Origin of the sequence: Micromonospora orduensis, assembly GCF_006228125.1 — a bacterium.
GTDB classification, from domain to species: Bacteria; Actinomycetota; Actinomycetes; order Mycobacteriales; family Micromonosporaceae; genus Micromonospora; species Micromonospora orduensis.
Window position 1 is genome coordinate 1 of record NZ_VDFY01000155.1, and the last position, 50,762, is coordinate 50,762.

General features: G+C 70.3%; 46 protein-coding genes, 3 pseudogenes and 1 riboswitch. Of the genes and pseudogenes, 27 read left to right on the forward strand and 22 right to left on the reverse strand.

Annotated features, from left to right (window positions below):
* Positions 1 to 32: 32 nt before the first annotated feature.
* Positions 33 to 479, forward strand: a pseudogene (locus tag FHG89_RS14855) (conjugal transfer protein TraC); the annotation flags it as partial.
* 127 nt (positions 480 to 606) lie between these two features.
* On the opposite strand, the gene hemG reads toward FHG89_RS14855, so the two are convergent.
* From hemG to FHG89_RS14880, 6 genes are all read right to left on the reverse strand, one after another.
* Positions 607 to 1,971 (reverse strand): protoporphyrinogen oxidase, encoded by a 1,365-nt coding sequence (gene hemG / locus FHG89_RS14860; RefSeq protein ID WP_139584980.1) that lies wholly within the window; start codon positions 1,969 to 1,971, stop codon positions 607 to 609.
* 167 nt (positions 1,972 to 2,138) lie between these two features.
* Positions 2,139 to 2,903 carry a YwiC-like family protein gene (locus tag FHG89_RS14865; RefSeq protein WP_139584981.1) on the reverse strand — a complete coding sequence of 255 codons (765 nt, stop codon included), beginning with the start codon at positions 2,901 to 2,903 and terminating at the stop codon, positions 2,139 to 2,141.
* Positions 2,904 to 2,911: 8 nt separating this feature from the next.
* Positions 2,912 to 4,135 carry a multicopper oxidase domain-containing protein gene (locus FHG89_RS33325; protein ID WP_244295457.1) on the reverse strand — a complete coding sequence of 408 codons (1,224 nt, stop codon included), beginning with the start codon at positions 4,133 to 4,135 and terminating at the stop codon, positions 2,912 to 2,914.
* 43 nt (positions 4,136 to 4,178) lie between these two features.
* Positions 4,179 to 5,420: a hypothetical protein gene (locus FHG89_RS33330; protein ID WP_208760976.1), complete on the reverse strand. Its 1,242-nt coding sequence runs from the start codon at positions 5,418 to 5,420 to the stop codon at positions 4,179 to 4,181.
* Positions 5,417 to 6,559 carry a hypothetical protein gene (locus FHG89_RS14875; RefSeq protein ID WP_244295459.1) on the reverse strand — a complete coding sequence of 381 codons (1,143 nt, stop codon included), beginning with the start codon at positions 6,557 to 6,559 and terminating at the stop codon, positions 5,417 to 5,419. The genes FHG89_RS33330 and FHG89_RS14875 overlap by 4 nt, the downstream gene beginning before the upstream one ends.
* Complete coding sequence (locus tag FHG89_RS14880; protein ID WP_139584982.1) at positions 6,556 to 7,263, reverse strand: helix-turn-helix transcriptional regulator; 708 nt, start codon at positions 7,261 to 7,263, stop codon at positions 6,556 to 6,558. The genes FHG89_RS14875 and FHG89_RS14880 overlap by 4 nt, the downstream gene beginning before the upstream one ends.
* Positions 7,264 to 7,313: 50 nt before the next feature.
* Between FHG89_RS14880 and FHG89_RS14885 the strand changes: the two genes are divergently transcribed.
* Complete coding sequence (locus FHG89_RS14885) at positions 7,314 to 8,126, forward strand: DUF2249 domain-containing protein (protein WP_139584983.1); 813 nt, start codon at positions 7,314 to 7,316, stop codon at positions 8,124 to 8,126.
* Between the two features lie 241 nt (positions 8,127 to 8,367).
* Positions 8,368 to 8,571 (forward strand): hypothetical protein, encoded by a 204-nt coding sequence (locus FHG89_RS14890; RefSeq protein WP_208760977.1) that lies wholly within the window; start codon positions 8,368 to 8,370, stop codon positions 8,569 to 8,571.
* Positions 8,572 to 8,750: 179 nt separating this feature from the next.
* Here FHG89_RS14890 and FHG89_RS14895 read toward each other — a convergent pair whose 3' ends face one another.
* From FHG89_RS14895 to FHG89_RS14905, 3 genes are all read right to left on the reverse strand, one after another.
* Entirely contained in the window at positions 8,751 to 9,758 is a 1,008-nt protein-coding gene (locus tag FHG89_RS14895) for an Acg family FMN-binding oxidoreductase (RefSeq protein WP_139584984.1), read from the reverse strand.
* 397 nt (positions 9,759 to 10,155) lie between these two features.
* Entirely contained in the window at positions 10,156 to 11,415 is a 1,260-nt protein-coding gene (locus FHG89_RS14900) for an aminotransferase class V-fold PLP-dependent enzyme (RefSeq protein ID WP_139584985.1), read from the reverse strand.
* Between the two features lie 36 nt (positions 11,416 to 11,451).
* A riboswitch (SAM riboswitch) is annotated at positions 11,452 to 11,565 on the reverse strand.
* Between the two features lie 130 nt (positions 11,566 to 11,695).
* Entirely contained in the window at positions 11,696 to 13,102 is a 1,407-nt protein-coding gene (locus FHG89_RS14905; RefSeq protein WP_139584986.1) for a nitronate monooxygenase, read from the reverse strand.
* A 677-nt stretch (positions 13,103 to 13,779) separates the two neighbouring features.
* On the opposite strand from FHG89_RS14905, the gene epsC reads away from it, so the two are divergent.
* The 5 genes and pseudogenes from epsC to FHG89_RS14930 all read left to right on the forward strand — a co-directional run bounded on the left by epsC (position 13,780) and on the right by FHG89_RS14930 (position 18,205).
* Complete coding sequence (gene epsC / locus FHG89_RS34440) at positions 13,780 to 14,340, forward strand: serine O-acetyltransferase EpsC (protein WP_425280177.1); 561 nt, start codon at positions 13,780 to 13,782, stop codon at positions 14,338 to 14,340.
* A complete protein-coding gene (cysK, locus tag FHG89_RS14915; RefSeq protein ID WP_139584987.1) occupies positions 14,337 to 15,260 on the forward strand; it encodes a cysteine synthase A in 924 nt (307 codons plus the stop codon). The genes epsC and cysK overlap by 4 nt, the downstream gene beginning before the upstream one ends.
* Positions 15,261 to 15,429: 169 nt before the next feature.
* The gene (locus FHG89_RS14920; RefSeq protein WP_244295463.1) at positions 15,430 to 15,666 is read left to right on the forward strand and encodes a FeoA family protein; all 237 of its coding nucleotides are present in this window, start codon (positions 15,430 to 15,432) and stop codon (positions 15,664 to 15,666) included.
* A pseudogene (gene feoB, locus FHG89_RS14925) lies at positions 15,663 to 17,608 on the forward strand (ferrous iron transporter B). Before FHG89_RS14920 ends, feoB begins: the two are co-directional and overlap by 4 nt.
* Positions 17,609 to 17,614: 6 nt before the next feature.
* Complete coding sequence (locus FHG89_RS14930; protein WP_139584989.1) at positions 17,615 to 18,205, forward strand: NifU family protein; 591 nt, start codon at positions 17,615 to 17,617, stop codon at positions 18,203 to 18,205.
* A 264-nt stretch (positions 18,206 to 18,469) separates the two neighbouring features.
* On the opposite strand, the gene FHG89_RS14935 is transcribed toward FHG89_RS14930, so the two are convergent.
* Together FHG89_RS14935 and FHG89_RS33765 are read right to left on the reverse strand one after the other, a co-directional pair.
* Positions 18,470 to 19,441: a YVTN family beta-propeller repeat protein gene (locus FHG89_RS14935; RefSeq protein WP_167517432.1), complete on the reverse strand. Its 972-nt coding sequence runs from the start codon at positions 19,439 to 19,441 to the stop codon at positions 18,470 to 18,472.
* 314 nt (positions 19,442 to 19,755) lie between these two features.
* Positions 19,756 to 20,223: a hypothetical protein gene (locus FHG89_RS33765; RefSeq protein WP_167517430.1), complete on the reverse strand. Its 468-nt coding sequence runs from the start codon at positions 20,221 to 20,223 to the stop codon at positions 19,756 to 19,758.
* Between FHG89_RS33765 and FHG89_RS34140 the strand changes: the two genes are divergently transcribed.
* Positions 20,222 to 20,518, forward strand: coding sequence for a hypothetical protein (locus tag FHG89_RS34140; RefSeq protein ID WP_167517431.1), 297 nt, complete (start codon positions 20,222 to 20,224; stop codon positions 20,516 to 20,518). The genes FHG89_RS33765 and FHG89_RS34140 overlap by 2 nt on opposite strands.
* On the opposite strand, the pseudogene FHG89_RS34445 reads toward FHG89_RS34140, so the two are convergent.
* Together FHG89_RS34445 and FHG89_RS14950 are read right to left on the reverse strand one after the other, a co-directional pair.
* Positions 20,474 to 20,680: pseudogene (locus FHG89_RS34445) on the reverse strand (putative zinc-binding protein); the annotation flags it as partial. The gene FHG89_RS34140 and the pseudogene FHG89_RS34445 overlap by 45 nt on opposite strands.
* Before the next feature lie 128 nt (positions 20,681 to 20,808).
* Positions 20,809 to 22,113 carry a TIGR04053 family radical SAM/SPASM domain-containing protein gene (locus FHG89_RS14950; RefSeq protein ID WP_280116071.1) on the reverse strand — a complete coding sequence of 435 codons (1,305 nt, stop codon included), beginning with the start codon at positions 22,111 to 22,113 and terminating at the stop codon, positions 20,809 to 20,811.
* A gap of 416 nt (positions 22,114 to 22,529) precedes the next feature.
* On the opposite strand from FHG89_RS14950, the gene FHG89_RS14955 reads away from it, so the two are divergent.
* The 13 genes from FHG89_RS14955 to FHG89_RS34450 all read left to right on the forward strand — a co-directional run bounded on the left by FHG89_RS14955 (position 22,530) and on the right by FHG89_RS34450 (position 35,725).
* Entirely contained in the window at positions 22,530 to 22,946 is a 417-nt protein-coding gene (locus tag FHG89_RS14955) for a pyridoxamine 5'-phosphate oxidase family protein (RefSeq protein ID WP_139584992.1), read from the forward strand.
* A 194-nt stretch (positions 22,947 to 23,140) separates the two neighbouring features.
* Positions 23,141 to 23,737, forward strand: coding sequence for a CueP family metal-binding protein (locus FHG89_RS14960; RefSeq protein ID WP_139584993.1), 597 nt, complete (start codon positions 23,141 to 23,143; stop codon positions 23,735 to 23,737).
* Between the two features lie 149 nt (positions 23,738 to 23,886).
* Entirely contained in the window at positions 23,887 to 24,642 is a 756-nt protein-coding gene (locus tag FHG89_RS14965) for a DsbA family protein (RefSeq protein ID WP_139584994.1), read from the forward strand.
* Positions 24,642 to 25,262, forward strand: coding sequence for a vitamin K epoxide reductase family protein (locus tag FHG89_RS14970; RefSeq protein ID WP_208760980.1), 621 nt, complete (start codon positions 24,642 to 24,644; stop codon positions 25,260 to 25,262). Before FHG89_RS14965 ends, FHG89_RS14970 begins: the two co-directional genes overlap by 1 nt.
* A 340-nt stretch (positions 25,263 to 25,602) precedes the next feature.
* Complete coding sequence (locus FHG89_RS14975; protein WP_139584995.1) at positions 25,603 to 25,935, forward strand: cupin domain-containing protein; 333 nt, start codon at positions 25,603 to 25,605, stop codon at positions 25,933 to 25,935.
* 480 nt (positions 25,936 to 26,415) lie between these two features.
* Positions 26,416 to 27,702, forward strand: a complete 1,287-nt coding sequence (locus FHG89_RS14985) for an MFS transporter (protein WP_167517434.1) — start codon at positions 26,416 to 26,418, stop codon at positions 27,700 to 27,702.
* Between the two features lie 19 nt (positions 27,703 to 27,721).
* Positions 27,722 to 28,168 (forward strand): hemerythrin domain-containing protein, encoded by a 447-nt coding sequence (locus tag FHG89_RS14990; protein ID WP_244295467.1) that lies wholly within the window; start codon positions 27,722 to 27,724, stop codon positions 28,166 to 28,168.
* A gap of 54 nt (positions 28,169 to 28,222) precedes the next feature.
* On the forward strand, positions 28,223 to 28,381 hold the full coding sequence (locus FHG89_RS14995; protein ID WP_208760981.1) for a hypothetical protein: 159 nt from the start codon (positions 28,223 to 28,225) through the stop codon (positions 28,379 to 28,381).
* Complete coding sequence (locus tag FHG89_RS15000; RefSeq protein ID WP_208760982.1) at positions 28,378 to 32,142, forward strand: nitrate reductase subunit alpha; 3,765 nt, start codon at positions 28,378 to 28,380, stop codon at positions 32,140 to 32,142. Before FHG89_RS14995 ends, FHG89_RS15000 begins: the two co-directional genes overlap by 4 nt.
* 1 nt (position 32,143) lies before the next feature.
* Positions 32,144 to 33,793, forward strand: a complete 1,650-nt coding sequence (narH, locus tag FHG89_RS15005) for a nitrate reductase subunit beta (protein WP_139584997.1) — start codon at positions 32,144 to 32,146, stop codon at positions 33,791 to 33,793.
* Positions 33,794 to 33,849: 56 nt separating this feature from the next.
* Positions 33,850 to 34,485, forward strand: coding sequence for a nitrate reductase molybdenum cofactor assembly chaperone (gene narJ, locus FHG89_RS15010; protein ID WP_208760983.1), 636 nt, complete (start codon positions 33,850 to 33,852; stop codon positions 34,483 to 34,485).
* A complete protein-coding gene (gene narI, locus FHG89_RS15015) occupies positions 34,482 to 35,210 on the forward strand; it encodes a respiratory nitrate reductase subunit gamma (protein WP_139584999.1) in 729 nt (242 codons plus the stop codon). The genes narJ and narI overlap by 4 nt, the downstream gene beginning before the upstream one ends.
* 89 nt (positions 35,211 to 35,299) lie before the next feature.
* The gene (locus FHG89_RS34450) at positions 35,300 to 35,725 is read left to right on the forward strand and encodes a CBS domain-containing protein (protein WP_425280178.1); all 426 of its coding nucleotides are present in this window, start codon (positions 35,300 to 35,302) and stop codon (positions 35,723 to 35,725) included.
* Between the two features lie 107 nt (positions 35,726 to 35,832).
* Here the strand turns inward: FHG89_RS34450 and FHG89_RS15025 are convergent, their stop codons facing one another.
* Complete coding sequence (locus tag FHG89_RS15025) at positions 35,833 to 36,420, reverse strand: HD domain-containing protein (RefSeq protein WP_139585001.1); 588 nt, start codon at positions 36,418 to 36,420, stop codon at positions 35,833 to 35,835.
* A 250-nt stretch (positions 36,421 to 36,670) separates the two neighbouring features.
* Here FHG89_RS15025 and FHG89_RS15030 point away from each other — a divergent pair, with 250 nt between their 5' ends.
* Together FHG89_RS15030 and FHG89_RS15035 are read left to right on the forward strand one after the other, a co-directional pair.
* Complete coding sequence (locus FHG89_RS15030) at positions 36,671 to 37,003, forward strand: STAS domain-containing protein (RefSeq protein ID WP_139585002.1); 333 nt, start codon at positions 36,671 to 36,673, stop codon at positions 37,001 to 37,003.
* A gap of 316 nt (positions 37,004 to 37,319) precedes the next feature.
* The gene (locus FHG89_RS15035; protein ID WP_139585003.1) at positions 37,320 to 38,600 is read left to right on the forward strand and encodes an APC family permease; all 1,281 of its coding nucleotides are present in this window, start codon (positions 37,320 to 37,322) and stop codon (positions 38,598 to 38,600) included.
* 402 nt (positions 38,601 to 39,002) lie between these two features.
* Here FHG89_RS15035 and FHG89_RS15040 read toward each other — a convergent pair whose 3' ends face one another.
* Together FHG89_RS15040 and FHG89_RS15045 are read right to left on the reverse strand one after the other, a co-directional pair.
* Entirely contained in the window at positions 39,003 to 39,428 is a 426-nt protein-coding gene (locus FHG89_RS15040) for a nucleoside deaminase (protein ID WP_139585004.1), read from the reverse strand.
* Positions 39,425 to 40,276, reverse strand: a complete 852-nt coding sequence (locus FHG89_RS15045; RefSeq protein WP_139585005.1) for an LLM class flavin-dependent oxidoreductase — start codon at positions 40,274 to 40,276, stop codon at positions 39,425 to 39,427. Before FHG89_RS15045 ends, FHG89_RS15040 begins: the two co-directional genes overlap by 4 nt.
* Before the next feature lie 163 nt (positions 40,277 to 40,439).
* Here FHG89_RS15045 and FHG89_RS33775 point away from each other — a divergent pair, with 163 nt between their 5' ends.
* Positions 40,440 to 42,626, forward strand: coding sequence for a Gfo/Idh/MocA family oxidoreductase (locus FHG89_RS33775; protein WP_244295468.1), 2,187 nt, complete (start codon positions 40,440 to 40,442; stop codon positions 42,624 to 42,626).
* 51 nt (positions 42,627 to 42,677) lie between these two features.
* Here FHG89_RS33775 and FHG89_RS15060 read toward each other — a convergent pair whose 3' ends face one another.
* Positions 42,678 to 43,538: a DUF4352 domain-containing protein gene (locus FHG89_RS15060; protein ID WP_139585007.1), complete on the reverse strand. Its 861-nt coding sequence runs from the start codon at positions 43,536 to 43,538 to the stop codon at positions 42,678 to 42,680.
* Between the two features lie 132 nt (positions 43,539 to 43,670).
* Entirely contained in the window at positions 43,671 to 44,327 is a 657-nt protein-coding gene (locus FHG89_RS15065) for a 4'-phosphopantetheinyl transferase family protein (RefSeq protein ID WP_139585008.1), read from the reverse strand.
* Positions 44,328 to 44,527: 200 nt separating this feature from the next.
* Here FHG89_RS15065 and FHG89_RS15070 point away from each other — a divergent pair, with 200 nt between their 5' ends.
* Positions 44,528 to 44,797, forward strand: coding sequence for a hypothetical protein (locus FHG89_RS15070; RefSeq protein ID WP_139585009.1), 270 nt, complete (start codon positions 44,528 to 44,530; stop codon positions 44,795 to 44,797).
* A gap of 51 nt (positions 44,798 to 44,848) precedes the next feature.
* Here the strand turns inward: FHG89_RS15070 and FHG89_RS15075 are convergent, their stop codons facing one another.
* From FHG89_RS15075 to FHG89_RS15085, 3 genes are all read right to left on the reverse strand, one after another.
* Positions 44,849 to 45,631, reverse strand: coding sequence for a peptidase (locus tag FHG89_RS15075; RefSeq protein ID WP_139585010.1), 783 nt, complete (start codon positions 45,629 to 45,631; stop codon positions 44,849 to 44,851).
* Complete coding sequence (locus FHG89_RS15080) at positions 45,631 to 46,917, reverse strand: VWA domain-containing protein (protein ID WP_139585011.1); 1,287 nt, start codon at positions 46,915 to 46,917, stop codon at positions 45,631 to 45,633. The genes FHG89_RS15075 and FHG89_RS15080 overlap by 1 nt, the downstream gene beginning before the upstream one ends.
* A gap of 352 nt (positions 46,918 to 47,269) precedes the next feature.
* Complete coding sequence (locus FHG89_RS15085; protein WP_244295472.1) at positions 47,270 to 48,931, reverse strand: dolichyl-phosphate-mannose--protein mannosyltransferase; 1,662 nt, start codon at positions 48,929 to 48,931, stop codon at positions 47,270 to 47,272.
* Between the two features lie 141 nt (positions 48,932 to 49,072).
* Here FHG89_RS15085 and rsmI point away from each other — a divergent pair, with 141 nt between their 5' ends.
* A complete protein-coding gene (gene rsmI, locus FHG89_RS15090; protein ID WP_425280179.1) occupies positions 49,073 to 49,912 on the forward strand; it encodes a 16S rRNA (cytidine(1402)-2'-O)-methyltransferase in 840 nt (279 codons plus the stop codon).
* Positions 49,913 to 49,936: 24 nt separating this feature from the next.
* Here rsmI and FHG89_RS15095 read toward each other — a convergent pair.
* The coding region (locus tag FHG89_RS15095; protein ID WP_341874261.1) for a hypothetical protein at positions 49,937 to 50,762 on the reverse strand (826 nt) is incomplete at its 5' end.

A 50,762-nucleotide genomic window follows, 5' to 3' on the forward strand; every position in this document is an offset into this window, starting at 1 on the left:
CCCCACGCCCCATCTGACGGAGGTGAACAGCGGTGAGCCTGCTGTCCGCACTGCTGCCGAAACGGCGGCCCGCCCTGCCCGAGTCGGCCACGATCCTGCCCGGTTCCCCGAACGCCGTCGAGGTCGACGGCCGACACGTGCGGGTCGGGGACGGCTACAGCGCCACTCTGGCCGTCGTCGGTTACCCGGCCGAGGTCGGCCCGGGGTGGGCCGAGCCGATTCTGTCCTACCCGGGCCTGGTCGACGCCGCCTTCCACGTCGAGCCGGTCCCGCCGGCGGTGGCCTCCGAGCGGCTGCGCAAGCAGCGCGGCCGGTTCGAGTCCTCCCGACGCCAGGACGCGGCCAAGGGTCGCCTCGACGATCCCGACCTCGACGCCGCCGCGGCCGACGCCGCCGAGCTGGCCACGCGGGTGGCCCGAGGTGAGGCCCGACTGTTTCGCCTCGGCCTGTACCTGACCGTCCACGGCGCCAGCGGCGCGTGCTGGGCGAGAGTCGGCTTCGGCATCTGCGCTGCCGACCAGGTACGGCTACAACGGGTCACCGGATCGTCTACCTCATCCAGCTCCCGACTGTGCGGTTGTCACGGACGGAGCCGGCGCTGAGTCGCTACGGGCATGCGAGGTACTTGGATACATCGTCGGCGGCTGCCTCCCCGCTGGTGATGCAGGCCGGGATGCCGATCCCGTCGTACGCTGCGCCGGCGAGGGCAAGACCGGGTGGCAGGCCGGCCCGGGCGGACGCGATCCGTTGGAGATGCCCGGTGCGGTACTGGGGGAGCGCATGCTCCCAACGCTGCACCCAGAACGCGATCGGTGGTGGGAGGTCGGCGTCGAGCAGCGTTCCCAGCTCGGTGTGAGCGTGCTCGGCGAGGGTGGTGTCGTCGTGTTGCAGTCGTTGCTGGTCGCCGGCATGGCCGAGCGAGGCTCTGATGATCACCGATGCGTCGGGCGGACCTGGTGCAGGCCACTTGCGGGTGACGAATGTTGCCGCCTTGACCAGCGTGCCCTCCGTCGGCGGCACGAGGAACCCGGACAGTTCCGGCAGTGGGGTGTCGGAGGGCAGCGCCATCGCGACGAGCGCGACGCTCGCATAGCTCAACGCGCCGACCACGGCGGAGCCGGAGGTGTCTCCGGCGCTGCGCAGCAGTCGCGAGGCCGCCGTGGCGGGTACGGCCAGCACCACCGCGTCGACGTCCTCGACGTGCCCGGCCGGCGCCGCAGCGAGCTGCAGCCGCCAGCCGTTCTCCGTTCGAGCCAGTCCGTGGACCGGCAGGCCGAGGTTGATGCGGGCGCCGCTCGCTGCGGCGGCTGCCTCGACGAGTCGGCTCAGCCCGCCGTTGATGGTGGCGAACATCGGTCGTCCGGGCACTCGCACGGTGCCGGCCTGTGCGGCTCGGACGGCCGCGGTGAGGGTGTGCTCGGTGCGTGCTGCCGCGGCGAGTGCTGGCATGGTCGCCGCGAGCGAGAGTTGGTCGGCTTGGCCTGCGTAGACGCCGCCCAGCAGCGGGTCGACCAGCCGGTTGACGACGTCGTCGCCGTAGCGTGCGCGGACCAGTGCGCCCACCGTGACGTCGTCGTGTGGGCCGAGCAGTGGTGTGCCGGTGTCGCGGTCGTCGCCGTCGTACGCGCGTGGGATGCCCATCAGCGTGCCGGCCGGGATCGGTTCGAGGCGTCCGCCGACGGCGAGGGCGGCCTGGACCGCTGAAGGGTGCACGAGCGCGTCGCCCAGACTGAGCCGTCGGGCGAGGTGTACGGCTGCGGACTCCGTTCCGTCCGGCGCGCCGGCCAGGAACGCCTCGGCGCCGCGTTCCACGGTCGCACCGGTCAGCTCACCGGTGCGCAACTTGCCGCCGAGCGCGCCGCTCTGCTCGTACACGATGATGTCGGTGTCCGGTGGCGCCTGGTCGCGGATCCGCACCGCCGCGGCCAGCCCGGTGATCCCACCGCCGATGATTGCTACGCGTTTGCGCATGGTTCTCGATACCTTCCAGACAGCACGGCGTTCTCGATACCTTCCAGACAGCACGGCTCTTTCGGCCGGGAGCCCTCAACGGGAACTGACGTCCTACGAGCCCCTTCGACCGGCTGTCGGTCGACACCCCGCGCCGAGGCTCGTCACCGGCTGGATCGGCGGAGTAGTCATCGGGTGGCCACGGCGGTGATGAGCACGAGCGTAGAAGCCACGATCTCGATGATGCCGACGTGTTTCGGTGTCAGCCGGTAGCGGGGAAGTGCGGCCGAGCGGACCAGCAAGAGAGCGACAACCGCGGCGATCGGGATGCTGAGGAAGGCCGCCACGCCCACCGCGAAGACGTGATAGATCACCGATGCCCAGTAGTACGACGCGTTTCCGCGTTCGCGGATCATGGTCTTGACGTAGAGGACCGTGCCGGTGAAGTACAGCAGGACAGCGGTGAAGGCCGGTACGACGTGGCTGATGCCGATGCCCGCGACGGTGGCTGCGACGAAGACCATGAGGCAGCTCTGGATGACGGAGGTGAGGTCGTTGAGCAGCGCCCGTTCACGGCGGCGCCGAGCGTAGAAGACGTTGAGGGCCAGCAGCAACGCGTAGGCGGGGGCATAGATCAGCAGTTGTGGTCGGACGGTGACAAGGAGCAGGCCGAGTGCGGCGGTGATCGGCCCGTACAGCAGCAGTTGCGGCTTGACGCGGGACAGCCGACGGGTCTTGATGGCCTGCAAGGCGTAGTAGGACAGCAGGTAGCCGGCGATCCAGGCGACGAGCAGTGGCAGGTGCGCCCAGTGGAACCCCGCGATCAGGACCCCGGTGAGCCAGGGGACGAGAAGCATGGCCCAGGCTCCGTGCTGCGGTGGAATGAACTGCCGTGCCGTCTTGCGGCGAGCTGGCGGCCTGCGGGTGGCAGTGCTGGTGCGTGCGGTTGTCATCTGGCGGTTCACCTGACCTGGATGGTGCCGCGGGCACCGCGTTCGGCGTCGACCATGACGTGGCTGACGAACGGGTAGTGGCCTGGTGCGGGCAAGACCGTTTCGATGAACCCGCCGGCTGCGGGGCTGAGGTCGAGTACCTGCGCGGCCCCGGGGTCGCTGCGGCGTAGCTGCCATTGGCCTTCCCGGTAGAGGGTATCGAAGTGGGCGCCGACGATGTGGAAGGCGCTGGTGCGGTTGGGTCCGGCGTTGAGCACCCAGATGCGCACGCGCTGGCCGGCGCGGGCGGTCAGCGGCCTGTGGGCGTACTGGGCGACGTAGCCGTTGAATACCACGCCGTCGGGTTGCTCGGCCTGCATCTTGGCCAGGTCTCCGAATTCGCCCTCCGCGCCCAGGTACAGCTCGGACTGGATCAGCACGTATTCGCGGTCCACGGCGGCCAGGTCGGGTGGGTCGATGATGACGGCGCCGTACATGCCGTTGCCGATGTGGTGCAGCATCGGCATGGTCGAGCAGTGGTACATCCAGATGCCGGCCTTGGTGGCGGTGAACCGGTAGGTGAGCCGTTGCCCGGGGTCGATCGGTCGCATGGGTTCGTCGGGGGCGAGCGCGCCGGCGTGGAAGTCGACGCCGTGGTCGATGCTGCCGTCGTTGATCAGGGTGATCTCGAAGGTGTCTCCGACGCGCCCGCGCAGTACCGGGCCGGGGGTGGTGCCGTTGAACGTCCACAACTTTTGCCGTACGCCTGGGGCGACGTCGCGCTGCACCTCTTGCACCCGCAGGTCCAGGCGGTGCAGCCGGCCGGTGGGCAGCACCGGCGCGTACGCGTCGCGGGCGACGAAGCCCTCGGCCGGTTCGGCCATCGCGTCGATGGCCGGCGTGCTGGAGCCCGGAGCGGCGGCGTGGTCGTGCCCGGCGGCTGCGGCCTGCTCGGCGGTGCCGGTACCGGTGGTGGTCACGGTCAGCCGCATGCCGGCCTGGCGGTGGCCGGGCAACGAGCACCAGCCCTCGACGGCGCTGCCGATGACGCCGGCGTCCAGGCGGGCGGTGTCGCCGCTTGCCAGGGTGGGGGATGTCGGGCCGGTGGCCAGGACGAGGTCGTGGCGGCGCCGGTCGTTGTTGGTCAGTTCGATGATCAGCCGGTCGCTGGCCGGGACGGTGATGGTGTCGGGGTGGAAGCGCATGCCGTCGGCGGTGACCGTCACGGTGGTGGTGTGCCCGTTCCAGGTCACGTCGGACGTAGCGGAGGCGAGTGTGGCCTGGGGGGTGGTGGTGTCACGGTCGTCTCCGGGCGAGCAGAATGCGGACGGCGGGGATGAGGAACTGCAGCAGGGCGGCGAGGATCAGCAGAGAGGTGGTGATCCGCACGTACGGCGGTGTAGGCAGGACGAAGACGGCCAGCGCGGCGTTGGCCATGGCCACCCGCTGGGCCCAGCGCCGGTCCAGCCGCTCGGTGCGTTCCCGCACGACGGCCGGGCCGCCACCCAACGCCACGGGCAGCAGGTATGCCATCGCCCCGAGCAGGGTCTGCGCGACGAAGCCGACCAGCAGCGGGACCAGCACGAAGCCGAAGCGGTCGGCCGCCACCGCCGCGCCGGGAGCGGACAGCAGCGTCCATGCGTCGACGCCGAGGGCGATGAGGAGCCAACCGCTGGCGGCGGCGATGGACCAGCCGGGGAAGGAGGCCGGTGTCTTGCGGCGGGCGGTCTGCACGGCGGGACGGCCGACGAGGACGACGGCGACGGCGATCAGTGCCAGCCCGCCGGCGGCCAGCGGCGGCCACCAGGCCAGCACTGCGAGGCCGAGCAGCGCGAGCCCGGCGACCGCGACCGGCAGCGCGCGGCGAGCGGCGGCGGTGGCGCCGTCGGCCATCCGGGCGCGCAGCACGGTCGGCCACAGCGTGAGCAGGGTGCCGAGCACGGTCAGCGTCACCCAGCCGAGCAGGTTGACGTGGGCGTGGAACAGCAGCAGCCGCGGCCGGCTGTGGTTGTCGGCGACGAGCATCCACGCGCCGACCGGCACACCAACCAACAATGTCGCCGCCGCGGCGACGTAGTAGTGCACGGTGACCGTGAAACGGGCCGGTAGGGCAGCCCGCAGCCGGGCGGCCAGCCACGCCAGGTGCGCGACGACCGCGGCGAACACCAGCCCGGCTCCGGCGACGCCCGGCCACGGCCGGTCGGTCGCGCCGCCGGCCAGAACACCGATCACGCCCGTGTTGAGCAGGGCGAGCCGCAGCGCCTCGCAGCGCCGGCCGGCCGTCGCGGGTGCGCGCAGCACCGCGGTGGTGAAGTGGGCGCTCCAGATCACGATGGCGTTGGTGACGGCGCCGAGCAGCAGCAGGTGGATGGCCAGCCACCGCCAGGACGGCAGGACCGGGTGGATCAGCGCGACGGCGACCAGCGCCGCCAGGTACGCCAGCGGCAGCATGCCGGCGCGGCGATGCCAGCGAGCCCGCCCGGTGCCGCCGGCACCACTGTCGGCTGCCGGCACATCCTGACCGAGGGTGAGTTTCATGACCCGGCCATCACGGCGGCCGGTCGACTCGGCGCAGCGGCTCGTGTCGCTGATGCAGGGTTCCGCCGCCGCGACACGGTGACGGCGCACGCGGCGAAAGCGAGCACCGCGACCACGTTGACGGTGCCGGCCCAGCGCCACACCTGTTCCATGCCTGCCGCGTCACCGAGACCGACGCGTACCAGCAGCGACGCGTGCAGCAGGCCCAGCGGGACATACAGCAGCCGGTGGTAGGGCAGGGGCCGGCGCAGCACGGCGGGCAGGATCACCGGGGCGTGCACGAAGATCATGGAAATGGTGAAGCCGAGGAAGACCGCGTGCAGCGTGGCGTCGTAGCGGGGACCGTCCAGGGCGGGGCCGGCGCCGGCCCACAGCAGCCCGGCCAACGCCAGCCATCCGTAGCCGGCCAGCAGGCCTGCGGCGATGTAGCGAGGCAGGTCTTTCGCTCGTACGGTGTGGCGGGCGACGTCGAAGACAACCAGCCAGGCTGTAATCGCGAGCAACCCGGCACCGAACAGGTGCGCTCCGGTCGCGGGCCACAGGGGGGTCGCGGTGGCACCGGTCAGGAGGGCGGCCAGGGCGGCCAGGAACCAGCGTTCGGCGCTGCGGTCGCGTATCGCGACGTGGGCAAGTTCGAGGCGTTCGCCGGCGATGGTCGCCACCACGAACACCACCATCCACGGCACGATCTCGGCGATCGGATATCCGGCCAGCCACAGCAGTGTCGCCGCGTACCAGCCGAACGCGCCGCAGGCCTGGGCGAGCAACGAGATGCCGGCCTGGCGCCGCCACAAGGCCCGGTAGATGCCGAGCAGCGCCACCGACGCCACCATGAGCAGCATCTTGCCGGCCAAGCTCGGTCCGGTCGTCACCAGCACCAGCGCGCCCGCGCCGGAACACGCCGGAGCCAGCATTCCCCAACGGGCGCCGAGCGCCACGGCGCGTTCCAGGGCGATCAGGGTGCCGACGAAGCCGAACACCATCAGCGGCCCGTGCACCCGCTCCACCGCCACCGCGGGAGCGGGCACCGCCGCGCCGAGCAGCAGCAGACCGGTGTACAGACCAGCCAGCAACGCCAGAGCCGCGGCGGCGAGCGCGGGCAGCCGCCACCGGACCGCCACCCCCGCCGAGCGGCTCATGACCTTTGCCCGGCCGGCCGTACCGGTGCCGGCAGGCGCACGACGCACGCGGCCGGCGCGCCGAAGGGTTCCAGCACCACGGACTCCCCGGGTACGCCGTCGCGGTCGAGGATGCCGCGGACCACCCCGAGGTGCAGTCCGCACATGGCGTCGGGACTCTGACCCACCAGCTCCAGGAAGGGGCAGGTGTACAGGTTCACCTGCGCGCCGTCACCGCTGTCGGGCGGCTCCCGGCGAGGGCTGAAGCCGAGCCCGTCCAGCACCGTGATCACCGAGTCGACCGGATCATCGTGGTCGGGACTCGCCTCGGCCAGGTGCCGGCCCCATCCCTGACCCACCTCGGCCGCAGCCTCGCGGACATCGCCACCGCTGCCGGACAGATGCTCCAGCAAGGCGGCGGCCAACGCCCGGTACGGCGCCGGCGCCGGGTCCGCCGCCGCCGCCCGGTACCGCCACGCGGGGCGGCCCGGCTGACCACCGCTGGCCCGTGCCTTCACCAGCAACCCGGCCTCGGTGAGCCGGTCCAGGTGCGCGCGGGTCGTGGACAGATGCTGCCCGGTCCGAGCCGCCACCTCAGCGGCCGTGACACCGCCCTCGGCCGCCCGCACCAACCGCAGGATCGTCACCCGGCTGCTCGAACCCAGCGCCCGGTGGCGCGGCGTGTCGATTGTCTCGCCACTGGGGCCTGTCCGCTGTGTTTCCATGATGGTTAACGTTATAACGCCGAACGGCATCAAAACCCTGGGAGGGTTCCATGTCACAGTCCGACCCCGTCGACGACCAGCAAGCCGCGCAGGCCGTCGTACGCCACCACAGCGAACTCGCCGCCACCCTGAACGGTCATGTCACCCGGTTGATCACCGCCGCCGACGCCGGCATCCTGCGGCAGGTATGGGCCCACCGCGACGAGCTGACGACGTGGCTGCATGACGAGCTGCTGCCGCACGCCTACGCCGAAGAGGCGTCGCTGTACCCGGCCGCCGCCGACCTGCCGGCCGGGAAACTGCTCGTCGACGGCATGCTCGGTGAACACCGCGTCATCGCCGCCCTGGTAACCGACCTGGAAACCGCAGCGTCTCCGGTCGTGGCGGCAGCCACCGCCCGCGCCCTGCAGGCGGTTTTCGCCAGCCACCTCGCCAAGGAGAACGACCTGGTCGTGCCGTTGCTGGTCGCCGCCGACGAGGTGTCGCTGGCCGGGCTACTCGACGGCATGCACGACATCATCGGCGCGGAAACCGAAGCCGGGGCCGCCGGCGGCTGCGGCTGCGGTGGTTGCGGCTGCGGCGGCGACGCCCCCGGCGCGGCGGACGGCGAGGCGCCGCCGCTTGCTATCGATCCTCGGCTCGACGTCCGCGACCTGCCGCACGACCAGCGACACGCCCGCGTCCTCGCCGCCCTCGACGCCCTGCCCGCCGACGCCGCGCTCGTCCTGATCGCCCCGCACGCTCCGCTGCCGCTTCTCGCCGAGATCGACAGCCGCTACGCGGGACAGGTGGCCGGGCAATGGCTGCAGAACGGTCCGGATGTCTGGCAGATCCGCCTGCACCGCCAGCCCGTCCCAGCCTGAACCGCCTCCACGGCCGTGCCTGGGCGGTGAGCGGACCGCCCAGGCGCCTCGGTGCGGTTGTTGCCCGGCACCGACCGGAGGCGGTGCAGCACCGGTGTTCATCGACCAGTCACCGGTGTGGCTGAGTGTTCGGCCCGGCGGCTTCCGTGGTGCCTACCACGCGATGCCGGGGCATGTGCGGGGCTGCCTTCGGCGTTGGTCATGGTGACGCTTCATCGGCCCGTTCCTGGAAAGGCTGCTCATGTGTGAGTACTGCGGCTGTCAGTCCGTCACCGCGATCGACGAACTGACGCGCGAACACGACATGGTCGTCAACATGATCGGGGACGTGCGTGCCGCCCACACCGCCGGTGATGTCGCCACGATGGCTGAGTCCGCGCGCCGGATCGCCGCCGTTCTGGGTCCGCAAACCGAGAGCAAGACGGTGTCTTCCCGGCAGCGCTGACCACCCTGAGCGGCGCCGACTGGGACAGCGTCGACGCTGTCCGTACCCGAGCGGGCAGCCTTCTTCCGGCCGGCCCAACGGTCGGTGACCGGCGATAGCACGACGCCCCGACGGCTATTTGCTTCGAGAACGCCGCCCGGCCCATCGAGCGACTGAGGGCGGATGCGTCTCCGTGGACCTCACTCGTTCGAGGGCAACAGGACCTCGGACAGTGGGCGCCGGGGCGTGGCGGCGGCGGGACGGCCGTACCCGATCCGCAGAACCATCTGCGCCCAGCGGCCCTTGGCCGTGTCGCTCAGCTGCGTACGGATCGCGGGGATCTCGACGGGCTGGCTGATCGGTGTGGTGGCGAGGTTGAGCCAGGTCGCGGTCAGAAGGACCCGCTGCAGTGCCTGCCCGGCACGGACCCAGTCCGTGCGGACATCGCCGACAGTGGTCAGCACCATGATGGTCGGATGGGTCTCGAACGTTTCGGGCGCCCTGGTGAGATGGGGTTGCAGCAACCCGAAGTCGCGGATGGGCATGATCTCCATGGCGTCCCAGGGGCCGATCGCCGATGGGGGTACGCCGTCGTGATGCTGGGTGCGGTGGGTGGTCCAGCGGGCCAGCTCCGCGCGGTATCCGCCCGTGGCTCGTTGCCGGCGGTCGGCGGCCTGAGACAGGCCGATGATCGCGTTACGGCTGACCGGATTGGCCACCGTCAGTACGGCGGCCTCGTGCCGGGCGGCGTCGATCAGCTGCTCGAGCGTGTCGGCGGGGAGTGAGGAGGAGGTGAACGGGTACCGGTTGGTGTGCCGGTGCGGAATCGCTGCGACGAGAGACTCCTCGGCAGAGCTGAGCGGTGCGGGATGTCCGACGGTCACCCGCGCCACCAGGTCCGGCTGCCCATCATCGGGAAAGATGCCGATGTCCGCCCGGTGGCCGGCCCCGCGCAGTGCCAGGGCCAGGGTGAGGACAGCCGCGCCGACGCTGATCAGCAGTTCCCGACCGGTCGGGTCGAGGACCTCCAACTGCCGGCGCGGGTCGGCGTACACGTCGACCACGCCTTCGCGGATTCGGAACAGCCATGGCTGGCTGTTGTGCAGCGACGGTGCCGTGGTAGCCGACCGGACGCAGCCCTCTATCGTCTCCCGCGTGGGCCGTGGAGGTGGGATGTCACCCGGCGGTGCGGTGCGTCTGTCGGTCATAATCTCTCCTATGGCCGGACGCCGGCGTCCCGCCGTGACTAGGGCTGCCGTCTCGCGTTGCGTCGGTCGTGGCCGACTGCCCAGGTGTCGATCACTCTGCCGTTCCGACGGTCGGTCACCTGAGCATCGGCGTGAGTTCCCAGCTACAGGAAGGGCCTTTCGACCCTATGCCGGGGCACACCGCGACATTCGTGTAGCGATCGCGTCGGGTGCTACCCCGCCCGGACGAAGCTGCCACGCCCTATCTCGGTGAGGTGTCCGATAAGAAGCGTGCCGGGCACGATGTAAGTAACCCACCTGTGGTCGACGTTTCCCGGGCTGAGGCTGCGATCGTGGCCGGTGTGACCGTGGTATCACGACGGGTTTGCACCCTTCAGAGCTGTTGCGTGGACCCGATCTATGGCGTTGCGATCGCGCGTACCGCGGTGACCAGCCGGTGGACGTGTTCGCCGCTGGTGCCCGCGCCCAAGCTCGCGCGTATCGCAGTGCTCGGCGCTGCGGTATGAGCGTCGAGGAGGTGGCGGGTCAGCGGGTGGGCGCAGAACAGCCCGGCGCGTACCCCGATGCCGTGCTCATCGGCCAGCCGCCGGGCGACCTGCGCGGAGTCGAGCCCGTCGATGGTGAAGCTGACGATCCCGACGCGCGGATGCTCAGGGGCGAACAGCCGCAGTTCCCGCACACCGGGGACGGCGGCGAGTCCGGCGCGCAACTCGCCGAGCAGGTGCTGTTCCTGCACCAGCAGGGCCTTCCAGTGCAGCGGGGTCAGGGCGGCACACACGGCGGCGAGCGCCACCGCACCGAGTAGATTCGGGGTGCCGGCCTCGTGCCGGGCAGGACCCACGGCCCAGGACGCCGTGCCGACAGAATTCACCTGGGTGGAGGCGCCGCCGCCACGCAGGTACGGCTGCGCCGCGTCGAGCCAGTCGGCGCGCCCGGCGAGGACTCCGGCGCCGAACGGTGCGTACAGCTTGTGCCCGGACACGGCGATGTAGTCGACGTCGAGGTCGGCGAGGCTGACCGGTTGGTGCGCGGCGAGCTGCGCGGCGTCGACGGCCACCCGGGCGCCGTGCCGGCGGGCGACCCGGGCGATGTCCGCGACCGGCCAGACCTCCCCGGTGACGTTGCTGGCCGCGGTGATCGCGACCAACGCCGGGCCGTGCCGGTGCAGGGCCTGGTCGATCGCCGCGACGGCCTCGTCCGGACTGCTCGGCAGTGGCAGGCGCACCACTGTTCGCCAGGGCAGCAGGTTGGCGTGGTGTTCCGCGACGAACGTCACCACCACGGTGTCGGCCGGCACGGCGCCGGCGAGCAGGTTCAGCGCGTCGGTGGTGTTACGGGTGAAGACGACCTCGTCGCCGGGGCGGCAGCCGAGGAACCGGCACACGGTTTCCCGGGCCTGCTCGTACGCCTGCGTGCACCGTGCGGACAGCACACCCGCCCCCCGGTGGACGCTGGCGTACGACGGCAACAGCCGGTTGACCGCATCGGCAGCGGAGACGGCGCACGGCGCGGTCGCCGCGATATCGAGGTTCGCGTACGGCACCGTCCGGTTACCGGTCACCGGCACGGTGATATCGGCTCCCAGCACCGGCAGCGGCACGGGCGACGGGGCAGGGCTCACCGGAGCAAGGCTCACCGGGGTAGGAAGCGGTGGCATGGCGACTCCACAAGGTGTCCGGGACCGGCACATCCCGGTCCGCGCTTGTCCCGCCTGTGTTGGCGGGACCAGGTCGTCCCCGGAGGCACCCCGCCGCGGTAGGAGGGTTGCCGGCCAGCAAGCCGGGGCTTGTCGCTGGCACTCGTGACCGTCATCCACACTACGGTGACCCGTTGCGGCGGCGGCAGGGCCGACAGTCCCCAGGAGATCGGGGTACAACGGCCCGGTCTGCGTGGGTTGTGCGGGCCGGGCGGGTGCCGCTGACGCCGGTCTGGCGACCTCATGGTCCGGTGGGTGTCCGCGGTGCGGTGAGCAGGTACCGAATGACGTCGGCGGCGGTGTAGTGGTCGCTCTGCCGGGTCAGGTGGGGCAGAAAGGCGACGTCCTGGCCGAGGGTCACCAGCGGTGGCTCGAGGTAGCCGTCGGCGCGGCGCTGGCCGAGGCCCACCGTGGCGACCAGGCCGTTGCACAGGCATCGGCTGTCGACGGTGTCCTCGACCGTTCCGCCTTTGCGCACGTACTCGTCGACCGGCTCTGCCGGGCAGCGGTGGCCGACCGTGCCGTCGTCGCGGCGAAACGGGGTGCGCAGGTAGCCGAGGTCGCACAGTCGGGGCCGGTCGGCGTAGACCTGGTCGTCGGCGACGGTGCCGGGCAGGGACACCATCTTGAACGGGAACCCCGTCGGGGACGCCCGGACGTCGTTGCGCACCACCAGCGTTCGCTCGGCCGCTTCTCGCAGCAGCTGTCGTTTCAGGTTGTCGTCGAGGCCGGATTCGCGGCACAGCGCGAACGCGGTGCCGACCTGGACGCCCGCCGCGCCCGCGGCGCGGGCCGCGAGCAGCTGTTCCGGGCTGCTCTGGCCGCCGGCGAGCCAGAACGGCAGGTTCAGCGCGGCGACCTTCGACAGATCGATGTGGTCACGCGGGCCGTACACGGGCTCGCCGTCGTCGTCGAGGGCGAGCCGGCCGCGCGGCCGGGCGCTGTGCCCACCGGCGACCGGTGCCTCCAGGACGAAGCCGTCCGGGCTGGTCACCGGGTCGCGGGCGAGGTAGAGGGCCAGGGTGGCGGAGGAGACGATGGCCAACAGCCGGGGCCGACGCAGAGGGCTCGGCGTCTCACCCAACACCTCTTGCGGGTCGAGGGTGACGTGGTGGTCGTCGCCCGGTAGAGCGCCATGCACGGTCACGGACAGCCGGACCGGCTGGTGCACGGCGAGCGCGTCCAGCAGGCGGGGGATCTCGGTGGGCAGGCCCGCACCCATCAGGACGAAGTCGACGCCGGCGAGCATGGCTCCGTACACCGCGGCCGGGGTGGCCGTTTGGATCTTCTCCAGGTAGTTGACCCCGACGGGACCGTCATGGCCTTGCTTGGCGAGGAACACCTCGACGAAGTTGGCGATGACGCTCAGTTGCTGCGCCTGGCGGCGGGACCGCAGGCTGAGTTTGGGCACCGGACGCATCGGACGGTCGGGGGGCGACCCTCCGGCAACGAAATAGCGGTCCAGTACCGCCTGCGCCAGCGCGGGCACCGGGAACCGGGCCAGGGCGCGCCGGACATGGCCGCCGTCGTCGCCGGTCTGCAGGCGACGCGCGAGCAGGGCGTCGAGAGCGACGCCGGAGACCACTCCCAGCTGCCCGGTGCGGGCCACGGCCTGGGCCAGCTGCCAGCTGGAGACGCCGACGCCCATCCCGCCTTGAATGATCGCCGGGGGACGGCTCGGGTGAGGAACCGCATTCGAGGCGCTCACCGGCACCGGTCCGCGGTTGACACGGCGGTCGGCACGGGCGGGCTGCCGGTCGTCTCGAGTGTTGGGGCTGGACCCGTACGCACCGCCATGGTGTTTGCCATCCTTGCTCTCCCGTCCTCGCCCTGGCGGCATCGGCTGTCTCCTGACGCCGGTCCGATGGGGCCGTTCGCAGCCTGCGGACACTCGCGGTGGCGCTGGCAGAGGCATAGGTCCTGTCAAGTGGGTGATCTTCGTGTCCCGGGCCTGGAGAGCCGGGACCACGGGCCGGTAGACGGCCGGCCCGGCGTCGCTGACCGCCCGGCGTTGTTGCCGTGACGGGACCTTGGACCCTGATCGGGACTGTTGTGCCGCTCTAGGGTCGGCTGCATGGAGGAACCGAGCGTCGATCGCCCGTTGGCGGGTCGCCGGTTCGCTGTGCCGATGAGCGGCCGGCATGTGCGCCGTGTCTTCGACGAGTGGTGTCGGCTTCCCTGACAGGTCACCTGATGCTGCCCGCGTGTGGTCTACGCCGGCCGCACCCGTCGTCACGGCCGATGAACCCTTGACGCGGCTCGTAACTGCCATCAGCACTCACCTGCCACCGTGGTGTGGCTATCACCTCCTCCAGAGGAACGCCCGTGTTCGAAGACATCCGCGCGGCATGCCGCCGCGATCCTGCCCTGTCCGGCATCGCTGTACTTGAAGTTCTGCTCTACCCGGGTGTGTGGGCGGTGTGGGCCCACCGGGTCGCGCATCGCCTGCATCGGTGCGGGATACCGCTGTTTCCGCGGATGGTGTCGCAGGTGATGCGGCTGTTCACCGGCATCGAGATTCATCCCGGTGCCCGGATCGGCCGCCGATTGTTCATCGACCACGGCGCCGGTGTGGTGATCGGGCAGACCGCGTGTATCGGTGACGACGTCACGATGTACCACCAGGTCACCCTCGGCGCCCGGGGCTGCCCAGCCGACAGCACGGCCGTCCAGCGTCATCCCATCGTCGGAGACCGGGTCGTGCTCGGCGTCGGCGCGACCCTGCTGGGCCCGATCCGGGTCGGCGCCGACGTCCACGTGGGGGCGCACTGCCTCGTCACCTCCGACGTTCCGGCCGGTCGCCGACTGCGTGCACCCACCGCCACCACCCAGCCCCACCACGGCGGTTCCCACCCCGTGCCCAGCCCAGTCAGGGAGCCAGCATGATCTACCACAACGTGACCGAGCTGATCGGAAACACCCCCATGGTGCGGCTGACCCGCTTCGCCGCCGACCTGCCCGCCCGCCTGCTGGCCAAAGTGGAGTCACAGAACCCGGGCGGCAGCGTCAAGGATCGCATCGCGCTGGCCATGATCGAGGCCGCCGAAGCCAGCGGCGAACTCACCGCCGGCGCGTCGATCGTGGAGGCCACCAGCGGTAACACCGGCATCGGCCTGGCCGTGGTCGCCGCCGCCCGTGGCTACCGCCTGACCCTCACCATGCCGGAGAGCATGAGCGCCGAGCGGCGGGCCGTGCTCTCCGCCTACGGCGCCCACCTGGTCCTGACGCCTGCGGCTGAGGGGATGACCGGCGCGGTCCGCCGGGCCTGGGAGATCGCCGACGAACAGCGGGCCTTCCTACCGCGCCAGTTCGACAACCCGGCCAACCCCGAAGCGCATCGCCGCAGCACGGCGCAGGAGATCTGGGCGGACACCGACGGCGACATCGACGTGCTCGTCGCCGGCATCGGCACCGGCGGCACCATCACCGGCGTCGGGCAGATCCTCAAGGAGAAGAACCCGGCCCTGCGGGTCGTCGCCGTCGAACCGGCCGAGTCGCCGGTGCTGTCCGGCGGCGCCGCCGGCCCGCACGGCATCCAGGGCATCGGGGCCGGGTTCGTGCCTGAGGTGCTCGATCCCACGGTCTATGACGAGGTCGTCCGCGTCGACGTGGATCAGGCCCGCGCCGCCGCGCGCCGGCTGGCGCGTACCGAAGGGCTGCTGGCCGGGGTGTCCAGCGGGGCGGCCTTGCACGCCGCCGTGGCGGTCGCCCGGCGGCCGGTGCATACCGGCGCCACTGTGGTGGTGCTGCTGCCCGACACCGGTGAGCGCTACCTGAGCACGCCGTTGTTCACCGTCGAAGGCTGAGCCGCGGAATCCCGGCGACACGGGCACAACGGCCCATGCCCGGCCCGAAGTGTGTGCTTAGCCTACCTAACAATGTCGGTCCGGTGCGATCGATCGCTCAAGTCGGGGGTTGTGGATGACCAGCACACGGTATGCCGGGCGGCGGCGTGGCACGAAGGTTCCGTCCGTCGTGCGAACTCTGGCCGACCTGACACCCGGTTCCCGGGCGACCGTCATCGGCGTCGTCGCAGCGGCCGCGGCTACCGTGGAGCGGCTGGTTGACCTCGGGTTCACCGTGGGCACTCTGGTGCAGGTGGTGCGCCGGGCGCCGCTGCGGGATCCGGTGATCTACCGGGTGAAGGACTACGAGGTATGTCTGCGTCGGGCGCAGGCGGCGTGCGTGCAGGTGTCCGAGGCGGACCGGTGACTGCCGCCTGCCACGACGGCGGCGCCGGCACGGTCGGTGCCGGGGTGTCGCGGATCGCGTTGATCGGTGCCCCGAACGCGGGCAAGACAAGCGTCTTCAACGCGCTGACGGGACTGCGCGGCAGGACCGGCAACTATCCCGGCGTCACCGTGTCGCGGTGCGTGGGCGTCTGCCGGGTGGGCCGGGACCGGTTCGTCATCGAGGACCTGCCGGGCTCGTACGGCTTGGAGCCGGTCAGCCCGGACGAGCAGATCATGGTCGACGTCCTTGATGGCCGCCTCGACGGGGTCGAGCGTCCGGACGCGTTGCTGGTCGTGGTCGACGCCACCACGTTGCGCCGGTCGCTGGGGTTCGTCGGGCAGGTCCTGGCCCGCGGTCTGCCGGCCGGTGTGGTCGTGACCTTCGTCGACGACCTGGCCCGCCGCCAGGGAGCACTGGACGTCGAGGCTCTCGGCCAGGCACTGGGGGTGCCGGTGTTCCCGGTGGTCGGGCACCGCGGTCACGGGATCACGCAGCTGCGTGCGGCGCTGGCCGGCTGGCCGGCGTGGCCGGTGCCGGTGCTCGCCCCGCCGGCCGACCCGGTCGAGCGCGACGCGTGGGTGGAGTCGGTCCTGGCCTTCGCCGGCTACCGTGCCGCCGAGCAGCATCGGGTGACGCAGCGGGTCGATGCCGTGTTGCTGCATCCGGTGTGGGGCACGCTGGTGTTCTTCGCGGTGATGGTGCTGTTCTTCCAAACGCTGTTCACCCTGGCGGCGCCGCTGCAGGACGCGGTGGAGGCCGGCTTCGGCCGGTTGTCGGCCCTGGTGGCAGAGCACGTCGACAACCGCTGGCTGGCGTCGCTGCTCGGGGACGCACTGATCGGCGGGGTGGGCGGCGTCCTGGTCTTCGTCCCGCAGATCATGCTGCTGTTCCTGCTCGTGTCGCTGCTCGAAGGCGTGGGCTACATGTCCCGCGCGGCGTTCCTGATGGACCGGGTGATGGCCCGCGCCGGGCTGGAGGGCCGGGCGTTCGTCGCGCTGCTGTCGTCGTTCGCCTGCGCGATCCCGGGCATCATGGCCACCCGCACCTTGCCGTCGGCCCGGGACCGGATCGCCACGATGATGGCGGCCCCGCTGATCACCTGCTCCGCACGATTGCCGGTCTACGTCCTGCTGATCGGCCTGCTGGTGGACGAATCGGCGCGGGTCGGCCCGTTCGGCACCCAGGGGCTGGTCATGTTCGGCATGTACCTGCTCGGCGCCGTCTCGGCGATGCTGGCAGCCTGGGCGTTCACCAAGCTCGGCGACCGCGGTGGCGCGCTCCTGCCGTTCTATCTGGAGATGCCGCCCTACCGGCTGCCCGCCCCGCGGTCGGTGCTGATCGCGGTGTGGAGTTCGGCCGGGTCGTTCCTCCGCAAGTGTTCCACCATCATCGTCGCCACCACGATCGCACTGTGGCTGCTGCTGAACCTGCCGCTGCACTCCGCTGCGCAGACCCACGCCGCCGGCGTGGACACGGCGACCCGGTCGCCGTGTCCGCCTACACCGTCGACCACAGCTACGCGGCCGATCTCGGCCGTCTGGTGGCACCGGTCTTCGACCCGCTCGGGTTCGACTGGCGCGTCAACGTCGGCGTGCTGTCGGCCCAGTCGGCCCGGGAGACCTTCGTCGCCACCCTCGGTCTGGTGGCCGCCGCCGAGGACCCGGAGGACCCGGCCGCCGCGCTGCGTGACATGACCTATCCCGACGGCCCGCGCGCCGGGCAGCGCGTCTTCACGCCGCCCACGGTCGCCGCGCTGCTCGTCTACTTCGCGTACGCGATGCAGTGCATGGCCACCGTCGGCGTGATCCGGCGGGAGACCGGCACCTGGAGGTGGCCCGCGGTCGCCTTCGGCTACCTCACCGTGACGGCCTGGCTGATGGCCTACCTCGCCAGGACGGTCACCGGCCTGGTCACCGGGTAGTGCGCCGTGATTCCCGTCCATCCCCAGCCGTACCCCGGCCACCCAGACCGGCTGCGCTGGATCGTCCCGGCCGGCGTGCTGACCGTCGTCGGCCCGCTCGCGGCGGTCCCGGCACCGCTGGCGGCACTGCTCACCGATGGCACTCTCGCCGAGATCGTGGTGGAGCCGACCGCGGTGGTGACAGGTCTCGGGCCCGGCCACCATTGGCCGATCGACGGGTCCCGGGTGCGTACCGCGATCCACGCGGCCCTCGACGAACCGGCCGGCTGGATCCCGGCGCACGACACCGGTGACAACGGACTCGACGCGGTGCTGTTCACACTGGCGCGGGACCTGCTCGACGGAACGGTCGGCCAGTTCGCCCGCTCCCACGGCGGCCGCATAGAGCTGGTCGGCGTGCACGACGGCGTCGTGACCGTCCGCCTTACCGGCGCCTGTCACGGCTGCCCCGCCGCCCGCATCACGCTGCACCAACGCCTCGAACGCGAACTACGCCGACGATACCCCGCCCTGCGGGCCGTCGTCGACGCCTCATCGAGTACCACAGCGTCGACCCCGAAGCCGAGTCCACGGCTCTGGTGGGAGAACCGCGACTGAGGTGGTCGCGGAAGGACAGGACACGACGACGCCGGGCTGCCGGAGTTGACCGAGTCCTCCGTCCTCGTCCAAGATTCAACGTCGCTGTGGGCAAGTCCAGTGCGCCGTCAAAGAGCCGTACTCCATACGGGTGGCGGGTATCGGTCGAGCGGCGTTGACGGTAGCCCACCGAGGGGGCTGGTTATGAGGCGCCAACACATGCCGTTGGTGCGGTACTCATGAGGTCATCCTGCCGGGCGGTGCGTGGAAACCGGCGGACGCCGCTTACCCGTGCCCTCCGTGGTCGCCGTGCCCGGATGAGGCAGCCGACGGGGTGGGAAGGACCACCGACACGCGGGCCGCCGCCGACGTCGGAGGTCGAGGGGCGTAGCTGATTCCGTTCGGCTGCTTGCCCACCTTGACGGTCGCGACCGTGGCGCGGGTCGGCAGGTCGATGACGGAGACCGTGGAGTCGTAGACGTTGGTGACCCACGCCCGTCGGCCGGTGGGATCGACGACCACGCCATGCGGGCCTGATCCGGTGGCGATACCGCCGGTGGCTGTCATGGTCGCCGTGTCGATCACCGACAGGGCGGTGCCCGGCTTATCTGCGCTGCCCTGGTCGGCCGAGAGCAGACTGCTGCCGTCCGGGGTCAGGTAGACCTGCGCCGGTGCGGCCGGCACCTCGACCCGCCCGGCAATCGTGCGCGCGTGCAGGTCGACTTTGACGACGTTCGGTGGCTGGGCGACGCTGGCGTACGCGTACCGGCTGTCCGGGGAGACGGCCACCTGGACGACAGGACCGCCGACCGGCACGGCGGCGATTTTCGTATCGGTGCGGGCGTCGATCACATCGACCGTACGGGCCTTGAGGTTGGCCACCACCAAGGTGGTGCCGTCCGGGCTGGAGCGCAGCCCGTGCGGACCGCCGCCGACGGCGATGGTGCCAGCCGGGGTCAGGTCGGCGCGGTAGACGGACACCGTACCGGCATCGTAGTTCGTGACGTAGGTCTTCTGACCGTCCGGCGTCAGCACCACGTGGGACGGGCCGGCACCGGTGGCGGCAGCATCAGCGAGGCGATACGTGGCGGTGTCCAGGACGACCACCGTGCTGGCGTGTCCGCTGACCGCGTAGACACGGTTGCCGTCCCGGTCGATTTGAACGTTGTGCGGAGCCTCGATGCCCACGACCGTGGTCACCACCGTGCTGGCGGCGGCGTCAATGACCGACAGGCTGTGCCCGCCCTCGTTGGCCACCCACACCACACCCGCAAGCCCTGCGGGCGACGGGTCCGACGTGCGCGAACTCGGGCTGGCCGTCGGGCTGTCCGCCGAAGCGCATCCTCCGGTCAGAACGGCCATCGTAGCGACACCGGCGACGGCCGTGCGCATTACCCGCACTCTCATTTGTCTCCTCCTGCGCCCCGCTCGATCTGACGGGCCGCTCCAATTGGCGCCGGACGGCGAAAGATCACCGGTACCGGTCCACGGTGACCGGGGCCGCAGCGAGATGTCGACGATCTGGTTTGGAAGCCACGGGGAGCCATGGATCCGCGACGATGCCGGCCGCGTCAAGCGCCGCGCATCGCCAGTGCAAGGAACGCTGTGCCCATCGCGGTGAACACGGCGCCCAGCGCGAACACGAGCACGGTGATCTGCCAGGCCTGGTAGGCGCCGAGTAGCGCCCCGCGCAGGCTCTGACCCATGAACGCGGTCTCGCGCAGCCGGGCCAGCCGTTCATCGGTCCGTCCGCCGGCCATCCACTCGTCGGCGATCTCGGCGTAGGTGCGCCCGCCGGTCGCCTTCGTCACGTGGGCGCCGATGAGGTCGGCGAATGCCCTGGCCTGCGTTCCGGTGTGCACCGGCGTTCCGGCGTAGCGGTGCAGTCCGGCGGGCAGGCCGTTGTCTGAAGGGAAGCTGATGCGCTGTTGAGCCAGTTCCTTGGTGATGCTTCTGCGGCCCGCCAGGCCCTGCACGATCATGGTGGGGCCAGCGACGAGAAGAACTATTGCGGTCAGCCCAAGAAGGATCTCCATCATGCTCACCAGCGTCGAGGACTCGACACCTGGGCGGCAGGGCACCAAGTCCCGCGACCGATACGGCCACAAGTCCCGTCGTGGCGACCTCTACGGGCCATCGGAGGCAAAAGGTGACGCGGGCGCGGACCTGCTCGCCGCGGCGCCGCCGGACGGAGTCATGGCAGCGGCGGCTTCGACGACCAACGGGAAGGAGCCGTTCGGCTTCAACCTCGTCATAGTCGGCGTGCCGGCGTTTACGGACACCGCGGCGACTGAGCACGAGGTGTCCGTCCGGCACGATGTCGTGGCGCCGTAGCGTCGCCTCGACGCAGACGAGCGGGCAGCCGTCCAAGGCCAGCACGGCGCGACCCGAGCGCGCGAGGCGTACCAGGGACGGCACGTCGCCGCCGAGGCCGGCGATGCAGGACATCTCGGCGGCACCGAGGCGGTCGAGCTTGATCGCGAGGGCGTTCGCCATCTGCGCAGCGCTGGAACAGCCGGAACACGAGTAGACGAGCGGCAGGTCAGCGACCGGCCGATCGGCGGGGCGTGCCGGTTGCTGTCCGCCTGGGCCGGCGTCCCCGGCTCGCTGCCCCGTTTTGCCCGTCACGACTGACCTCCGGTAGCGAGCGGATGGGCCGTCGAAGGGTCGGACCCGGCTCCCGACGCGGCCAGTGCTTCGATCAGGTCGGCGAGGTAAGGAAATGAGCCGGGCCGATAGGCGCACGCCGGTTCTTCGGCGTGGACGTCACCGGTCACCGCGTACGCCCGGGCGCGGGACCCGCCGCACACGCTCCGGAATTCACAGGCGCCGCACCGGCCTTTCAGCTGGGCGGGGTCGCGCAGGGCGGTGAACAGCGGCGCTTCCCGGTAGATGTCGACCAGTCGTTGCGAGCGGACGTCACCAGCCGGTAGCGGGAGGAAGCCGCTGGGGTGCACCTGGCCCCGGTGGCTGACGAAGACGAACCCGTTGCCGGCGCTGACTTGCAGTGGTGGCCGCCGGGGCCGCTGCCGTCCGCAGGTCAGGCCCAGGTCGTCGATGCGCTGTCGCAGCCGCCGGTACAGCGGTCCGAGGCTGAGGGCTTCGATGGCGGGTACGCCGCGGCGGGTGAGGATCGTGCGTTGCAGGCAGACCCGGCGGAAGTGGTGGGCTTCGGTGGTCTTGACCGGGATGGTTTCGCCGAGGTCGTAGAGGATGTTGAGGACGTCCTCGGTCTCGGCGGCGTCGAGGCCGGCCAACGTGCGTCCCCGGCCGGTGGGCACGAGGAAGAACACGCTCCAGAGCATGGCGCCGCGGTCGCGGATCTGGACGGCGATGTCGGGCAGGTCGTCGACGGTGCGGCGGGTGACGGTCGTGTTGATCTGGACCTTCAGGCCGAGGTCGGTGGCGTCGTGCCAGGCACGGGTGGTCAGTGCGTACACTCCGTCGACACCGCGGAATCCGTCGTGCGCCGCCGCTGCTGCGGCATCGAGGCTCAGCGAGATCGCGCGGGTGCCGGCGTCCCGCAGATCGGCGAGTGCCTGCCGGGTGAGCGTCGGGGTGCCGGAGGGCGACACCGACACGGCCAGTCCGAGTTCGGTGCCGCGGCGTACCAGGGTCATCAGGTCGGGTCGTTGGAAGGGGTCGCCGCCGGTGATGACGAACAGCGGCGCCGGATGGCCGAACTGTGCCACCTGTTCCATGAGATCGACGGCCTCGTCGGTGGTCAGTTCCTGCGGGTCGCGTCGTGGTCGGGCGGAGGCGCGGCAGTGCTGGCATGCCAGCGGGCAGGCCTGGGTCGCTTCCCAGATGACGATGAACGGCCGGTCGGCTGCGGAGTGCCGGAGCCGGCGTACATCACGGGTGCGATGGTGCGGCCTGGGATCGGGTGCGGCGCTGTCGTGCGCGATGGACGGTTCGGCAGGCGGCACAGCGGCTCCTTGATTGAGTGCAGAAGACCGTACGTGCGGAAAGGGTCGGCATCGGCTCCTGGCGACGCCGTGGCGGCTCCGGCCGTCTTCTGGTCACGCGTCCACCCTCGGTACGGCCCAGGTGACGAGGCAAGAGGAATGACGACACCAGAACGGGGGTCCAACGTCCCGAGATTTTGCGGATCTGCGGGAATCGCGGCTACGGCATCCGGCAATCTCTGAGGTATCCACTGGTGTCCGCATCTTCAGTCACCCGTGCGCGCCCTGCTGCTGAGGTCTGCGTCGGGACGTTCGGCCCTACCGCCGAGATCCGTGGTCGCTTGTGCTGGACATCTCAGTCCCGTCAGGGCTGGAACCGGCCCGACCGCAGCACGTATCGGCCGGCGCCTCGACGGCCGATACGGCGAAGGATTGTGATGGACGACCGACGCATACTGCACGAACTGTCCCGGCACGAGGCCCTACGGCTGCTGGCCGGCGTCGCCATGGGCCGGGTGGTCTTCACGCAGCGGGCGCTGCCAGCAATCCGCCCGGTGAACCACATCCTCGACCAGGGAGATGTCATCATCCGGACCAGTCTCGCCTCGTCGGTCGCCGACACCGTTATCCGCCGGCCGGACACGGTGGTCGCCTACGAGGCGGACCTGATCGACCCGGATACCCGACAAGGATGGAGCGTGGTCGTCACCGGTATCGCCCGCCTGGTCGACAACGCCCAGGACCGGACGCGGTACGAGGCGTTGTTGCGCCCCTGGGTGCAGAACCAGGCCGACGGTGTGCTGCGCATCCGTCCGGACATCGTCACTGGCTTCCGGCTTACGCCCCCTGACTGACCTCACCGCCTCAACCGTGCCGCAGGGCGGTCCGGCGCAGGACCAACGACCCTGTTCGCTCGACATAAACGTGGCACAAGCTGGAGTTAACCGGCATCTTGAGGGAGAGCATCTATGAAGTCAGCTGTGGTGTCGCCCCAGCGAGTCGTCGCGCGGGTGAGCCTGTCGTCGCGTGACCGGTGCAGGAGGCGACCGTGAAGCGATTGACAGTCGCCGCCACGGTGGCCGCCCTCATGTTGACCGGATGCGCGTCACGCAGCGACGGCACCACCGAAATTACGCCCAGCGGTGCTGTGGCATCGGCAGATGCCACAGCGCTGTTAGCCGAATATGGGCTGGCGGGTAAGGACACGGTGCAGGTCATCGACCACCTTGACCGGTTGACCCTCGAGCAGCGCCCGGCTGCCGATCTCAAGGCGTCGGTACGCCCGCACGAACTCGTGCTCTCCCGCGGCGGGCGGCAGGCCAGCCTCGCTGTCCCCGGCGACCGTTTCTATCTGTCGGTGGCCCCGTACGTGAACAAAACCCACGACTGCTTCCATCACTCGCTGACCACCTGCAAGGGGGAGCTGGCCGCCGAGGACGTAGGAGTCCGCATCGTGGACGAGACCCACGACGAAGTCCTCCTCGACGAGGTGCGGACAACCTTCGCCAACGGATTCGTCGGCTTCTGGCTGCCCCGCGACATCAACGGCATCCTGCAGATCACCTATGGCAGCAAGTCCGGCCGGACGAAGATCACCACTGCCAAGGAGTCGCCGACCTGCCTGACCACGCTGCGCCTGACCTGACACCGCTCAGTGCGAGCATCGCCGTTGCTGTCGCCCGGCACCCGGCCGCTGGCCGACGAAAGGCTGCCAGGCCGAGATGGCGCTGCAGCCGAACACGCAGGCCGGGCTACACCGAACCAGAAACTCCGACGCGAAAGTGGATGACGGGAATGGGTAAGCAGCAGCGAGCGACATCCCGCAAGGCTCAGGCGGCCATCGTCGCGCAGCGCGGCAGGCAGATCAACTGGGTGCTCACAGTCGGCGGATTGATCATCGTCGGTCTGGTGGCCGCTATCGGGATCGTGGCGTTCAACGCCACGAACAACGACGAGCCCACCGCCGGCAGCGGAAAGCTGGTCACTCCAGCCAATCTCACCTCGACCGGGGCGATCCCGGTGGGCAAGCCGGCCGCGCCGGTGACCGTGGAGATCGTCCTGGACTACATGTGCCCGGCCTGTGGCAAGTTCGAGCAGGCCAACGGCGGCGAACTGGACCGGCTCATCCAGGCCGGCACGACAAAGGTCGAATTGCGGCCGATCTCGTTCCTGGACCGCACCTCGCAAGGCACCAGGTACTCCACCCGGGCCGCCAACGCGATGGCCACCGTCGCCGACCGCGCCCCGGACAAGGTGTGGGCGTTCAACAATGCCCTCTACGACAGTCAGCCCCAGGAAGGCACCCGCGGGCTCAGCAACCAGCAGATCGCCGACCTGGCCATCCAGGCCGGAGTCGGCCAGGCCGTGGTCGACGCGTTCGACGAGCGCATCTTCGAACCATGGGTCGCCAATGTCACCGAAGCCGCGTTCGCCTCCGGCGTGCAGGGCACCCCGACCGTGAAGATCAACGGCACGGTGTTCGAAGGCGACGTGTACCGCCCGGGTCCGCTGACCCAGGCCATCGAAGCCGCAGCCAAGAGCGGCACATAGTGACCGAACTGCTGACCACGCTGCACCGGATCAGGCACGCCAACGCCTGGATCTTCGGCACCATGCTCGTTTCGTCGGTGCTGAGCCTGATCGCCTCGTTCGTGCTGTCGGTCGACGCTGTCAAACTCGCCGCCGACCCCACCGCGGAGCTGTCCTGCAACATCAACCAGGTGATCAGCTGCGGCACGGTCGCCGCGGCCTGGCAATCGCAGCTGCTCGGATTCCCGAACGCGTTCCTCGGGTTGATCGCCGAACCGGTGGTGATCACCATCGCGGCGGCCTGCCTGGGCGGCGTGCGGTTCCCGCGCTGGTTCATGTTCGCCGCACAGGTCGTCTACGCCATCGGGTTCGGATTCGCGTACTGGCTGTTCTACCAATCGATGTTCCACATCGGCGCGCTGTGCCCGTGGTGCCTGCTGGTCACCATCTCCACCACCCTGGTGTTCGCCACCCTGACCCACGTCAACATCCGCGACAACAACCTGTTCCTGCCGGCCCGGCTGCAGACCGCTCTGGCCAGCGGGCTGCGGGCGAACCTGGACCTTGTCATCGTGGTGATCTGGTTGCTGATCGTGGTGCTCGCGGTCGTGGTCAAGTACGGCGACCTGCTGTTCGGATAAGTCAGCACACCTGCGCGACGCGTCCTGATTCGGCTTGCATCACCGAACTGAGCGAACGCCGCTGACAAGGCGACGAAGAGTCTGCAGACGTCGGCGCAACTTGCCCTGACGCCGACGCATGGTATTGGAGATTTAGTCGACCTGAATGTACACGATGGGTGAGTTCCTCGTCACCACGAAGCCGTCGAACAGCGCCCACACTCCATGTCCGAGGCGAGGCCTGCGCGGTCGGCGAGCACCAACGGCGTTCGTCGCTCCGCCACCGCGGCAGGCAACGGCACCGATTATTGCCGAACGGCCTGGCGGACTCGGCCGCATGGCGGTGTGACAAGGTGCGCTCATGGGAAAATCGTCACTGACCGCCCTCGCCCGCCAGCAACTCATCATCGCGCGCGACGCTTCCAGCGGGCGCAGCGCGTCAACGGTGTACGGCGGTCATGAGCACACCCTGCGCCAAACCTTGATCGTGCTGCTAGCCGGCCGCCGGTTGGACGAGCACGAGAACCCTGGTGAAGCCACCGTGCATGTGCTGCTGGGGCGGGTTCGTCTGAGCTCTGGTGACGTCGCGTGGGAAGGCTCGGCCGGTGACCTCATCGTCGTGCCCGACGCCCGGCACGCACTCGAAGCGCTTGAGGACTGCGCTGTGCTGCTCACCGTGGCCAAGCACAACTGAGACGACCACGATCCTCGACACGACGACGAGTGAAACGCCCCGCCTGCACGGTGTGGACAGGCGCTCTCGCTTGCCTGGTTGCCTTGACCTGCGCGAAATCCAAAATCCAGCACAATCCAGGGACGTGTTGGTATCGTCCGCGGCAACGACGCTGTCGCCCGGCGACGCTGTGGTTCTGGTCGTCTCACATGCGCCCCGCCCGCCCTCGCCGAGATCGAGGGCCCGCTCCGGCGGGCAGATCCGTGCCCGATCGTGCAGTCCGGGCCTGAGGTGGGGCAGGTGTGCCTGGAAGGTCTGGCTGTGGTCGCCTGACCCCGTCCTCCTCCGGCCGGACCCTGTCTCAACGACGAATGTAGGACTAGGGAACAAAGACCCTGTTCGGCCGGACGGAAAGCGGAAACCCTGGCAGGGATGTCGCGCCGGACGACCTGAGCCGATGGCGACCCGGCAGCTGCGACGCTAAGGACAGTGGAGACGACAATGAGCACACGGGGTCCCCGGGCAGTCTCGCCGGGCGCAGCGCAGGCAACCGGTGGGCAGCGGACGGTGATGCTGGTCCTGGCCACCGTCGGGTTCGCCGTCAACTTCTGGGCTTGGGCCCTGCTCAGCCCACTGGCCCCGAAGTTCAAAGACGTGCTGCAGCTCAGCGCGTTCCAACAGGCTCTGCTGGTCGCGGTCCCGGTCGTGGTCGGCTCGGTGGGCCGGATCCCGGTCGGGGCATTGACGGACCGGTTCGGCGGCCGGATCATGTTCCCGCTGGTCTCCCTGACGACGATCGTCCCGGTGCTGTATCTGGGTCTGTCCGGGCACACCTCACTGACAGGCCTGCTGGTGGGCGGGTTCTTCCTCGGTATCGGCGGCACCGCGTTCGCCGTCGGCGTGCCGTTCGTCAACGCCTGGTTCCCGCCGGAGCGGCGAGGGTTGGCGATCGGCGTGTTCGGCGCCGGCATGGGCGGCACCGCGATCAGCGCGCTGACCACCGTCAAACTCGTCACCGCCGGAGCGACCGCGACCCCGTTCGTGGTCACCGCGATCGCCCTGGGTGTTTACGCGGCACTGGCTGCACTGCTCCTGCGCGACGCACCCGGCCGGACCCTGCCGGCGGGAACACTGTCACGGCGACTGGCTGACACCGCACGTCTGCGGGTCACCCGGCAGGCGGCCGCCCTGTACGCCGTCCTCTTCGGCGGCTACGTCGCGTTCTCCGTCTACCTGCCCGCCTACCTCAAGACCGCCTACGGGCTCACCCAGGCCGACGCCGCCAACCGGATGGCCGGCTTCGTGCTGCTCGCGGTGGTGATGCGCCCGTTCGGCGGCTGGCTGGCCGACCGCTTCGCCCCCACCCGCGTCCTGGCCGCATCGCTCGCCGTGGTGGTTGTCGGCGCGGCTGTACAGGCGTTCACCCCCGGTCTCGCGCCGCTGGGCACGATCGCTTTCCTGTCCATGGCCGCCGCATTGGGTGCCGGCAGCGGCGCGACCTTCGCCCTGGTCGCCCTGCTGGCACCGCAGAATCAGGTCGGCTCGGTCACCGGCATCGTCGGCGCAGCCGGCGGACTCGGCGGGTTCGTCCCACCACTGATCATGGGCGCTCTCTACGGCCAATACGGCTCCTACGCCCTGGGCCTGGCAGCCCTCGCCGTCGTCGCACTCGCCGCGTTGGCGCTGACCGTCACCGCTGTCGCCAAGAACGTCAGCCAAACGTCCGTCGGCGCCCAGAGCCACCCGATCCACCGCACCTCAGGCAAGGGAAGTACCGCTCATGTGTGAATACTGCGGGTGCCAAGCCGTGACCGCGATCGACGACCTGACCCGCGAACACGACCTGGTCGTCAACCTCATCGGCGAGGTCCGTACCGCCCACGCCGCTACCGACACCGCTCGCATGGCAGAACTGGCCCGGCAGATCACCGACGTCCTCGAACCACACACGTATGTCGAGGAACAGGGCCTGTTCCCGGTGCTGGCGGCAGACTTCCCCGACCACGTCACGGTCCTGCAAGCCGAGCACCGGCACATCGAAGCGGTCCTGGGTGAAACCGCCGACGGCGTGCCCGCCGACCCGAGCTGGCCCGGCCGGCTCGTCGAGACCCTGGACCTGCTCCGCGAGCACATCCTCAAAGAGCAGGACGGCGTCTTTCCTGCCGCTCTGGCCAGCCTGAACCCTGAAGACTGGGACGCTATCGACACCATCCGGGCGACGGTAGGCACATTGTTGCCCGCTCCCGGTCGCTGATCACATGTCCTACACCCGAATGTTCTGTTCCAGTGACTGTCCCGGGTCGGTTTCGTGCCACCGTTGATCATGCGCTTCGCCAATGGCCGCACCGACTCGTATGCCATCGGGCTGTGGCGGCTGTCGGCAACCGCGCCCTTGACCCTGCTGCCGACCCTGACCGTCGTACGCCGGACGGCGCGTCGACACGACGAGGAGATGTCCATCTCATGACGACCGCCCAGAACCCCCGCGACCACACCGGCACTGCGGAGGAACCCTCTGATCGGCCGGGTTTGGACGGTCCGCTGGGCGAGGCCCTGGTGCGCACCCGTCGCTACTTCACCAAGGGCACGGTCTCCGATGACCTGCGGACCCTCACGAAGCGGGGTGGTCGTCAGGCCGACGACTTCTATCGGGACCGGTGGAGCCATGACAAGGTGGTCCGCTCGACGCACGGGGTGAACTGCACGGGGTCCTGCTCGTGGAAGGTCTACGTCAAGGACGGCATCATCACCTGGGAGACCCAGCAGACCGACTACCCGTCGGTCGGCCCGGATTCCCCGGAGTACGAACCCCGCGGCTGCCCGCGCGGCGCGGCGTTCTCCTGGTACACCTACTCGCCGACCCGCGTCCGCTATCCCTATGTCCGCGGCGTCCTGCTCCAGATGTTCCGGGAGGCCAAGAAGCAGCACGACGGTGATCCGGTGCGCGCGTGGGAGCACATCGTGGAGAATCCGCGGCGGGCGAAGGCCTACAAGTCCGCCCGCGGCAAAGGCGGCCTGGTGCGCGCCACCTGGGAGGAGGCCTGCGAGATCGTCGCCGCCGCGCATGTCCACACGATCAAGAAGTACGGTCCCGACCGGGTGGCCGGCTTCTCGCCCATTCCGGCGATGTCGATGGTCTCGCACGCGTCGGGTGCGCGATTCATGAATCTGGTCGGTGGCTCGATGCTGAGCTTCTACGACTGGTACGCCGATCTCCCGGTCGCCTCCCCGCAGGTCTTCGGTGACCAGACCGACGTTCCGGAGTCGGGCGACTGGTGGAACGCCGGCTACTTGATCATGTGGGGCTCCAATCTCCCGGTCACCCGTACCCCCGACGCACACTGGATGACCGAGGCCCGATACCGCGGCCAGAAGGTGATCGCGGTCGCGCCCGACTACGCCGACAACGTGAAGTTCGCCGACGAGTGGCTGCCCGCCCGACCGGGCACCGACGGCGCGTTGGCCATGGCGATGGGCCACGTCGTGCTCAAGGAGTTCTTCGTCGACCGGCAGACGCCGTATTTCACCGAGTACGTCAAGACCTACACCGACCTGCCGCACTTGGTGAAGCTCGACGACGCTGGTGACGGCGCCTTCACCGCGGGTAAGTTCCTGACGGCCGCCGACCTGGCCCCCACCGTCGCGGCGCAGGAGAACTCCGCCTTCAAGACCGTTCTCATCGACGCCCGCACCGGTGAGCCGGTCGTCCCGAACGGCTCGCTCGGTCACCGGTTCGGCGACGCCGGTATCGGCCGGTGGAATCTTGACCTCGGTGATGTCGACCCGCAGCTCTCCCTGCTGGAAGGTGCCGAGGAGACGGTTCTGGTGCGGATGCCACGCTTCGACACTGCGGATGGCGCGGCCGCGGACCTGCCCCGCGGCGTCCCGGTTCGCCGGGTCGACGGGCACCTCGTCACCACGGTCTTCGACCTGCTGCTCGCGCAGTACGGCGTCGGCCGGGACGGCCTGCCGGGGGAGTGGGCCCGCGGCTACGACGACGCGACCGCGCCGTACACCCCCGCCTGGCAGGAGGTGATAACCGGTGTCAAGGCCGCCACTGCGGCCCGGATCGGGCGGGAGTTCGCCGCGAACGCCGAGGAGTCGCGTGGTCGATCGATGATCGTCATGGGGGCCGGCACGAATCACTGGTTCCACTCCGACACGATCTACCGTGCGTTCCTGACCCTGACCAACCTCACCGGATGCCAGGGGGTCAACGGCGGCGGCTGGGCGCACTACGTCGGGCAGGAGAAGGTCCGCCCGATCACGGGCTACACACAGATCGCCAACGCCCTCGACTGGAACCGCCCGCCCCGCAACATGGTCCAGACGGCGTTCTGGTACTTGCACACCAACCAGTTCCGGTACGACCAGTTCGGCGCCGACACCCTCGCCGCCACCACCGGCAAAGGCCAGCTGGCCGGCAAATCCACGGCCGATGTCATCGCTCAGAGCGCGCGGATGGGCTGGATGCCGTCCTACCCTACGTTCGACCGCAACCCGCTCGACCTCAGCGACGATGCGGCCGAGGCCGGCAAGCCGGTGGGCGCGTACATCGTCGAGCAGCTCCAGTCCGGCGGGCTCAACTTCGCCGGTGAGGACCCCGACGCACCCCAGAACTACCCGCGCATCCTCTCCATCTGGCGGGCCAACCTGCTCGGCTCGTCCGGAAAGGGCAACGAATACTTCCTCAAGCACCTGCTCGGCACCGATTCGTCGGTACGGGCGACGGAGACATCGGAGGAGAAACGCCCGGTCGACGTCACCTGGCGGGACGAGGCCCCCGAGGGCAAACTCGACCTGCTGATGACGATCGACTTCCGGCAGACCAGTACCACGATCTTCTCCGACGTCGTTCTCCCGGCGGCAACCTGGTACGAGAAGCACGACCTCAACACCACTGACATGCATCCCTTCGTGCACTCCTTCAACCCGGCGATCGCGCCTCCGTGGCAGACCCGGACCGACTGGGACGCCTGGCAGGGCATCGCATCGAAGTTCAGCGAGCTCGCCGCCACCCACCTCGGCGTCCGTAAGGACGTCGTCGCGGTCCCCCTCACCCACGACACCGCGGACGCGATGGCCAACCCACACGGGGTCGTACGCGACTGGAAGAAGGGCGAGTGCGAGCCGGTTCCCGGCGTCACCATGCCCAAGCTCGTCGAGGTCGAACGCGACTACGGCGCGGTCGCCGAAAAAATGAACGCACTCGGCCCCCTGGTCGACACCCTCGGTGCCACCACCAAGGGCGTCACTTTCGAGCTGGGCAAACAGGTCGAATACCTACGGCGCAAGAACGGCGCCGTGCGCGGTGGCGTGGCCGACGGCCGCCCGTCGCTGAAGAAGGACGTCAACGTCTGTGAAGCGATCCTGGCCATGTCCGGGACCACCAACGGGCATCTGGCCACCCAGGGCTTCAAGACGCTCGAGAAGCGCACCGGTGTCCGGCTGGCTGACCTCGCCGAGGAGCACGAAGGCAAGCAGATCACCTTCGCCGACACCCAGGGGCCCCCGGTTCCGGTGATCACCTCACCGGAGTGGTCGGGCTCCGAGACAGGTGGGCGACGGTACTCGCCGTTCACCATCAACGTGGAACGCAAGAAGCCCTGGCATACCCTGACCGGCCGGATGCACTTCTACCTCGATCACGACTGGATGACCGAGCTCGGCGAAGGGCTGCCCGTCTACCGGCCACCGCTCAACATGGCGGCACTGTTCTCCGAACCGGTGCTCGGCAACGTCTCCGACGGGACGGGAGCCGGCGAGGTCGAAGGGCTCACGGTGCGGTACCTGACCCCGCACAACAAGTGGTCCATCCACTCGGAGTACCAGGACAACCTGTTCATGCTGTCGCTCTCCCGCGGAGGCCAGAACATCTGGATCAGCGACCGCGACGCGGCCAAGGTCGGCATCCAGGACAACGACTGGATCGAGGCGGTCAACCGCAACGGCGTCGTGGTCGCCCGGGCGATCGTGTCCCACCGGATGCCCGAGGGCACGGTGTACATGTACCACGCCCAGGACCGGTTGATCGACGTACCGATCGCCGAGACCTCCGGCAAACGAGGCGGCATCCACAACTCCCTCACCCGGATCCTGGTGAAGCCGTCCCACATCATCGGCGGCTACGCCCAGCTCACGTTCGCGTTCAACTACCTCGGCCCGACCGGCAACCAACGCGACGAGGTCACGGTCATCCGCAAGCGCTCACAAAACGTGGAGTACTGACATGCGCGTCATGGCCCAGATGGCGATGGTGATGAACCTCGACAAGTGCATCGGCTGCCACACCTGCTCGGTGACCTGCAAACAGGCGTGGACCAACCGCACCGGCACCGAGTACATCTGGTTCAACAACGTGGAGACCCGCCCCGGTCTCGGCTACCCCCGGACGTACGAGGACCAGGAGAAGTGGAAGGGCGGCTGGGAGCTCAACAAGCGCGGCAGGCTGGTACTCAAGGGAGGCGGGCGGTTCAAGAAGCTCCTCACGATCTTCTCCAACCCCAAGCTCCCCTCGATCGGGGAGTACTACGAACCATGGACCTATGACTACTCCACACTCACCGACGCCCCCGCTCAGGAGCACACACCGGTCGCGCGCCCGAAATCGCTGATCTCCGGCAAGGACATGAAGATCGAGTGGTCGGCCAACTGGGACGACGACCTCGGCGGATCCACCGCGACCGCGCACCGTGACCCGATGCTGAAGAAGATCAGCGACAAGGTGAAGTTCGAATTCGAGCAGACCTTCATGTTCTACCTGCCGCGGATCTGCGAGCACTGCCTCAACCCGTCGTGCGCGGCGTCCTGCCCCAGCGGGGCGATCTACAAGCGTGCGGAGGACGGCATCGTCCTGGTCGACCAGGACAAGTGCCGGGGCTGGCGGATGTGCGTGTCCGGCTGCCCGTACAAGAAGATCTACTTCAACCACAAAACCGGCAAGGCCGAGAAGTGTACGTTCTGCTTCCCGCGGATCGAGGTCGGCCTGCCGACCGTCTGCTCCGAGACGTGCGTCGGCCGGCTGCGCTACATCGGCCTGATGCTCTACGACGCCGACAAGGTCCTCGAGGCGGCGTCGACCGAGGACGACCACGGACTCTACGAGGCACAACGTGAGGTCTTCCTGGACCCGTTCGACCCCGACGTCATGCGGGAGGCGGAGAAGGCAGGGATCGCCCGCGACTGGATCGAGGCCGCGCAACGCTCCCCGATCTACGCCCTGATCAACACCTACCGGGTCGCGCTGCCGCTGCACCCGGAATACCGCACGATGCCGATGGTCTGGTACATCCCACCGCTGTCGCCCGTGGTGGACGTCGTGCAGGAGACCGGTGAGGACGCAGAGGACAAGGGCAACCTGTTCGCCGCGATCGACGCCCTGCGCATCCCCATCGAATATCTCGCGGAGCTCTTCACCGCGGGCGATGTCGGACCGGTCGACGCCGTGCTCAAAAAGCTGGCCGCCATGCGCTGCTACATGCGCGACATCAACATGGGCCGCGACCCCGACGGCGCCATCCCGGCCGCCGTCGGGATGAGCGAGGAAGACATGTACGACATGTACCGGCTCCTCGCGATCGCCAAGTACGACGAGCGCTACGTCATCCCTCCGGCGCACGCCGAGCAGGCGCACTCCCTGGAAGAACTCGCGACCGAGTGCTCGGTCTCCGCGTACGGCGGCGGGCAACAGGACCTCTTCGGCGAGGGCTCCGGCGCACCGACGCCGATCGCCGTCGAGAACTTCCAAATGCTTCAGGACCGCCAGACAGCCGACACGCTCGCATCGCCCACCGACAAGGGCGCGCGGGTCAACCTCCTGAACTGGGACGGCAAGGGCTCACCCCCGGGACTCTTCCCGCCGAGGAAGACCGACTCATGAACCGCCGACCGAAGGCCGGCCTCGCACCGCACCAGCTGACGATCACATGGCAGTCGGTGTCGCTGCTGCTCGACTACCCTGAGCCCGAGATGCTGGCGCGCCTCGACCTGATCCGGGACGCCTCGCAGCAGTTGCCGGTGACCATCGGAGAATCGATCCGCGGGTTCGCGGACCACCTGGCACAGACACCCCTGCCGCAGCTGCAGGCCGAATACGTCAAGACGTTCGACAACCGTCGCCGCTGCAACCTGTTCCTGACCTACTTCGCCCACGGCGACACCCGCAAGCGCGGACTGGCCCTGCTGCGGTTCAAGCAGACCTACCTCAGCGCCGGCTACGAGCTCGACGACACGGAGTTGCCCGATCACCTCTGCGTGGTGCTGGAGTTCGCCGCGACCGTAGATCAGGAGCGGGGCCGGAGCCTGATCCTCGATCACCGGGCCGGGCTGGAACTGCTGCGTGTCTCGCTCGCCGATCTGTCCTCGCCATGGGCGGCCCTGATCGACGTGGTCTCGGCGACCCTGCCGGCGCTGCGGGGTGACGAGCGGGATGCCGTACGCCGTCTCGCCGCCGAAGGCCCCCCGGAAGAGGAAGTGGGACTGGCACCGTTCGCCGCACCGCAGTTCAGCGCCGGCACCGCGCCGAAACCGACCCTCTTGCCCACGCCGTCATTCCCAGGAGCACGCCGATGAACGAGTTCCTCTTCGTCGTGGTGCCCTACATCTGCCTGACGACCTTCGTCGTAGGGCACCTGTGGCGCTACCGCTATGACAAGTTCGGGTGGACCACCCGGTCGAGCCAGCTCTACGAGAACCGCCTACTGCGCATCGGAAGTCCACTGTTCCACTTCGGAATGCTCGGAGTCGTCGGTGGCCACATCATCGGTCTCCTCGTGCCGCAGTCGTGGACGGACGCGGTCGGGATCAGCGAGCACAGCTATCACGTCGTGGCCGTCACGGGCGGTCTGCTCGCCGGCGCCGCGGCGCTGGTCGGAATGGTGATCCTGATCTACCGCCGCCGCACGGTCGGTCCCGTCTTCTCCGCGACCACCCGCATGGACAAAGTCATGTATGCGTTCCTCGCGGTCGTGATCGCGCTCGGAATGTGGAACACCATCGCCGGCTCGATCATGACCGTCGGTGGTGAGTACAACTACCGCGAGGGCGTCTCGGTCTGGTACCGCTCCTTCCTAGCCTTCCAACCCGACGCCAGCCTGATGGCGACGGCCCCACTGGGCTTCCAGCTGCACGCACTGTTCGCCTTCGGCCTCTTCGCACTGTGGCCCTTCACCCGGCTCGTACACGTCTTCAGCGCACCCGTGGGCTACCTGACCCGCCCCTACATCGTCTACCGCACCCGTGACGACCAGCTGGGCAGCCACCGGCCCCGGCGCGGCTGGGACCGAATCTCACAATGAGCCCTCGGACGCGCGTCTCTGATGTCGGCGAGCACGCCGTCGACCCGTGCGAGGGCACCGTCGAGACCGGAACACCGGTCCGGGAGGTCATGCTTCGGCACCCGAAGACTCTTTCCGCTCGTGCTTCGATCACGCGGGCACATGCAGCCTTGAGCAACGACCATGTGCACCTGGTGCTGTTGACCGAAGGCAGCAGGCTTGCCGGGACCTTGACCCGGGCCGACCTCCCGCCGCCGGGGACCCTCGGTCCGGCACTGGACTGGTCGACGCTCGTGGGCCGTACCGTGTCACCGGGCACTCCGATGACTGTGGTGCACGACTTGATGATCAGTCAGGGAACCCGACGCGTGGCCGTGGTCGACGCAGACGGATCGCTGCTCGGCCTGATGTGCCTCAAACAACGTAGGACAGGATTCTGCTCCGACGCCGACGTCGAAGCCCGGTCACGAAGCCGTGACGAGGTGACGTCTCAGCGCGTCCGCTCATCGGCTGACTCGAGAATGGGCAGTGAGTAGCAGCGTCGGGCTGTCATGAAGCTTGCTCCGGGGTCGTGGTAGCGGGCAGCGCACAGGCCCGGCCCACGGGCCCGGCCCAAGGACATCCGACGGGGCGTGGTAGGTGCTCATGCCGCTGACGGAGGCTGGCCTTGGGTAGCGAGCCGCTGTTGCACTCGGTGGACTGCGGAGCGTAGGAGGGGTTCGCGCTGGGCGTGGACGGCCGCGTTGGGGGAGTCGGGGCCGTGTCGGTGCAGCATGTCGGCCAGGCGGTGCTCGACGGTCATGATCCGCCCATTGGGGCCGACGGTCTGATCGGCGTAGATCAGCGCGTCGCTGACCGGTGAGGTTTCCCGGGGGAAGCGGTCGATCTCAGCGGCGAGCCCTCGGGCTCGGGCTACGAGCAGCGCTGCGGAGTGGTGCGCGACCAGGCCGGCTATTCGGCTCGGCCACCCCGCGGCGTGCAGGTGGCGGGCGCCATCGACCGGGTGGAAGCCGATGTCGCGCAGCTCGGCGGCGTACCCGATGTCGTGCATCCACGCCGCCGCGAGCAGGATGTCGGCTTCGCTGTGCGACCCGGCGGTATCGGCCACCTCTTCGGCCCGCCGCGCCACCCCGATCGTGTGCCGCCAGCGCTCGGGCAGATCTGCCAGGAGCCGCTGGGCAAGGTCACGGGCGCGGTGGACATCACCGGTGGGGCCGTGAACGCCGGTCATAGCCCCAGAGTAACGACACGACTACGCTGGCGGGTGAACGTGAGGTGACGACCATCGCCGCTCACCGCCAGAACCGCAACCCTGACCATCCCCTCGATTCGACGGCCGGCGTCTCGAGACCAGCCCACACGCCTCTGCAGACGTGACGGTTTCGTGACCACGTGAATTCTTCGTCGCGATGGTCGACGGCATGTGGGCAGGGTCGTAGCCTGACCGTTCGGGAAAGCCACGGGTAACGGAAGGTAACGCGATGAGCGGTGCGACGCTCGATGTGCAGACCAGTCCGGACGGCACCCTGGTCATCCATCCCCACGGCGTCCTCGATGCCGACAACACAGTCCAGTTACGGCGCACGATCGTGCACGCCGTGCGCCGGGTACGACCGCTGCGACTGGTCATCAACCTGAGCGACCTGCAAGACCTCGATGCCATCAACCTCGGCGCTCTCGCCGCCGCCTGCGACCTCGGTGACGACCACCAGGTCAAGGTCTTTCTCGACTACTGCTCACCGATGATCGCCCAGCGCCTCGCCGCCGCTGGCGTCCCCAGTCACCGCCTTCGCCAGCACGTACGCGCGGCCTAAGCCGACCCGCGACTCGCCCGATACTCGGGGGCGGTGTTCACAGTCCAGTCGCCTCCGGCCGGGCACCAACTTGCCGTAGTTGCCTGAACCGGTGCGGATACGCCCCCGCGGCCAAGCCCGGCAGCCTAACCAAAGTTGTTCCAACCCGCCTGCGAGTCCGTTGTCCGCCCGCCTCTTGATCGCACAGCCATCCCGGCGTTAAGCGGGCCTTCAGCTGTAGTCATACGGTGTTCATTCCGATGAACTAATGTCCCCGCCGCTGCGCTGCCAAGCTGGTGCACGAGGGTCACGCTGGTGCACCGGGAGGCGAGGTCACATGTCGAGCACCGGGGCGCCACCTGCGGCCGAGCCTGCACTGGTGCGCAGGCTGGGCCTCGCCGACGCGGTCATCGTGGGGCTGGGATCGATGCTGGGCGCGGGAGTCTTCGCCGCGTTCGGGCCAGCGGCGGCCGTCGCCGGGTCGGGGCTGCTTATCGCGCTCGGGATCGCCGCTGTCCTGGCGTACTTCAATGCCACCGCGTCGGCGCGGCTGGCTGCCCGGTATCCCCAGTCCGGCGGCAGTTACCTGTACGGCCGGGAACGCCTCGGTCCGGTGTGGGGATTCATCGCCGGGTGGGGCTTCGTCATCGGTAAGACGGCGAGCTGCGCGGCGATGGCGCTGACCGTCGGCGCGTACACCTGGCCGGAGCACCAGCAACTCATCGCCGCCGGCGCTGTGCTGGCCGTCACGGCGGTCAACTATCTCGGCGTGGCCAAAACGGCTCTTATCACCCGCATCCTGGTGGCATTGACCCTCGCGGCGCTGACGGCAGTGGTCATCGCCACCCTCGGCGGCGGGACGGCTGACCCGGACAACCTGACCGGCTGGACCGTCGGCGGCCCGCTCGGCATCGCGCAGGCTGCCGGGTTGTTGTTCTTCGCGTTCGCCGGGTACGCCCGCATCGCGACCCTCGGCGAGGAGGTCCGCGACCCCCAACGCACGATCCCGATCGCCGTCCCCCTCGCCCTGGGCATCGTGGTGGCCATCTACGCCCTCGTCGCGTTCAGCGCGCTGCTCGCGGTCGGCCCCGAGGAACTCGCTGCTACCAGTGCCCCACTGGCCGCCGCCGCAGCGGCAGGTGACCTTGGCTGGTTGGCCGGCGCCGTCCGGATCGGCGGAGCCGTGGCCAGCCTCGGCGTGCTGGTGGCGTTACTGGCCGGGATCGGGCGGACCGCCTTGGCCATGGCCCGCGACCACGAACTACCCGGGTGGCTTGGTGCGATCCACCCCCGCTACCGGGTTCCACACCGCGCCGAGATCCTGCTAGGGCTGACCATCACCGCGATCGTGCTGATCGTCGACGTCCGGACCGCGATCGGGTTCTCCAGCTTCGCGATCCTCATCTACTACGCCATCGCCAACGCAGCCGCCTTCACCTTGACCGGCCCGCATCAACGGTGGCTGCGACCCATGACCGCCCTCGGCTTCCTCGGTTGCCTCGCGCTCGCGGCGACCTTGCCCGGCGCCAGCGTCGTGGCCGGAGCCGCAGTCCTCGCCGTGGGCGTTGTCGGCCGGGCGGTCATCCAGAGATGGCCACCCTCCAGCAACCGTTCCTGAATTGGCGGGCTCAGGGTGGGCCGGAATCCGCGCCGCCCGGTTGTGGCTGGGTGCGCTCACGGAATCGCACCGTGACGCATGGCTCGGTGCCTGCTTGGCGGTTGGCGGTGGGGGCGGCAACGGTCAACGGTGCCCCCGTTTACCCCCCGAAAACCCTTGCCAAGGGTCCACAGCGCGTCACAAGCGTTGATAAGTTCACGATTGCATCTGTGCAGGTCAGGGGCGAATTTTGACTATTGATGACGAGTTAGAAAGCGTGACGGTCGGTAAGAGGGGGTCAGGGGTTCAAATCCCCTCAGCTCCACCACGAAACAGCAGGTCAAGGGCGGGTTCTCGGATGCCGAGGGCTCGCCCATCGCGTTATCGGGAGCGTGGCGTTCCCGATCAGCCCCGCGTTGGCGGCTAGTAGTGGTCGTCGATCGGTCGGCGAGCCTCGTCGAACAGCGCCGGGCCTTCGTACCGCACCGGGGGCAGCGGCGGCGTGGCCGGCTTGACCTGCTCGAACTGTTCGGCGGACAGGGCGTACACCACCCGGCCGAGGCCGGAGCGGTCGATCGCGGTCGCGCACATCGGGCAGGGTTGGCAGCTCGTGTACATGGTGGTGCCGGCCGCGACGTCGGGGGCGAGTTCCCGGGCGGCCCAGCGGGCGAGCTTGAGTTCCGGGTGGGCGGTGATGTCCGAGTCGGAGACCACTGTGTTGTGGTCCTCGATGAGGATCGTGCCGTCCGCGCCGACGAGCAGTGAGCCGAACGGCCGCTCGCCGGATGCCCCGGCCTCGTCGGCCAGGTGTACGGCGCGGCGGAGAAACTTCTCGTCGTCAGGTGTCATCGGTCCTCCTGGGATCTGCGGTACGCGGCCACGGCCGCGAGGGTCTGCCATGCGCGTCCGGGTTGGCGGATCTCGGTCAGGTCGCCGTTGAACGGGTCGAGCACCACCGTCTCGGCGCCGAGCAGTCGGATCCGGTCGAGGTCGGCGAGGATCTGCTCGATGGTGCCGACACCGGCGAGCCGGTCCGGGGCGGTGACCGGTTCGCGGGTTTCCTGGAGCGCGATGCGCGGCGTCATCGGGGGTGCCTGGCGACCCAGTTCGTCGGCGATGGCCTGGAGTCGCCCCGTCGCCTCCGTCAGCCATCCCGGCGTGAACCGCAGCGGGTGCCAGGCGTCGCCGAGTCGTACCGCGCGACGCATGCCGGCGTCGCTGTTGCCGCCGACCCAGATGGGGATCGGCTCCGTGTCGTAGTCGTCGGTGTCGCTCCAGGCGTCACGCATGGCGTGCAGGTAGTCGTCCGTGAGCGCGCCGCGCCGCCGGAACGGCACGCCGAGCGCCTCGAACTCCTGCCGGGCCCAGCCGACGCCGACGCCGAGGACGAGCCGACCGCCGCTGAGCCGGTTGAGGTTCGCCGCCATCCGCGCGGTGAGCAGCGGGTGCCGGTACGGGACGATGAGCACCGTGGTGCCCAGCCGGATCCGGCGGGTCAACCCAGCCAGCCAGGACAGCGTGGTGAACGGCTCGTAGAACGGCGCGGGATACTGCTCGGCCACGTCCGGGGTCACCGCGATGTGGTCGGAGACCATCAGCAGGTCGAAACCGAGGCCCTCGACTGTCTGCGCCCACTGCCGCAGCATCTCGGGATCGGTGCCGGGGGCGAAGTTCGGGACGTTCACGCCAATCAGCACGGGTTCAGGCTAGTCAGCGGACATCCGGCTTGTGAACATCATTCCCACGGACGTGGCCGCGCGGCCGGCTCGACGGGCACGGTACCGAGCGATGTGGCGATCACTGTCGTAACCGTAGCGAGGAGAGCGGCTAGCATCCGGGATCTCGACGTGAGGAGCCCGGATGACAGCCACGACCCGGACCCGGTTCGGCCTCGTCGGCAGCGGTTGGCGGGGTGAGTTCTTCCTGCGCCTGGCCCGACTTCTGCCCGAGCGGTTCCACGCGACCGGGGTGGTCACGCGTACCGCGTCGCGCGGTGACGTGGTGACGGCCGGGTGGGGTGTGCGGACCTTCCGCACGACGGCGGAGCTGCTCGCCCACGAGCGGCCGGACTTCGTCATCGTGTCGGTGCCCTGGTCGGTGACGCCCGAGGTGACCCGTGAGCTGGTCGCGGCCGGCGTGCCGGTGCTTGCCGAGACGCCGCCCGCCCCCGATGTGGCGGGGCTGCGGTCGCTCTGGTCGGACGTCGGCGGCAGCGGTCTGGTGCAGGTCGCCGAGCAGTACCTGCTGATGCCCGGGCACGCCGCCCGCCTGGAGGTGATCCGCGCCGGGGTGGTCGGCGAGCCGACCTCGGTGCAGATCTCCTCGACGCACCTCTACCACGCCGTGTCGCTGATCCGTGGCCTGCTCGGCGTCTGGTACGACGCCGCCGAGGTCAGCGCGCGGGCGTTCGTCGCGCCGCTGGCCAACCCGCTGTCGCCCGCCGGCTGGAGTGGCGACAGCACCCCGCGGCAGCTCAGCACCACCCTCGCGACAATCGACTTCGGCGGGCGGATGGGGCTGTACGACTTCACCGACAACCAGTGGTGGAACCCGCTGCGTACCCGTCGGCTGGTGGTCCGGGGGTCGCTCGGCGAGCTGGTCGACGACCGGGTCGTCCGCCTGGTCGACCCGACCACGCCTGTGGAGTCGGCCCTGGTCCGGCGGCAGACCGGCACCGACCTGAACCTCGAAGGGCTCGACCTGAAGCACATCAGCTTCGATGGCCGCGTCGTCTACCGCAATCCGTTCGTCGGCAGTGAATGTCCGACGACGACATCGCGGTGGCGGACATCCTCGCTCGTACCGGCGCGTGGGCGCGGGACGAGGGTCCGGCGCCCTACCCGCTGGCCGAGGCGTGCCAGGACCACCTGGTCAGCCTCGCCATCGAGGAATCGGTACGCACCGGCCAGCCGGTCGTCACCGCCGAGGAGGCGTGGGCGCGGTAGTCCCTCGTACTGTCCGCCATCCGACCCGTGGCAACCGGGGCCGGGCCGTGCCTGTGTAGCGGATACCAGGCCGATGCCCGGGATGCCGGGCACAACACGGGGAGTGGAAATGACTCGCATCGCTCGACGCACGATTCTCGGCGGCGTGGCCGCCGGGCTGTTGGCCACCTCGCTCGGCGTCGCCGTCTCCGGTACGGCGACCGCCGCGCCGGTGGGCGCCTGCACGATCAGCACGCTGCCGTACCCGGCCGACACGTACCGCGCCGAGGCGAACGCCGTCGACCCGACGGGACGCTTCGTCGCCGGTGCCGCCCTGCGGGTCGATGACAGTGGCAACCAGTCCCTGCTGCTGGTCTGGGACCGTAACCGGCTCACCACGATCGAGTCGCCGATCCTCGGCGACGTCGTCGACGTCAACGCGCACGGTGTCGTCGTCGGCAACGGCTGGACCGGTGGCATCGGCCAGCCGTGGCGGTACCGCGACGGCCGTGTCGAGCAGTTGCCGGTGGTGCCGTCCTCCGGCGTCTTCGTGACGGGCATCAACAACGCCGGCGACATCGTCGGTCACGGCTCGGACGTCGCCACCGGGGAGAGCTTCGCGCTGCGCTGGCCGGCCGCCCGGCCGGGCACGGTCGAGGTGCTCGCCGCCCCGGCCGGTGCCATGGCCCAGGCGATCACCGCGAACGGCACCATCGTCGGTAACGCCGGGGCGTGGGGCAGCTGGTCGGCCTGGGTCCGTCGCCCCAACGGCCGGATCGACACCCTCGGGGCGTCGGGCGCGCGGACGGCGGTGGTCGTCGCGGCGGCCGGGCACTGGGCGGTCGGACAGGTCGACCTCGGCGGCAACAGCCTGCCCAATGTGCGGTGGGACCTGCGGGACGGCTCGTACGCGGCGCTCGACGAGCAGCTGACACTGGTGACGGACGTCAACGCAAGGGGCGTGGTCGTGGGCGGTGACCGGGTCGCGCGCGGCACCACCTCCCGGGCCCTGCCGGGCGGCGACGGAGCGGCCATCGGTGCCCGGTCCATCTCCGACGCCGGCACCATCGTGGGATTCCGCAACGACGACCGGGTCACCCCGGTCCGCTGGACAGGTTGCTGATCCCACCTCGTACAACAGTGGGGCCGGACGGGCCGGCCCCACTGTCGTACGTCAGGGCTTCCAGGAGCCGGCGGTCTCGAACTGGTGCTGGTACTCCAGCACCCCCGAGGTGTCGTGCACGTCGAACACGACGCTGCCGGTGCGCCTGCTGCCGGCCGTGAGGTCGGTGCCGGCGGGCATCGGCTTACCGCAGCCGGAGAACACCCCACCGACCGCGTTCTTCTCGGTGCCGTCGGCGGCGACCCACTGGAAGAAGAGCGGGTTCGCCGAGCCGGTGCCCCTGGTCACCGTCACCGTCACGTCGGCGATCACGTACATGCCCTCGTCCGGCTTGAGACCGTAGGACGTGCAGGGCTTGGTGGCGGTGCTGAACTTCGTCACGGTGATCTCGACGGTGCCGTCGTCGCCATCGATGACCAGGGTGTCCCCGGCCGACATGTTCCGGGTGTCGCCGTTGGCCGACCGTGGGGTCGGCTTCGGCGGGTCAGCCGGTTGCTGGTCGACGCCCCGGGTCACATCCGGTGTGGGCAGCGCCTCGGTCACCTGGTTCCCGGCACGGTTCGCGCCGATGACCGCCGCCACGATGCCTCCGGCGCAGCAGAGCAGGGTGAGCAGGGCCGCCGTGACCGCGACGGCCACGACAGTCGTCTTGGAGTTCTTCGGCGGCGCGGGCGGGGGCATGGTGAGCGGGTAACCGGAACCGCCGGCCGCCGGGTACGCGCCCCCGGAGAACGGCGGCGGTGGCCACGTCTGGTCCGGTGCGGGGGCGGTCGCGAACGGCGGCTGCGGTGTCGGCGGTGCCCACTGGTCCGATGTGCCCGGCTGCGGTGTCGCCGGGATCGCCTGCGTCGGCGGTTCCGGGTTCGGCTGCTGAGGGTCCTGCGGCCCGACGGGGGGCTGGGGGTGGGTCACCGTACTCCTTGGCGCCTCGGTACGTGCGGTTCGGGAACCCGCCGACGTTACCGTGCGTCGTCGACCGTCCTGTCGTCGCGCCGGAGCGCGTCCACATCCGGCCGAAACCGGCCAGGATGGACACTCGGAGGGTCAGCGTGGCAGCAGGACGGCGGCGGTGCGGGCCAACCCGTCGGCGACGACGAACCGCCCGCTGATCGTCGCCGGCGGGTCGACGACGTCGGCCGCGTCCACCCGGGCCGGTGCGATGCGGGCCGTGAACGTGCCGGCGTCCGGGTCCACCTCCAGCCGAGCGTCGTGGAAGTCGAGCCAGCTCCCGACGATCGGGTACCAGACCTTGTAGACGGTCTCCTTGGCGCTGAAGAACACGACAGGCCAGGAGGTGCCGGCGGGGAGCTGTGCGCAGGCCTCCTCCTCCTCGGGCAGCAGCACGAGTCGGCGTACCCCCTCGTTGATCTCGCGGTGCTGCTCGGCGTCCATCCCGACGGACCGGATGTCGGTGCTGCGCGCGGCCGCGGCGGCGCAGTAGCCGGTGGTGTGGGTGATGCTGCCGACCACCCCGGCCGGCCAGACGGGCGCGCGGTCGGCGGCGGCCGGGACGGCCGTCGGCGGGAGCCCCAGGACGGCCATCGCCCGGCGGGCGCAGACCCGCCCGGCCGTGAAGTCCCGTCGGCGGGCCTGCACCGCCTGTTCGCTGAGGCCTGCCTGTTCGGCGGCGAGCAGTTCGCCGGCCCAGTCGTCGGCGGTGGCGACTGCCACAGCGACCGACGGCGGCAGGAGGTCACGCACAACAGCCCCCTACCGACGGGTAGTAGCGAGGCGCACGCTCAACCGTCAAATTTCCGACTCCCACGACCGCCGAAGGTACCGCAAAGATGTAACACCGGAGGGACGCGTCGCGCCCTTCCTGATGGCTCCGGGGGGACCACCATCAACTACTGGCCGGGCACGGCAGCCGCCAGTCCGTGGACATCTGGAGAGGACATGCGATGACCGATGGTGCGGAACGGCCGGGGGGGCGGGTTGACGATCACGCCCCGACGACCCCCGGCTGGAGCTGCGGCTCCTGCGGTGACGAGTGGCCGTGCGCGACGAAGCGCAGCCGGCTGCTGGCGGAGTACGGGGGTGACCGGGCGATGCTCAGCGTCTATCTGGGCTCCTGTCTCGCCGCCGCCACGGAGGATCTGCGCGCCGCCCCGGTGATGTCGCTCCAGGACCGGTTCATCGGCTGGCTGCCACGCGGCACGCGACGCGCCTGAAGACGCCGGTGGCCCCGCCGTCGGGCGGGGCCACCGGGCGGGCGGGCCGGCTCAGGCGCGCCGGGGCCGCCGGGTCAGGGCGAAACCCACTACCCCGGCCACCGCGGCGAGCACGCCGCCGACGCCGGTCCAGATCCAGCGCGAGCCGAGATCCGGCAGCCAGTCCGCGGGCCCGTCGCCGTCGTCGTCGGCCTCCGGGTCCACCGGGGGTACGGCGTTGAGCACCGTGCCCGCCTTGGTGTTCGGCACCAGCGGCGCGGCCAGTTCGCCGTCGTCGGCCGAGGCGCCCCGGTCGGCGATGGTGCCGACCAGCAGGTCGACGTCGATCGGCGCGCCCAGGTCCGGCTCCGGCAGGTCGATCACGGAGAGCCGGATGACGTACGTGCCGGGCAGCGGATCGGCCGACCACGGCTCCGCCCAGGGGCGTACCTCCCGCAGCGTGCAGCCCAGCGCCACGCTCGACGTCTGCGCGTCCACGGTCGGGGTCTGCGCCCCGGCGGTGCACGCCTGACGCCGGCGCAGCCCGTCGAAGACGTCGACGGTCCAGGTGGAGGCGCCGCCGCGCGCCTTGGGGAAGGTGACGGTGGCGTTGATCTCGTGCACCTGACCGGCCGTCGCGGGAAACGACCAGTAGAGATGGTCGCCGATCGAGGCGTCCACCCGTACCGGCTGACCGGCGGTGATCGGGGTGGCGCTGAGGAACGACGTGCCGGCCCGGTTGACCGGCGTGGCGCCCGGCGAGGGGGTCGGTGCGGCGGCGGCCGCGGCGGGCAGCAGCGTGGCCCCACCGGCGGCGAGCAGCGCCGCCATCGACCGGAGCAGTGCGGTACGCATCAGTTCTCCCTCCAGGTGGCGACCCACCAGCGGGTGAGCAGTCCGGCGAGCAGGCCGGTGAGCAGTCCGGCCACGGTGAGCAGGACGAGCAGCATCCAGCCCCGGCCGAGGTCCGGTCCGTTCGGTGCGGGCGCGGCGGCGACCACGTCGATGGTCAGCTCCACCGGCATGCCGGGGGTCGCGGCGGTGCCGGGGCGCGCGGCGAACGAGTTGCTCACCACGAGGCACACGGTGGTCGGCTCCACGACCGGCGTCGAGGTCTCCTCGGCCTCGGTGGCGTCCTCGTCGTCGGCGGTGGCCGACCAGCGCAGCCCGGCGGAGAGCACGTCGGCCCGTCCGCTGCCGGCGTCCGCGCCGCGGACCAGTTCCCGGCCGTCGGCCGCGGTGGCCCGCAGCAGCACGCCGTAGTCCCGGTTCACCGGCCGGTCCAGCGCCATGCTCACCGATGCGCGCAGCTCCTGGCCGGGGCGCACCGGCACCCGGTACCAGCGGTGCTCGGAGAACGCCTCCCGGTCGGCGTACACACCGGGGGCGAGCAGCGGCGCCGACGCGCAGGCGTTCGCGCCGCCGACCACTGTCGGCGCCCGGGTGTGGGTGTCGCCGGCGCGTTCGACGAGTTGTTTGATCCGGCCGGTCAGCTCCTCGGCGCTCTGCGCGGCGGTGTACGTGCCGCCGGTCGCCCCGGCGATGCACAGCAGCTGCCGGCGGACCTTCTCGTCGGGTGCCAGGCCGAGGGTGTCCACCACCAGGCTGGTGCCCTGGGCGGCCAGTTCCCGGGCCACCTCGCACGGGTCCGGCGGGGCGCAGGTGTCCTCCCCGTCGGTGATCAGCACGATCCGGCGGGTGGTGGCCCCGGTGCCCAGGTCCTGCGCGGCGGAGCGCAGCGCCAGCCCGACCGGCGTGAACCCGGTCGGTCGAAGTGTCGCCACGGCCGCCTTGGCCGCCGACCGGTCGACCGGGCCGACCGGCACGATCTGCTGGGTGTCCTGGCAGCCGACCTTCTTGTCCTTGCCCTTGTACGTCGCGCCGAGCACCCGGATGCCGAGCTGGGTCTCCGCCGGCAGCGCGTCGACCACCTCGTTGAACGCCTGCTGCGCGACCGAGATCCGGCTACGTCCGTCGATGTCGGCGGCCCGCATCGAGCCGCTGACGTCGAGCACCAGTTCGACCCGGGGCGGCTCGGCCACCGGCTCCTCGTCGTCGGCCGCCGCCGGGGCGGGCCCGGTCAGCGCGGTGGTCGCCAGCAGTCCGAGGAGGACGGCCGCCGATCGTCTGAAGTTGATCACGGCCCGCAGTGTAGTGAGATCCACTTTGGATGATCACCGGGGTGGCGGTTCCGTCCCAGGCGCTCCGACAGGCTCTCGACCGACCTGCCCCGCGCTCTGGGTCCACGCCAGGTCACCCTCGGTCAACTGTCGGAGGACGAATATCGGATCGGCCACCAACCGTCGGAAATCTGACCCAAGTCGACCCGTTGTGCCGGTGGTGCGCCGTGGTTAAGCTCTTCATGCGCGCCCCAATCGCCCGCTTCCCCCGTGGCAGGCGATCGGGGCGCGCGTCTTTGTCGAACGGGCCCCCACGCTCGCAAGCGTGGGGGCCCGTCTTCGTCGCGCTGTGCGGCGCGTCGCCTGCCGGTGCCTATATCCAGCGGCCGTCCAGCCACATCCGGGACAGCCAGTCCGAGTACGGGATCAGCTTGCCGACGAAGATCGGATAGAAGTACGCGAAGCAGGCCGCCACCAGCAGCACGTACGCCCCGGCCGCGATGCTGCCGACGAGCCGCCTCTCGTAACCCGGGTCGCCCGGGACCAGCGGGGCCACCTCACCGACCTCACCACCCGCCGGGGCGATCAGCGCGCCCAGCACGTACACCACGGCGAGCACCAGGAACGGCAGCGCCGGCGCGGCGTAGAACGAGAACATCGTCCGACCCTGGAACGCGAACCAGAACCAGGGCAGCAGCCCCGCCGCCACGGTCAGCAGGATCGCGCCGGCCCGCCAGTCGCGGCGGGCCACCCCGAGCCAGACCAGCGCCACCAGGGCGGGCAGGAACGACCACCACAGCAGCGGGGTGCCGAGCAGCAGGATCTCCGAGGCGCAGCTCGGCGCGCCGCAGGCGCCATCGCCGGACCAGTGGAACGCCACCGGGCGCCCGAGCAGCAGCCACTGCCACGGCCACGACTGGTACTTGTGCGCGTCGTCGAGCTGGGCGTGGAAGCCGTACGCCGCCCGGTGGTACTCGAAGAGGTTGATCAGCGGCCCGATCACCGGGCGGTCGCTGAGCGGGGCGTTCGGGTAGGACGACGCGAGCCGGTAGTAGCCGTCGTCGGTGAGCAGCCAGCCCGACCAGGTGGCCAGATAGGTGCCGACCATGAGCACACCGGCGAGCACCAGCCAGGGCAGCTCGTCGAGCAGGGTGTCCCGCAGGGGCCGGCGGACCCCCGCCGAGCGGCGGACGCCGACCTCCCAGAGGATCACCAGCAGCGCGAAGACCGGCACGAAGTACAGGGCGCTCCACTTCACCGCGCAGGCGCAGCCGATCAGCACCCCGGCCGCCAGCCGCCACCACGGCCAGGTGCGCCACCCGGTCGGCGGCCGGCCGGCGCGGCCCGGTCGGCTCGGGTCGAGCCCGTCGTCAAGCGCGCGTGCCCAGCGCCGACGGCTGGCGTCCCGGTCGAGCACCAGGGCGCCGAAGGCGGCCAGCACGAAGAACAGCAGGAAGATGTCGAGCAGCGCCGCGCGGGACAGCACCAGGTGGAAGCCGTCCAGCGCGAGCAGCAGGCCGGCCGCGCAGCCCAGCACCGTCGAGCGGAACATCCGCCGGCCGATGCGGACCAGCAGCAGCACCGACAGCGTGCCGATCACCGCCGCCGAGAACCGCCAGCCGAACTCCGGCGCGGTGGTGAACAGATGCCCGGGGACGGAGACCCGCGAGTCGGCGTCCTGGTACCCGAAGGCCCACTCGCCGAGGCCGATGAGCCACTTGCCCAGCGGCGGGTGCACCACGTACGACGGGACGTTGTCCTTGTAGTTCCACTCGACGCCGCGGCTGATCAGCCCGTAGCCGTCCTTGGCGTAGTACGTCTCGTCGAAGATCTTGCCCTTGGGGCTGGACAGACCGACGAAGCGCAGGATCCCCGCGATGGCCACCACCACGGCGGTGGCCAGCCACGAGAACCGGTCCAGTTGGCTGTCGACGGTGGCGAACCGTCGGCGGACCACGGCGGCCACCCCGCCGCCACCGGCACTCGGCGCGGCCGGCTCCGTATCGGGGCTGTGGTCGCTCGTCGCCTCGACCATCTTTGCCGGCTCGGCGCTCGGGCTCTGCGCTGTCGACGCACTCGTCACCCGGCGATCGTAGGCTGCCAAGGTGTCCGGTGGCGCCCATCGTCCCTGATACCGGTATCCGCTGTCGATGAAGGAGACGAATTCGTGGGTGAAATGTCCGAAGCCGGACGTCTGATCCTGCTCGGCGCCCCGCTCGGCAACCCCGCCGACGCCTCGACCCGGTTCCGGGAGGTGCTCACCAGCGCCGACGTGGTGGCCGCCGAGGACACCCGGCGGCTCACCCGGCTGGCCCGTGACCTCGACATCACCATCGGCGGCCGGATCGTCTCCTACTTCGAGGGCAACGAGGAGCGCCGCACGCCCGAGCTGGTCGAGGTCATTCTCGGCGGGTACGTGGTCGCGCTGGTCACCGACGGTGGGATGCCGAGCGTCTCCGACCCCGGCTACCGGCTGGTCCGCGCCGCGTTGGACGTCGGCGCGCCGGTCACCGTCGCGCCCGGCCCCAGCGCGGTGACCACCGCGCTGGCCGTCTCCGGGCTGCCCTGCGACAGGTTCTGCTTCGAGGGATTCCTCCCGCGCACCCCCGGAGCCCGCCGCACCCGCCTGCGCGCCCTCGCCGCCGAGGAGCGCACCCTCGTCTTCTTCGAGGCGCCCCACCGGATCGGCGCGGCGCTCGCCGACCTGGCCGACACGTTCGGCGCGGACCGGCCCGCCGCGCTCTGCCGCGAGCTCACCAAGACGTACGAGGAGGTGCTCCGCCGTCCGCTCGGCGAACTGGCCCGGTGGGCCGCCGAGGGGGATCCGCGCGGAGAGATCACCCTGGTGGTGGCCGGCGCGCCGGCCATCCCGCAGGAACGCCCCGACGACGACACCCTGCGCGCGGCGGTCGCCGAGCGCGAGGCGGCCGGCCGCTCCCGCCGGGACGCGATCACCGACGTCGCCACCGAGTACGCGCTCCGCCGCCGCGACGTCTACACGATCGTGCACAGCTGACCTCGGCTCGCCACGACGGCTGATTCACCAGGCGGCGGCGAGGAACCCGAGGGTGATCAGCGCGGGGCCGGCGAGAGCGGCGGCCACCGCCCACCGCCGGTGCCGCCGCCCGGGCAGCCGGGTCGACCCGGTCCACCGGGCGATGCCGGCGGCGCAGCCGAGCACCACCAGCAGGCCGGGCAGCCAGCGCAGGTGCCGGGCCAGGCCGGTGTCGGCGTACGCGGTGCCGGCGTCCGGGCCGGTCATCCGCGCCGGCAGCGACGTGCCGGGCGCATCGCGTCCCGCAGGAACGCCGCTGACCCGTACCCCGTGCGCCACGAACCGCCCGTCGTCGGCCGTGAAGATCCCCCGGCAGCGCTTGTTGAGCCCGGCGCCGGTGCAGGCGTCCACCACCACCGTGCCGACCCGGGCGTGCCCGACCGCGAGCCAGAACGGGCCGGCGCTCACCCAGGCGAAGAAGGCCACGACCAGGCTCAGCAGGACCAGCGCGGTGAGGCTGGGCAGCGGGTCCGGCGGTCGGGGGGTACGCGCCGGCGAGCGGCGCCCCGACGGGCCGGAACCGCGCTCCCGCTCCGCCGCGGCGTCCTCCCGGACCGGCGTGCCGTCCCAGTGCACCTGCTCGATCGGTGCCCAGAAGGCGCTGTCGTCGTCGGCCGGCGGGGCGCCGTCGGTGCGGCGGGCGTCGCGGTGCCGGCGGCTCTGCTGCCGTACCGGCACCCGGCGGGGCACCGCGTCCACCGGCGCACCAGTGGTCGGCTCCACCTCGACGGCCTCCGCCCGGTCATGCCCGGTGGGGGTCGCCGGCGCGGCAGGCCGGGCCGGGCCGGGCACCAATGCCGCCGGGCTGGGA

Coding starts and splice junctions, on each gene's coding strand:
- hemG (WP_139584980.1), bottom strand. CDS start 1,971: ATGCGCAAACGCGTAGCAATCATCGGCGGTGGGATCACCGGGCTGGCC.
- FHG89_RS14895 (WP_139584984.1), bottom strand. CDS start 9,758: ATGACCGACAGACGCACCGCACCGCCGGGTGACATCCCACCTCCACGG.
- FHG89_RS33765 (WP_167517430.1), bottom strand. CDS start 20,223: ATGATGGAGATCCTTCTTGGGCTGACCGCAATAGTTCTTCTCGTCGCT.
- narH (WP_139584997.1), top strand. CDS start 32,144: ATGCGCGTCATGGCCCAGATGGCGATGGTGATGAACCTCGACAAGTGC.
- FHG89_RS14880 (WP_139584982.1), bottom strand. CDS start 7,263: ATGGAAACACAGCGGACAGGCCCCAGTGGCGAGACAATCGACACGCCG.
- FHG89_RS34450 (WP_425280178.1), top strand. CDS start 35,300: ATGCTTCGGCACCCGAAGACTCTTTCCGCTCGTGCTTCGATCACGCGG.
- FHG89_RS33775 (WP_244295468.1), top strand. CDS start 40,440: ATGACAGCCACGACCCGGACCCGGTTCGGCCTCGTCGGCAGCGGTTGG.
- FHG89_RS33330 (WP_208760976.1), bottom strand. CDS start 5,420: ATGAAACTCACCCTCGGTCAGGATGTGCCGGCAGCCGACAGTGGTGCC.
- FHG89_RS15040 (WP_139585004.1), bottom strand. CDS start 39,428: ATGACACCTGACGACGAGAAGTTTCTCCGCCGCGCCGTACACCTGGCC.
- FHG89_RS14885 (WP_139584983.1), top strand. CDS start 7,314: ATGTCACAGTCCGACCCCGTCGACGACCAGCAAGCCGCGCAGGCCGTC.
- FHG89_RS14975 (WP_139584995.1), top strand. CDS start 25,603: ATGGGAAAATCGTCACTGACCGCCCTCGCCCGCCAGCAACTCATCATC.
- FHG89_RS34140 (WP_167517431.1), top strand. CDS start 20,222: ATGCTCACCAGCGTCGAGGACTCGACACCTGGGCGGCAGGGCACCAAG.
- FHG89_RS15000 (WP_208760982.1), top strand. CDS start 28,378: ATGACGACCGCCCAGAACCCCCGCGACCACACCGGCACTGCGGAGGAA.
- FHG89_RS15025 (WP_139585001.1), bottom strand. CDS start 36,420: ATGACCGGCGTTCACGGCCCCACCGGTGATGTCCACCGCGCCCGTGAC.
- FHG89_RS14890 (WP_208760977.1), top strand. CDS start 8,368: ATGTGTGAGTACTGCGGCTGTCAGTCCGTCACCGCGATCGACGAACTG.
- FHG89_RS14965 (WP_139584994.1), top strand. CDS start 23,887: ATGGGTAAGCAGCAGCGAGCGACATCCCGCAAGGCTCAGGCGGCCATC.
- FHG89_RS14955 (WP_139584992.1), top strand. CDS start 22,530: ATGGACGACCGACGCATACTGCACGAACTGTCCCGGCACGAGGCCCTA.
- FHG89_RS15085 (WP_244295472.1), bottom strand. CDS start 48,931: ATGGTCGAGGCGACGAGCGACCACAGCCCCGATACGGAGCCGGCCGCG.
- FHG89_RS15070 (WP_139585009.1), top strand. CDS start 44,528: ATGACCGATGGTGCGGAACGGCCGGGGGGGCGGGTTGACGATCACGCC.
- FHG89_RS15030 (WP_139585002.1), top strand. CDS start 36,671: ATGAGCGGTGCGACGCTCGATGTGCAGACCAGTCCGGACGGCACCCTG.
- narI (WP_139584999.1), top strand. CDS start 34,482: ATGAACGAGTTCCTCTTCGTCGTGGTGCCCTACATCTGCCTGACGACC.
- FHG89_RS15075 (WP_139585010.1), bottom strand. CDS start 45,631: ATGCGTACCGCACTGCTCCGGTCGATGGCGGCGCTGCTCGCCGCCGGT.
- cysK (WP_139584987.1), top strand. CDS start 14,337: ATGATCTACCACAACGTGACCGAGCTGATCGGAAACACCCCCATGGTG.
- FHG89_RS14875 (WP_244295459.1), bottom strand. CDS start 6,559: ATGAGCCGCTCGGCGGGGGTGGCGGTCCGGTGGCGGCTGCCCGCGCTC.
- FHG89_RS14865 (WP_139584981.1), bottom strand. CDS start 2,903: ATGACAACCGCACGCACCAGCACTGCCACCCGCAGGCCGCCAGCTCGC.
- FHG89_RS15035 (WP_139585003.1), top strand. CDS start 37,320: ATGTCGAGCACCGGGGCGCCACCTGCGGCCGAGCCTGCACTGGTGCGC.
- FHG89_RS14985 (WP_167517434.1), top strand. CDS start 26,416: ATGAGCACACGGGGTCCCCGGGCAGTCTCGCCGGGCGCAGCGCAGGCA.
- FHG89_RS14905 (WP_139584986.1), bottom strand. CDS start 13,102: ATGGGCGTCGGCGTCTCCAGCTGGCAGCTGGCCCAGGCCGTGGCCCGC.
- FHG89_RS14900 (WP_139584985.1), bottom strand. CDS start 11,415: ATGCCACCGCTTCCTACCCCGGTGAGCCTTGCTCCGGTGAGCCCTGCC.
- rsmI (WP_425280179.1), top strand. CDS start 49,073: ATGTCCGAAGCCGGACGTCTGATCCTGCTCGGCGCCCCGCTCGGCAAC.